Consider the following 54,658-nt stretch of genomic DNA (forward strand, 5'->3'; position numbering starts at 1 on the left):
GCTGCAACTCCTGCGCGGGCGCAGCCTTGACCGTTGGGACCTACCCGACGCGCCGCACGTGAAGCCGATTCCGCTCACCGACCAGCGGCTCCGCCAGCTCATCGCCACGTACCACAAGGGCGAGCGAAATCATCGCAACTTCGCTGATGTCTCCCACTAGCCTTGGATGTCTGCCCAATCGGATGGAGATGAGATGCACGACCCACGACACCTCCTGGATCCCGCGACCGACGCCGTCCGGCGGCTGTCCCGCCGCAGCTACAGCCTCGACACCGACCGGCTGGGCAGCCTGGTCTCCTCTCGCAGCCAGGCGATCCAGGCCACCGACGCCGCCCGCGCCGAGGCCAAACGCCTCGCCGCCGCCGTCCAGGCAGCGGGCCGTGCCGGAGAACCGACCGCCGAACTGGCCGACCAGGCCCGCGCGATCAAGATCCGCATCCAGGAGCTGGAGGCCGAGCTCGACCAGCACGAGACCGCCCTACAGGAGCTGCTGCTGGAGATCCCCAACCTGCCTGAGGACCGCTGCCCCGACGGAAACAGTGACGAGTTCGCCACCGAGGTCCGCCGCGAAGGAACTCCGCCCGTCTTCGACTTCGACCCGCTCGACCACGTCGACCTCGGGGAGCGGCTCGGCATCCTCGACTTCGCCGCGGCCACGAAGCTGTCTGGACCCCGATTCGCGGTGCTCAAAGGTGCAGGTGCGGCCCTGGAACGGGCGCTGGCGAGCTTCTTCCTGGCGCTGCACACCAGGCGGCACGGCTACGTCGAGCACTCGGTGCCGTCGCTGGTCAGCCGCAAGACCATGACCGGCACCGGCCAGCTGCCGAAGTTCGAGCAAGACCTGTTCAAGACGTCGGTCGGAGACCGCGAGCTGTTCCTGATCCCCACGGCCGAGGTGCCGCTCACCAACCTCTACTCCGGTGAGGCGCTGCGCGAAAGCGACCTGCCCATCGCACTCACGGCGCACACGCCGTGCTTCCGTTCGGAGGCAGGTTCCTACGGCCGCGACACCCGTGGCCTGATCCGTATGCACGAGTTCTCCAAGGTTGAGCTCGTCCGCATCTGCCGACCCGAGGACTCCAGCAAGGAGCTCGAAATCATGGTTGGCCACGCCGAGGCGTGTCTGCGGGAACTCGGCCTGGCGTACCGCGTCGTTGCCCTAGCGGCTGGAGACATCGGCTTCGCGGCACAGTTCACGTACGACCTGGAGGTCTGGATCCCCAGCCAGAGCCGCTACCGCGAGATCTCCAGCGTCTCGGACTGCTCCACTTTCCAGGCCCGCCGCGCCGGCATCCGCTACACCGACAGCACGGGCAAGCGCGGCTTCGCCGCTACGCTCAACGGCTCGGGCCTGCCCATCGGGCGGACGCTGGTGGCCATCCTGGAGCAGTACCAGCAGCACGACGGAAGCATCCGGGTACCAGAGGCGCTCGTACCCTTCACCGGCTTCCGGAAGATTCTCCCCGACGGCGCGACCGAGTAGGGCACTCGTGGAAACACTGGCCGTGCATCAGCGAGTGATGCACGGCCAGCGCAGCGTGCAGCCGACGCTCGATGCTGTCCCAGTAGGCTCAACCACTCATGACCTTCACTACCTTGAGTTGAGGAAGTTGGCTGCGTGTCGCGGATCGAAGAAGTTACGGGTGAGTTGCGCGCCCACACGTTTGTGGGGGGTTTTCGGGGGGTGATTCAAAATTACATAGACAAATGCTAAAGCCCTGACCAGGGTTGTTGCTGGTCAGGGCTTTAAAAATGTGGAGCTGAGGGGATTCGAACCCCTGACCCCCTCGATGCGAACGAGGTGCGCTACCGGACTGCGCCACAGCCCCATGACGGGTGATCCACTGCCGGACCCGGCGGTGGACCGGCGCCAAGGCTAACAGGTCAGACACCGGACGCGCGAATCGATCCCCACTCCCCGCACCCACCACCATCCCGCCGATCTTGGACTCATCGTGAGCATTTGTCGCTTCTGTCCAACGACAAGTCCAAGATCTGCGGGAAAGGGTGGAGGGGGTCAGGAGCGGCCGGTGTCGTAGCTGCGGCCGGCTTCGTAGGCACGCCCGCGCAGCCCACCCGTACGGCGGTAGGAGACCGACCCGGTGACCCCGCCGCCGCTGGCCGCGGCCGGCAGGTCACCGGGGCGATCCAGGCCCATCGCGGCCCGGCGCATGACCTCCCGCTGGGCGGCCAGCCGGCGCTGCTGTTCCCGGCGGGCCGCCGCCCGACGGGCCTGCTCCCGGCGTACCTCGGCCTGGCGGGCGGCCAGCCAGGCGGCTTCCCGGGCTCGGCGCCGGCGCCGGCGCCGCTCGGCGATCGCCCGGTTGCGCAGGTGCACCAGGTACACGACGAGCAGCAGCGCTGTCACCGCGAAGCTGATCCAGAAGCCGGGACCGACCACCAGCACGCCGATCAACTCGACCAGGTTGAGCAGCAGCAGCGCGGCGAAGACCCGGCGGCGGCGGATCACCGCCGGGGTGTGCCGGCGGGCCGGGGCAGGGCGTGGCCGGGCACCGGCCTGGACGAGCCGCAGCCGACCGCCGCGTCGCCCACCACCCCGTGACGCCGGGTACGCCGGGTACGCCGTCGCTGGGGACGGAACGGAGGATCCGTTGAACGACCCGGCGTCGGGCGCCGTACCACCGTCCGAACCGACTCCGGAGCGTACGGTGAGCCGGCGACCCAGCGGCGGGTTGACCGGGTGCTTTCCGGGCACGGTACGGCGACGGCGGCGGCGTTGCAGCACCCGCGCCGTCGACTGCGCCCGCTCCGCCACCAGGCGCTCGGTAGCGTCGTACCGACGGACCAGCGCCGGTGCGAGGGCGAGCAGCCCGGCGGCGGCGAGGACAGCGAGGAGCACCGACGTCGGCACCCTCACTCCTCCCGTCACCCCGAGGCAACCAGCTACCCGCACACGAACATGAAGGCTTGATAGGTTGCCGTACCTTCTCGTTACTTGAGGTTACGGGCGCACCACCAGGAAATTTTGACGCCGCGCCGGCCGTGGCCAGGGAAACAGGTCAGTGCGTGGTGGTGCGCAGCCGTCGCCACCGGGCCAGCAGACCACCTTCGACCAGGACTTCCTCGCTGGTCAGGGCATACCCGATGTGATCACGCCAGGCACCGTCGATGTGCATGTAGCGCGGATGGTAGGCCTCCTCACGGAAACCCAACTTCTCGACTACTCGACGTGACGGAAGGTTCTCCGGACGGATGTTGACCTCGATCCGGTGCAGACCACCGGCGGCGAACGCGTGGTCCACCGCCAGCGCCAGCGCGGTCGGCACGACACCACGCCCGGCGACCGCCGAGTCCACCCAGTACCCGGCGTAACCGGAGCAGAACGCCCGCCGCACGATGTTGCCGATGTTCAGGTGCCCGACGAACCGCTGAGCACCGTCCTCGACCAGGCAGACCGCGAAGGGCATGCTCTCGCCGTGCCGGGCCTGGCGGCGCTGGTCCCGGTAAAGGTAGCGGAAGGCGTCCGGCGAGTTGAGCTCGTGCCACGGCCCTGGCGGCGCGGACTCCCAGGGCGCGAGCCAGGCCTGGTTGCGTCGGCGGACCACCGACCAGTCAGCCGCGTCGGTGCGCCGGTACGGTCGCAGCAGCACCGGTCCGTCGGAAAGCTCTGCCGGCCACCCCGGCGGACCGTCGCCGATCACCGCTGCCGGTCCAACAGCAGTACGTCGACAGTAGATCCAGCAGCGGCCGTGGTGACCCGTTCGCCGAGCACCAGCAGTCCGTTCGCCTCGGCCAACCCGGACAGCGTGAACGGTCCGCCGGTCAGCGGCTGCACCGTGTAGCCGCCGCCCCGGCGCTCGGCCACGTGGGCTGGGCGGAACTCGCGCAGCCCGCCCGGCGACGACACCGTCTCCAGCAGGTGGGCGCGCACGCTGGGCCGGAACACCGGCTCGGCACCGGCCAGCAGCTGGATCACCGGTCGGGCCAGCACCTCGAAGCCGACCAGCGCGCAACCGGGTTCACCGGGCAGGCAGACCACGGGCACCTCCTCGGCTCCGACCGTACCGAATCCCAACGCCGTACCGGGATAGAGCGCGACGTCGGTGAACTCGACCGGCCCCGCGCGGCCGCCTTCCCGACGGGAGAATATCCGGCGGACCATGTCGCCCGGCCCGGTGCCGGTGCCACCGGTGGTGATGATCAGATCGGCGCGCATGGCCTGATCCTCGAGCAGCCCCCGCAGCCCCTCCGGATCGTCGTCACAGATGCCGACCCGGTACGCGAGCGCGCCCACCTCGGCCACGGCCGCGGTGAGCGCGTGCGAGTTCGCGTCGACCACCTGCCCCGGTTGACTGCTGCGGCCGACGTCCACCAACTCGTCGCCGGTGGCCACGATGACCACCCGCGGGCTGGGCCGCACCACCACGTGCCCGATGCCGGTGGCGGCGAACACCGCCACCATCGCCGGTGTCACGTAGGCACCGGCCGGAGCCAGTACCGCACCGGCCGGCAGTTCGTCGCCGGCCCGGCGCACGCCGTGACCTCGACGCGGCGCCTCGAAGATCTCCACCGCGGCCATGCCCTGGTCGGTCCAGTCGACCGGAACGACCACGTCGGCGGCGATCGGCAGGGGTGCCCCGGCGGCCACCGAGAAGCAGGTACCCGGGGTGAGCCGGACCGGCCGCCAACTGGCCGCGCCCAGGTCGCCGACGACGTTCAGCCGCACCGAGCGCGGCGGTGCCGGCGGGACCGGTGGCACCGCCGATCGGCCGGACTGGTTCGCCGACCAGCCGGCCGGATGCGCCGACCTGCTGCGCTGCTGCGCGGACCAACCGGCCGGGTGCGCTGCCCGACCGGTGGGGTACGCGGAACGGCTGGCCGGGACCGTGTTGCCACCCCGGCCGGCCGTCGCGATGTCCTCCCAGCGCGCCGCGTAGCCGTCGATCGCGGCCTGGTCGAACGCGGGGAAGGCGTGCGGAGCCACGACAGCCTCGGCGAGGAGATTGCCGTGCGCCTGGGTGAGGTCGAGGTCGAGCGGCGGCAGCGGCCGGATCCTGCGCAGCACACTGCCCAGGTATTCGGCAAGCGGCGTCAGCTCGTTGAAGGCCGCCTCGGCGCCGGCCGTCGCGGTCATGTAGTAGGCACCCCGGGCGAGTCGGCGATGAACTCCTTGAGCCAGGACCGGAACTGGTCGCCGAGCCCGTCACGCTGGCAGGCGATCTGCACCACAGCCTGCAGGTAACCCAGCGGGGCACCGGTGTCGTAGCGGGTCCCGCGGTAGACGATGCCGTGCACCGGCGTGCCCTCGCCCAGCAGCATGGCCATCGCGTCGGTCAGTTGGATCTCGCCGCCGCTACCCGGCTTGGTGCGCTTGATCGCGTCGAAGATGCTCGCCGGCAGCACGTAGCGGCCGAGTACGGCGAGATTGCTCGGCGCGTCCTCGGCGGACGGCTTTTCCACCAGGCCGGTGACCCGGACGATGTCGGCACCGTTCTGCACCGACTCGGCTGCCGGCTCGACCGAGGCGATGCCGTACCGTTTGGTCTCGGCCGGCGGCACCTCCATAAAGGCCAGTACGATCCCGCCGGCCCGGGACTGTAGGTCGATCATGGCCGGCAGCAGCGGATCGTCCTCATCGACGAACTCGTCACCGAGCAGTACGGCGAACGGCTCGTCGCCGATGTGCGCCTGCGCGCAGCCGACCGCGTGACCGAGCCCGAGCGGCTCGTGCTGGCGGCAGGTGTAGATCTCGGCCAGCTCGCTCGGCCGGCGTATTGCGGCCAGCCGTTCCTGGTCGCCCTTGTCGGCCAGCCGGGACTCCAGGTAGGGCTGGCGGTCGAAATGATCGACCATCGAGGTCTTGCCCCGGCCGGTGATCAGCAGTACGTCGTTGATCCCGGCGGCGGTCGCTTCCTCGACGATGTACTGCAGGACCGGGCGATCGACGAGCGGGAGGAGTTCCTTCGGCACTGCTTTCGTGGCAGGCAGGAAGCGGGTGGCGAGCCCGGCGGCGGGGATGACCGCCTTCACCGCCCGCTGACCGGCTCCGGCGCGAAGGGGCGTTGCTGGGGTGGCTGCATGCTCCGACATGCCGCGAGACTATCGGCCACGGCTCTGTCGCGGCGGGTGTGGCCCAAAAGACGCGCCGCCGCCACGTGGCAGTCCGCCATCCGGGTTGGCCGTGCTGGTGCCCACGGTGAGACGTCCGGTACGCCGGGGTGCGGATTCGGCGACCCGGAACGTGTCGCGGCCAGCGGCTTTCGCCGCGTACAGCGCGTCGTCCGCGGCGTCGAGGACGTCTCCCCCGCTAGCGGCATGATCCGGATAAACGGCGATACCGATCGATACCGTGACGGAGATCGTGGTACGTCCACGGCCGGTCGGGCCGGCGTGCGGCTCGACCCGGATCGGGGCTTCCCGTACGGCCGCACAGAGCCGCTCGGCGACGATCAGTCCACCGCGTACGTCGGTTTCCGGCAACAGCACGACGAACTCCTCACCGCCTTGACGGAAGGCCAGATCGACTTCGCGGATCTCGGCCCGGATCCGGCGGGCGAACTCGACCAGGACGCTGTCCCCGGCGGCATGCCCGTACGTGTCGTTGACGTCCTTGAAACGGTCCAGATCGAGCACGAGAACAGCGAGCATCCGACCGAACCGGTTGGCCCGCTCGATTTCCCGGTGGATCGACTCCCGCAGGTGCCGGTAGTTCCACAACCCGGTGAGCGGGTCGGTCACCGACAGCCGCTCGGCTTCCTTGTGCATCCGGACGTTGTTCACCGCCACCGCCGCGTGTCCGGCGAAGGTACGCAGGGTCATCAGGTCGGCGTCGTCGAACTCGTCCCCGCCGAGCCGGTCGTAGACGGCGAGCACCCCGAATGCCGCCGGGGCGGCGGCAGCCGGGCGGCGGACGGACTGCCGGGTGGTCTGCGGATCCGATGTCTCGACGCTGGCGGCTCCGGCATCCTCGCTCCAGTCCGGGACCGAGAACGGGACCGCCACATAGGTCCGGCAGGCCGGTTCGTACGCCGACAGCGCCGGACCGTCCCGCTCGATCCGGCCCCGCCTCGGCTGACCGCTGAGCGCGACGGTGCCGAGCAGGCCAGTGCCGAGGGGAACCTGCAGGTCACCGCCTGAACTGTCGTCGTTGCCCTGGCCCGCACCGGCCGCCTGCGGGCCGGGGGTCGCGCCACCCGCGCCACCCGCGCCAGTGCTGCCGGCAGCCCCGGATACCCCGGATGCGGTCGATGCCCCCGGTGTGGCGGATACTCCCGACGCGGTGGATGGGGCGGGTGCCACGGTCCGGTTCGAAGTCTGCCCGACCAGAACGCCGGCGGCCGGGTCGAGGACCAGCACCGCGCCGTCGCGGGCACCGGTTGCGGCCAGCGCGGTCTGCAGAATCACCCGCAGGATCCGTTGCAGGTCATGGGTGCTCGACAGGGTGTCGCCAAGGATGGTCAGTTGCCCGCGCAGTTGGTCCCGGCTCGCGGTCAACGCCTGCACGTACGACTGCGCTTCCCGGGTCATCCGGTTGAAGATGCCGGCGAGCTGGCTCACCTCGTCGGATCCGCGCACCGGCACCCGGGCGGCGAGATCGCCGTCGACCACCCGGCTGGCCGCCTCGGCGAGCTCGGCCAGCGGTGCGGTCGTCGATCGGGCCAGCCACCAGGCGGCGACGACCGCGAGCAGTCCGGCCAACACGACGGTGGCGACGAGCATGGCGTACAGCCCGGACAGTTGCTCACGTGGCGTGGACAGCACCATCGACAGTGGTTGACCTGGCCCGGGACCGATGCGCCGGACGTGCCGACCGCCGTCGATCCAGATGCTGTCACCGTCAGCGAGGCCACTGACGGTAGCCAGCACGCCGCTGCGAGTATTTGCCGATTCGGTGCTGTACACGACCTCCGTGCCGGCGAAGTCGCGCAGCACCGTGACCGCTACTCCGCTGGAGTCGGCCAGCCGGGCGACGAACTGGGCATCGAGCAGTTGCGCCGCCGTCACCCGGCCCAGGAAGGCGCCGTCGGCGTCGCGGATCTCGACCTCGGCGGCGACCGCGAGAAGCACGGCAGACGGATCCGATGACGCGCTGGGAGCAGGCGATGCACTGGGAGCAGGTGACGCGCTGGGAGCAGGTGACGCGCTGGGAGCAGGTGACGCGGCCGACGGTTCCGGCGAACGTGCGGTGGCATCGCCGGTGCCACAGCTGAGCCATGGCTGGGCGAGGTCCTCGCCGGTGGCGGCGATCGGCGACCCGTCCGCCGCGCTCACCGCCACGGCCGAGGCGAGCCCACGCCGCACCGCTTGCTCTGCGGCGGTGCGCAGCCGCCCAGGTTCGGACAGCAGCGCCACTGAGCCGGCAGTGGCCTCCAGCCGGGCGCAGAGCGCGCCGATCGAGGTACGGATGCTCGCCGTCGCCAGGTCGAGGCGCTCGGCGGAGCGGCTTTGCCCGACGGCGGCCACGGTCGCCCCGACGAAAAACGCTCCGAGGAGGACCGGTCCGAGCACGACCGACAGGAAGGCGGTAGTCAACCGTCCACGCAGGGTCACGCTTCCCCCAGAGAATTCTGCACCTCGATGGTGCGATGCTGACACAGCTCAGATGATCCGCAGCGATGGCCACCAGGAGTGTTGGGTGTCGGATTTACCCGATAGAGCAACTGACTGCTCGCTGACCAAGGACAGACTCCGTACTGCCATTCTGGACCGGCGGCGCAAGCTGGGCGAGCGCCAGGTCACCGCAGCCCGGATCCAGGTTCAGGCGACGCTGCGGGAACTGGTGCGTCACACTGCCACAGTGCAGGTCGCGGCGTACGTACCGGTGGGCCGCGAGCCGGGCGGACCGGATCTGCCGGCGCGCCTCGCCGAGCTGGTCGGCAGGTCGGATCAGGTACTCCTGCCGGTCCTGCTTGCCGACGGTGACCTGGATTGGGCCGCGTTCGGCGGGCCGGTGGGGCTTCGCGGCACCGGGCACGGGCTGATCGAACCGACCGGCCCGCGACTCGGACCCTCGGCGGTTGCCGACGCCGGCCTGGTGGTGGTGCCGGCACTCGCCGTCGACACCCGCGGCGTACGACTGGGACGCGGCGGCGGCTCGTACGACCGGGCGCTCACCCGGGTGTCCAGCCACGTCCCGGTCGTCGCGCTGCTGTACGACGGCGAGATTCTCGCGGAGGTGCCGGCCGAACCGCACGACCGTCCGGTGACCGCCGCCGTCACCCCGGCCGGGCTGCGTCGACTGCCCGCAACGTCGGTCCGGGGCCGGCCCCCGCCCGACCGAGGCTGGCCGCCATCGCGGTAGTCAAGGTGAGCCGCTGCACACTTCTGCTGGACGTAGTGGCCTCCGATGCCGCACCATTGGCACTCGAATAGGTTGAGTGCCAGACGGCCGGCCAAGTTCGGAGGAGACCGTGCCTACCTACCAGTACGCCTGCACCGAGTGCGGACACCAGCTTGAGGCGGTGCAGTCCTTCACCGATGAGCCGCTGCAGGAGTGCCCGTCGTGCACCGGGCGGCTTCGCAAGGTCTTCAACTCCGTCGGCATCGTGTTCAAGGGTTCCGGCTTCTACCGGACCGACTCCCGCAACGGGGAGGGCAAGGGCACCGCCAACGGTGCCAACTCGTCGGAAAAGTCGGACAAGAAGGACTCGTCGACCACGAAGCCCTCGACCGGTTCGAGCGAGTCCGCCGCATCGAGCAGCACCACGTCGAACGGCAGCGGCACGGGTGGCTCGACCACCACGGCCAAGGCACCGGCGGCGGCGAACTCGGCGAGCAGCTGAGCCGTCAGTCCCAGTGCGGCGGGCGCTCGGCCAGCAGCCACTCGTCGTCGCCGACGCGCTCGCCCCAACCGCGATCGGTGTCGTCGCTGGTCTGCTCCGGCAGCAGCGGCCCCCCATCGTCGCCGAGATCGACGAACCGGTCGGCGTCACCGGTGCGGTCACCCGGCCGGGAATCGTCCAGTCTGCGCACGGTGTCAGGCTACTCCCGGCGAGGTTACTGCGGCGGCGGCGCTGGCGCGCCCGCTGCCGACGCGGGCCTTCACCCACCGCCCGGACAGCGGAGAGCGGGACGCCCACCCGTGTTCCGGTAGCGTCGATCAGCGTGACGAACGATGACGGCCGGGCGGGCGACGCGGGCGACACTGGCGACGAATACTGGCAGCGACCGAGCCCGCAGGCCACCGGCGACGAGTTCGGCGCGGGCCACGGCCACGGCCACCGTCACGGCACCGGTCGCCGCGACGCCGGGCAGGACCACGCCGCTGCCGGTGCCGACCCGGCGAGCGGCTACTGCGGCCCGCCGGTCGGGACGCCTCCGCCGCCGGGCTGGCGCCCACCGCTGGTCGTCAACCCCGCACCGCCACGATCGCTGCCGGCTCAGGACGCCGCCGCGCTCGACGAAGCAGAACGCGGCGCCCGTACCGTCACCTACGGTGTCGGCATGATCGTCGGTGCAGTAATGATCGTCCTGGTTTGTCTGCTCTGCTCCAGGTTGCTGTTCTGAGATCCGGGCGCTGTCACGAGGTCCGACCGACCATGTTCCGCCGCCCGACCGACCATGTTTTGACGCCCGACCGACCAGCAGCCGGTTGTGGCAGCCGCCACGATAGCCGTGGCTCTATCTTGAACAGCGCTCACCTGCGTGTTTCGATGAACGGATGGCGGCAGAAGAGCAACTGCGTAGCCGGGGGCTCAGAGTGACCCGGCCACGCCTGGCCGTGCTCGACGTGCTGTCTCATGGCGGCCATCGCGGCGTCGACGAGATCGCCCGTGAGGTACGCGACCGCATCGGCTCGGTGTCGACCCAGGCAGTGTACGACGTGCTCAACGCGCTGACCCTGGCCGGGCTGGCCCGACGGATCGAGCCGGCCGGCGGTGCGGCCCGTTACGAGGCCCGCACCGGAGACAACCATCACCACGTGGTGTGCCGCGACTGCGGACAGGTCGACGACGTGGACTGCACCGTCGGGGCCGCTCCCTGCCTGGAGCCGAGCACCACCCACGGGTTCGCGATCGACGAAGCCGAAGTGACGTTCTGGGGACTCTGCCCGGCATGCCAGGACGGTCGCGCCCGATGACCGCCGGTGCGCGATGACCGGATCGACCGACGATCTGGGGCTGTTCGGTCCGGATTCCGTCACCTGGCGGGTGCACGACGAGCCGATCCTCGTCGTGGCCGGGCTGCGCTCGCTCTACTTGCAGGCGCTGCATCCGCAGGCCATCGCCGGGGTCGCGCAGAACTCCGACTACCGGTCGGATCCGTTCGGCCGGCTACTGCGCACTTCGAGCTACGTCGCGACGACCGTGTGGGGCACCATCGCCGAGGCCGAAGCCGCCGGCGAACGGATTCGCCGGCTGCACGCGCGGCTGCGGGCGACCGATCCGCAGACCGGCGAGAAGTTCCGGATCGACCACCCGGATCTGCTGCGCTGGGTGCACGTCGCCGAGGTGGAGTCGTTCCTGACCACCGCGACCCGGGCCGGTCTGGCGCTGAGCCCGGCCGAGGTGGATCGCTACTACGCCGAGCAGCGCCGCAGCGCCGCCCTGGTCGGGCTCGACCCGGCCGGCGTGCCGGGCAGTGCCGCCGAGGTCGCCGCGTACTACCGTGACGTCCGTCCGCAGCTGCGGATGACCAGGCAGGCTGCCGACACCGCCCTGTTCCTCACCGCACCGCCGGTGCCAGAGCAGCTGGGCCTGCCGTGGCGGCTCGGTCTCGGCTTCGGCCCGCCCCGGCTGGCGTACCTGGGGATCGCCGCCACCGCCGCCGGCCTGCTGCCGACCTGGGCCCGCCGGATGTACGGCGGGCTCGGTCTACCGGCGGCCGGGCACTGCGCCGCGTTGTCTGCCCGCAGCCTGCGGCTGGCGCTGCGGGCCGTACCCCGCGACCTGCTGGAGGGGCCGATCCGCAAGGCGGCTCGGGCGAGGGTGCAGCGGCTCCGGCAGCCGGTCACCTGACGGCGTCGCCGGTGCCACCGGTCCGCTCAGCGTTGCCGCCCGACAGCAGCCGATCGACCGCAGCCCACTGCTGATGCTCGGGATACTCCCGCCCGGCCGGACAGATTCGCCGGTAGTCACACCAGCCGCAGAGCGGGCCGGCCGTGGTGGGGAACGCCTCGTCCCGATCGGTCCCGGCCGCAACCGCCCGCTCCGCCGCCATGATGTCCCGGGCGGTCGCCTCCGCCCGGGCGACCTGGCGGGACAGCGATTCCGGTGTGTGTTCATAGGCGCTCACCGAGCCGGACGGCAGGTGGTGCAACTCGACCCGCCGGCACGGCCGGCGGAACACCCGTGCGCTGGCGTACGCGTACAGGGCCAGCGCCTGCGAGCCGCGGGCGTCGTCGACGGTGAGCCCGCTACGACCGGTCTTGTAGTCGACGACGACGGCTTCGGGACCGTCCGGGCCCGGCCTGGCGTCGATCCGGTCGGCCCGGCCGTTGAACGCCAGCACTGCCGTCTTGACCGCCACCACCCGTTCGACGCCGAGCGGTTCATCGGCTGGGTCGACCGACGACAGGTAGCCATCCAGCCAGCGCACCGCCTGCCGGTACGCGGCGCGTTCCTGCGTGTCGTCGCGGTAGCCGTCGCGCACCCACGCGCCCTTGAGTAGCGGCACCACCGACTCAGGCCGGCGCTGCCGGGCAGGTTGGCTGAACCAGCCACGGAGCGCGGTGTGCACGCTCGCGCCGAGCGAGTTGTGCGCCCAGGGCGGTCCTTTCGGCGGCGCCGGGCGGTCGAGATAGGTGTAACGGTAACGGCGGGGACAGTCGGCGTACGCGGCTAGCTTGCTCGGCGTGCAGACGAACAGCCGCTCGGGCATGCCGGCGAAGCCGAGTTGTTCGGCCTGCCCGCCTGGGGAGGGACGGCTTGGCACGACCCCGATCCTGCCATCCCGGTCGGACATCGCCGCTACCGCACCCGGCACGGTCGGCGCCACCAGTGGAATTCGGCGTTTGGCCGCCGGTCAGGCGCCGGACGCATAGGAGCGTACGAAGGCCGCCACCGCGTCGGCGATCAACTGGACGGCGATGGCCGCCAGCAACAGCCCGGCGATCCGGGTGAGAACCTCGATGCCGCCGGGGCGCAGCACCTTGACGATGATCCCGGAGAACTGCAGCGTCAGCCAGACCACCAGCATGACCGCGAGAATCCCGGTGGCGATCGCGAGGTGGTCGGCGACCGTCCCGGCACGCTGCACGAACAGCATGGTGGCCACGATCGCGCCCGGCCCGGCGAGCAGCGGCGTGCCGAGCGGGACCAGCGCGATGTTCGACGTCGACTGCTGACCCGGATCGTCGGCCTTGCCGGTCAGCAGTTCCAACGCCACGAGCACGAGCAGCAGGCCGCCGGCGGCCTGCAGCGCGGGCAACTCGATGTGCAGGTAGGCCAGCAACGTCTGGCCGGCGACCGCGAAGACCACGATGACTCCGAGCGCGAGCGCCACCGCCTGCCAGGCGGCCCGGCGCCGCTCCCGCAGCGGCAGCGCGCCGGTGAGCGCGAGAAAGATCGGCACCATTCCGGGCGGGTCGGTGATCACCAGCAGGGTCACGAAGACCTCGCCAAAGAGCGTGACATTCACCAGCTCACGGTAGTGGGCAGCCGATCCGGGCGGTCGGGCCACGGCGGTCAGAGCGGCGGTACGCCCCACGCCGCGCCGACCAGTCTGTCGTAGGCCGCCACGTCGGTCGTGTGCGCGCCGAGCGCGACGGTCTTGTGCGCGCCGTGGAAATCCGACGAGCCGGTCACGACCAGGTCGAGTTCGGCGGCCAACCGGCGGACGTGTGCCCGCTCGGCCGGCGTGTGATCGGTGTGATCGGCTTCCAGCCCGGCCAGACCCGCGGCGGCCAGTTCGACGATCAGCGAGTCCGGCACGACCTGGCCGCGTCGGGTGGCGCGGGGGTGGGCGAAGACAGCCACCCCACCGGCGTCACGGACCAGCCGTACCGCGGTGAACACGTCGATGTCGACTTTGGGCAGCCGGTAGCGTTCACCGAGCCAGTGCGCGGCGAACGCCTCGTCGGTGCTGGCCACCAGGCCGGCCCGGATGAGTGCCTGGGCGATGTGCGGGCGGCCGACGCTGCCTCCGGCCGCGTAGCCCAGCACCTCCGTCCAGCTGACGTCGACGCCGTCGGCCCGTAACATGTCGACGATCCGCTCGCCACGCACGGTCCGGGCGGCGCGGACCCGGTCGAGTTCGGCGGCCAGCCGCTCGTCAGTCGGGTCGAACAGGTAGCCGAGCATGTGCAGCGGGACGGACGGCTCGGCGCCGTACCAGCGGCAGGAGATCTCGGCACCGCGGATCAGGGTCAGCCCGGCAGGGCGGGCCGTGGCCGCCGCGGTCCAGCCCGCGGTCGTGTCGTGATCGGTGAGCGCCACCACCGCCAACTCGGCGGCGGCCGCGGCCGTCACCACGTCCTGCGGGTTCAGGGTCCCGTCACTTGCCGTGGAATGGGTGTGCAGGTCGATTCCGCCGGTGCCGGTCACCGGCGATCCGGTACGCCGTCGACCAGCACCAGCTCGGCACCGGGCCCGGTCGGTGCCGTCACCTCGGTGCGGCGGATGGCGCCGCCCAGGCCGTTGCTGATCCGGTCCACATCGACCTCGACGATCTCGCCGGCGCCGGCGGCGTGCACCACGGTGCCTTCGTCGATCCACACGGTGGTGCCGGCCAGCCGGGGACCGGCCTCGCGTACCGCCGCCGATTCGACGTCGAAGACGCTCGCCAGGTCCACCAGCACCGCGAGTTGCGCCTCGCTGGTCGCGCGCACGTCGGCCGCTCCGTTGGCCATCAGCCACCGACCGTCGCGGGAGACCGCCCCCCGGCCGTCGCTGGTCAGCGGCAGCGTGCAGGCGGTCTTCTCGACGAACAGGTCACGCAACACGTCGAGCAACGCCAGACATGAGCGGCCGGTGGCGTCGCTCACCTGGCCGACGACGGTTCGCCCGTCGGGCATCGGCCCGTACACGGCGCTGGTGGCCTCGTTCCAGACCGGTTCGACCGCGCCCCGGCTCGGCCACCAGACACCGTAGCCCTGCACCCGGTCGCCGCCGCCGTCGCGGGCCATCAGCACCGCGTCCCCGACGAAACCGACCGGCCGCCCCTGCTCCGGCGCGGAGGCCCGCTGCTCACCGCTGAGTCGACCGCCGACCACTGTGGCGACGCCGACCTCCGCACCGCTGCGCCAGGCGATCCGGGTGCTGGCCGGGTCGACCGCGATCGCGTCGACCGCGGGCAGCACCCGGATCGCCTGCGGTGCGGTGCGGGTCGTCACGTACCACACCCCGGTGCCGCCCATCGGCTGGTCGCCGACCACCAGCCAGCCATCCGCGACCCGGCTGGCCGTGGACACCCGTTCGATCGGGGTGAGGTCGAGCAGCTGCCCATCGGCGGTGCGCAACTCGTTCGCCACGACCAGGTCGACCGGTGGTTGCTGGACCGCGGCCAACGGCTGCCGGCGCAACTCGCCGCTCACCGGGCGCGGCGCGGCGGGCGGGTCCGGGTTGGTGACCGTGGTGGTCGGGCTGGTCGACAGCGCTGGCATCTCGGCGAGCACCGCCGGTGCCGGCACCGGGACCGGGAGCAGGTAGCTGCCGGCGAGGCCGCCGACGGCAAGCGTGCAGACCGCCGCGACCGCGGCGGTACCGACCCGGGCCCGGCGAATCCGGCGGGCCCGCCGGATCGCCTGTCCGGCCAGGTCACCGGCGATCAGCTGGTCACCGGCGAAGGGCTGGTCGGCCGCGCGGCGGACAAGGCAGTGCCGCAGCGCTCGTTCAAGGTCGTCGGTGGCCACACGAGGTGGACGCTGCCACGACGGCTCCGGGTTGTCGCAGTTCGGGCGTGAGGGACGGGTCACTGCTTCTCCAGGCCGCTGCTCGCGTACGCCGGCATCGGCAGGATGCACCCGCCGGGGAGGGCGGCCGACGGTTCGGGCGAGGGCAGCTCACGCGACGCAGACTCGCGCGGCGTCACCGCCTGACGCAGCCCGATACGCCCCGACACCGGTCGCGGCGCCCCGCCGCGGGCGGAGAAGTCCAGGCCCTCGGCGACGAGCCGCTTGCGAAGCGTCCCGAGGGCCCGTGAGGTCTGGCTTTTGACGGTGCCGGGCGAGATGTTGAGCAGCGCGGCGGTCTGTGCTTCGGACAGGTCCTCGTAGAAGCGCAGCACCAGCACGGCACGCTGGCGGGCCGGCAGCGCCTTGACGTGCCGCCAGATGACGTCCCGTTCCAACTGCTCCTGGATCAGGTCCGGGCCGGCGCGTTCCGGCAGGATCTCGGTGGGACGTTCACCGTGCCAGCGCCGCCGCCACCAGCTGGTCGCGGTGTTGACCAGCACCCGGCGGGCGTACGGCTCGACCGCATCGATCTCACCGAGCCGTTTCCACGCCAGGTAGGTCTTGGTCAGCGCGGTCTGCAACAGGTCCTCGGCGGTGGCCCAGTCGCCGGCGAGCAGGTAGGCGGTGCGCAGCAGTGCTCCGGACCGGGACGCGACGAAGTCGCGGAACTGCTCCTCCATCGACTCGCTCGGCATATCCGGCAGCCTCCCCCGTCACTCGATACGGTACGCCGGAGTCGTCACCGGTGGGGGGCGGGACGGCTCGGCGCCGCGCGCGGCGGAGCGGGACAGTGACCGTGGTACCGTCACGCCCCGTCGTCCGCCTTGGCGGCTGCTTCTTCCTTGCTGAGCCGCGCCTCGACCGCCTGCGGCTCGTACATCTCCTCGACCACCCGCAGGTAGAGCTCGTTCGGGTTGGGTAGATGCTTGACCTCGCGTAGCGCCTGCTCCTGGCCGGCCGACTCCAGGATGAACGTGCCGTAGTTGAGGAAGCGGCCGAGCGGCGACTGCTCGTACTTCATGTCGGTGACCCGCAGCAGCGGCATCATCGCGACGTTGCGGGTGATGATGCCGTTGACGACCATCACCCGCTTGTTGGTAAGGATGAAGCGGTCGAACCACCAGTCGGCGATCTTCCACCCCACCCAGCCGAGCACACCGAGCCAGAGCAGTACGGCGACGGTGGTCAGCCCGCCGACGTCCTGACCGGCCAGGAAGCCGGAGAGGTAACCCAGGATGAAGGTCGCGACCACACCGACCAGCAGTGGGGTGATCAGGTGGATCCAGTGTCGCTTCCACTCGCCACGGTAACGTTCGGTAGGGAAGAGGTACCGCGCGACCAGTGGTGTCGGCTCGTCCTCCAACGGCAACACCCGGCGCGGCTGCACCGGCATGCCGGAGGCGTCGACCTGCAGGCCGGCGATTTCGTCGGCCGAGATGTCGGGGGGCGCGTAGCTGATGATGGGCTCGTCGCGGACCCGTCTGGTGCCGCCGGAGCCGCCGTACCCGGCGCTGGCGGAGTAGGACGGACCATCCGAGTAAGCCGGACCGTCACCGTACGACGGCCCTTCACCGAAGTGAGGGCCGTCGTCCTCACGGCGAATCCGCGGAATCGGCTCGGTGTCGCGTTGCCGGCGTCGACGTGCCGCTTCGTCGTCAGCGTCAGGGGGCTCGGAGGGGCTACCCATCGGCTACTAGGCCACGAGGCTGGCTACGAAGTCACCGAAGCCCTGTGCGATGTCGACGATGCCGCCGCCCAACGACTTGAAGACGTCGGCCGCCGAATCGGGACGGAACGCGACGAAGAAAATCAGAAACGCGATTCCGCCCCAGGTGAGGACCTTCTTGACCATTGCGGGCCATCCCCCTCCGTGTGGCGCGCCGCGACCCTCGTCCCGGCGATACTAGAATATCAGTCCTTCGTCCCGCAGTGGTGTAGTTGATCGTGGGAAAAGGTGTTCACGCTTTCCCGTGCAGGTACGGTGACGGCGCGCCGTACACCAGACCAGCGGGAACCTCCTCCGACAGGTCGTGCAGGGTGATTTCCTCCGCCAGCAGGTAGCCGGCGTTGGCCGGCCACGCGACCACGTACAGCCACAGCCCGCGGGCCTCGCCCGCGTACGCGCTGCGGTCCGGCTCGGCACCTACTGACCACAAGGGAGTGGGATGTCCGCCCGCGCGGACCTTGGCGTGCGGCCCTCTACCGGCGGGCTGGGCGCCAGCCAGCACACCCGCCAGCAGATCGCCGGGATCCGGTCCGGGTAGCCCCGCGAAGCGGGTGCCCAGTCCGATTCCTGGCTCCTCGGCCACCAGCACCAGGTCCGCCGGACCGCCGGAGACGGGCGCCGGGCCGCTCAACGCGGTGACCGTCGCCCGTACGGTGTCACGCTCCTCGCCCACCCAGCCGACACCGGTCAGGGTCCAACCGGGCGGCAGCGGCCAGAGAGCCCACAGTGGGACCGCGGTGGCGGGCGGTACGGCCTGCAACCGGCTCACCGTACTCACCACGATCTCCGGTCCGATGTGCTCGGCCACGTGCAGCGGCGGCACCGGACCGCAATTGTCGCAGCGCGACTCGGTGTGCATCAGATCCGGCGGCCGCATCGGACCGCCACAGCGGGGACAACTCACCATCACGCCCACGCCACCTACGTTGCTCGCCCCGTTGCTCACCGTCAAGCGAACCGGCTTTTTCGGTCATTGTTTCCTACCCGGAGCCGCCGTCCGGCCTGCCGATACCGGGGCGGGTGACCCTGGCCGAGGCACACCCCGCGCCACTCACCCGGCGTGCTCACCCGGCCGAGGCGCACCCGGCGGCGGGCCGGCGTGCACCCGGATCCACGCGTGCATCGCGATGCCGCTGGCCACGCCGGCATTGATCGATCGGGTCGAGCCATACTGCGCGATCGAACAAAGCAGGTCACAACCGGTGCGCGCCGCGGCGGACAACCCAGGGCCCTCCTGCCCGAACAGCAACACGCACCGGCGCGGCAGTTCGACGGTCTCGATCGGCCGGGACCCCGCGAGGTTGTCGATCCCGACCACCGGCAGCCGGGTCTCTCCGGCCCAGGCCAGCAGCGCCTCGATGCTGTCGTGGTGCCGGACGTGCTGGTACCGGTCGGTGACCATCGCGCCGCGGCGGTTCCACCGCCGCCGACCGACGATGTGCACCTGCGCGGCGAGGAAGGCGTTGGCGTTGCGCACCACGGTGCCGATGTTGAGATCGTGCTGCCAGTTCTCGATGGCGACGTGGAAGTCGTGCCGGCACCGGTCCAGGTCCGCGACGATCGCCTCCCGACGCCAGTAGCGGTAGCGGTCGACGACGTTGCGACGGTCGCCACCGGCGAGCAGCTCGGGGTCGTAGCGCGGATCGTCCGGCCACTTCCCCGGCCACGGACCGACCCCCACCGCCAGGACCGGGTCCGTCGCCTCAGCCGGTTCGCCTCGCCACTGCTCCACGTTCTGCAGAGGGTACGTCTCGCCGGGGGCGCGACTCGCCGGGACGCCGACTGCCTCCGGCGGCGGCCATGACCTGACAGCGCCGCAATGCGCCCAAAAAGCATCATTCAAGCCGCTAAGTGATGACGGGCGGGCACAGTGTGATACACCCTGCCGGTGTCCGCAATCAGGATCACGACAGTGCCCACCAACCACACGCCGATGCTATGACTCGCAGACAATGACCGCGGGTGCCGAATGCTCCGACGCACAAAGATCTGGGATGCGCACCCGGCCCCGGACGCAATGAACGGCGGGGCCCTCCCCGGCACCCGCCGTCCACGCTCTGATAGCTAAAGATTGTGCCGTACGCCACCACCCGACAGGAAGGGTGCGAGCCGAGACGGAAGTCACAGTTACCTTTTTGTTACAACACTCTGAGTAATCAATCTCTCGATCACCCGTACTCGCAAACCGGGCCGTTTGCCCTTGTCACGCACTCACTCATCGATTCACGCCAGCCCTACCAGGGTAAACGGCTGGAAGCGCTCCCATCACCCGACGTAGCAGCTCGGGGACGTGTTTCGGGGTGGATCGATCGGGAATGCGGGAGCGCGCCAGACGGTTCGCTCCAGTAGGCACGACGCCCCAACTCTGGTGATCGGAGACAGCGATGGCAACCGTTGAGCTAACCGCGCAGAACTTTGACGAAGTCACGTCCGGTGATGGCATCGTGCTGGTCGACTTCTGGGCAAGCTGGTGCGGGCCATGCGTACGGTTCGCTCCGGTCTACGAACGCTCGTCGCAGAAGCACACCGACATCGCGTTCGGCAAAGTGGACACCGAGGCGCAACAGGAACTGGCCGCGAAGTTCGACATCAGGTCGATCCCCACCATCATGGCGGTACGTGACGGCATCGTCGTCTTCGCACAACCGGGCGCGCTGCCCGAGTCCGCGTTGGAGTCGCTGATCGAGCAGGTGCGAGCGCTCGACATGGACGACGTACGCAAGCAGCTCGCCGCCCAACGGCACTGAGCCTTTGGCACGGCACTGACCAGTGCCGCGGGTGATGTCGTCGGCGAGTCAGCGCTCGCCGACGGCCGCCCGGTATCCAGCGATCGCGGCGTGCAGCACCTCGCCGCCCGGCTTGTCCCACACCTGCTGGTGAAACACCTCGACCTCGATCGGACCGCGGTAGCCGGTGCCGTCGACGGCATCGGCGAACCTGCCGAGCTCGATGCAGCCGGCGCCGGGCAGGCCCCTGCCCAGCAGAACCCCGGCCGGCAACGGTGTGACCCAGTCGGCGAGTTGGAAGCAGGCCAGGCGACCGGTGCGGCCGGCCCGTCGCACCTGCGCCCACACCTGGTCGTCCCACCAGACGTGATAGGTGTCGACCACCACGCCGACCGCTTCCGGCGGGTACGGCTCGGCCAGATCCAGCGCCTGGCCGAGACTGGCCACCACGCACCGGTCCGCGCAGAACATCGGGTGCAGCGGCTCGATCGCCAGCGTCACCCCGGCGTCCAACGCGTGCGGCACCAGGCGACCGATCGACGCGCCGACCCGGGCCCTGGCGGCGTCGATGTCCCGTCCGGTCCGCCCCGACGTCTGCGGCGGCAGCCCGCCGGAGACGAGAACCAGGACCGACGCACCGAGTTCGAACGCCTCGTCGATGGCTCGGCGGTTGTCGTCGTACCAGTTGTCCGCTTCGAAGAAGCCGCCGCGGCACAGCGAGGTGACCGACAGGCCGGCACCGCGTACCAGCGCGGCCGTCTTGCCGAGGCCGTAGGCCTCGACTTCCTCCCGCCACAGCCCGATGCCTCGCACCCCAGCCGCGACGCAACCCGCGACCATCTCCTCCATCGGCCAGTACCTGGTCGTGGCCACGTTGAGGGAGAACCGTGGCGGCGCCGGGCCGTCGGCGCCGACTCCCGCCGCGATGCCGGCGAACGGGTCACTCACCGCAGCGCCCGCCGCGTCACTCACCGGACAACTCCGGGATCTCGATCCGCCGGCCCTCACGCGCGGACCGCAGCCCGAGCTCGGCCAACTGCACCCCGCGTGCGCCGGCCCAAAGATCCCAGCTGTACGGGGTGTCCTGCGCGACATGGCGCAGAAAGAGCTCCCACTGGGCTTTGAACCCGTTGTCGAACTCCTCGTTGTCCGGCACCGTCTGCCACTGCGCCCGGAACTGCTCGGTCACCGGCAGGTCCGGATTCCACACCGGCTTGGGGGTGGTGGACCGGTGCTGGACCCGGCAGTCACGCAGCCCGGCGACGGCGCTGCCCTCGGTGCCGTCGACCTGGAACTCGACCAGCTCGTCCCGGTACACCCGGACCGCCCAGGAGGAGTTGATCTGCGCGATGACCCGGCCACCGTCCGGACCGGGCCGGTCGATCTCGAAGATGCCGTACGCGGCGTCGTCCGCGGTCGCGTCGTACGGCTCACCGGCTTCGTCCCACCGCCGGTCGATGTGCGTCGCGGTCTGTGCGGTCACCGCCGCCACCCGCCCGAAGATCTGCTCCAGCACGTAGTGCCAGTGCGGGAACATGTCGACGGTGATCCCGCCGCCGTCGTCGGCCCGGTAGTTCCACGATGGGCGCTGCGCCGGCTGCCAGTCACCCTCGAACACCCAGTAGCCGAACTCACCTCGTACGGAGAGGATGCGGCCGAAGAACCCGCCTTTGACCAACCGGTCGAGCTTGCGCAGCCCGGGCAGGAAGAGCTTGTCCTGGACCACCCCGTGCTTGATGCCGGCGGCGTCGGCGAGCCGGGCCAGGTCGACGGCGCCCGCAAGGTCCTCGGCGGTCGGCTTCTCGGTATAGATGTGCTTGCCGGCATCGATCGCCAGCCGCAGTGCCTTCTCCCGCTGCGCGGTGACTTGCGCATCGAAATATACCTGTATGTCCGGCCGGGCCAGCGCGGCGGCGAGGTCCGTGGTCCAATCAGTCAGGCCATGCCGCTCGGCGAGTTCGCGCAGCTTGCTCTGGTTGCGGCCGACCAGCACCAGTTCTGGCCACAGCCGGGTGCCGTCGTCCAGCGGCAGTCCACCCTGGTCACGGATGGCGAGCAGGGACCGGACCAGGTGCTGTCGGTAACCCATCCGTCCGGTGACGCCGTTGAGCACGATCCCGATCGTGGTGCGGGCCATGCCTCGCCTCCTTGTAGTGCGGGTGTCTGGTGGTGGGGAGCAAGTCAGGCAAGCGCTTTCCCGGCTACCGTAGTGGCCATCCACGACCTCCGGCAAGGGCTTTCCACTCCTTGGCGGGGCGTCACGCTATCCTCACCGCAGGCATTCGGGACCGCCGGCGGGTAGCGATCGCGGTCCAGCTGGACACCACCGATCCGGACGGGGTCACCGGCCGGGCCGGGAGAGGAGCGGTTCGTGGCCACCCTGGCAGACGTCGCGAAACGCGCCGGTGTCTCACCGGCCACCGCCTCACGGATCATCAATGGCAGCAGCAAGCCGGTCACCGAGGCACTGCGGGAACGGGTGCTGGCCGCCGTCGAGGAACTGCAGTACGTGCCGAACGCCCATGCCCAGTCGCTGGCCCGGTCCAACCGCAGCGCGATCGGTGTCATCGTGCACGACGTATCCGACCCGTACTTCGCCGAAATCACCCGCGGCCTGCAGCGGGTGGCCACCGAGCACGGTCGACTGGTGATCATCTGCAACAGCTACCGCGACCCGGACAAGGAACTCCAGTACGTCGAACTGCTGCGGGCCCACCAGGTGGCGGCGATCATCCTCGCCGGCTCCGGCTACCACGACGAGACCTTCACCGCGCTGCTGGAGAGCAAACTGCGGGTGTACGAACGCACCGGTGGCCGGGTCGCGGTCATCGGCCGTCACGAACACGCCGGTGACGCCGTCGTGCCGGACAACGAGATGGGCGGCTACCTGCTCGGTGCCGAGCTCTACTCGCTGGGGCACACCAGTTTCGGGGTGGTGGCCGGGCCGAAGGTGCTCACCACCACCACCGACCGGCTGACCGGGCTGCGCCGGGCCGCCCGTGAACACGGGCAGAAGTTGCCGGCACGGCGGATCGCGTACGCCGATTTCGACCGATCCAGCGGTGCGGCCGCTGCCGCCAACCTGCTGGACTCGGAGCCTGGCCTGACCGCCATCGCGGCGCTCAACGACTCGATGGCGATCGGCGTGCTGGCGCTGCTGCGCTCACGCGGAATTCAGGTGCCGGAGCAGTTCAGCGTGGTCGGTTTCGACGACATGCCGGTCGCCCGCGACGTCACGCCGGCGCTCACCACGATCCGGTTGCCACTGGCCGAGATGGGTGCCCGAGCGATGACGCTGGCGCTGCAGCCGGCGACGAACCACGGGACCTCGCTGGTCGAGGAGGTCGGCGCCGAACTGGTCCGCAGGGACAGCGCCGGCCCGCCCGGCCCGGCGGGTCGCTAGCCCGCGCCACGGCCGCACGGGCTTGCCAACCGATCGCACATGTGTTCGAATCAGAGTCATGCGTTGGGACACCCTGTCGGCTCCCCACGACGAGGTGTCCCCCGACGGGGCAACGCCAGCGGCTCCACCCCTGCCGCTGGCGTTGCCCCGAGCAACCCGGCGCACCTTCGACACTCCCGGGTTCGCCGGGATGACGTTCTACGAGATCCACGCGAAGTCGATCATCAACCGGGTGCCCGGCTCGGCCCGGGTGCCGTTCGAGTGGACGATCAACCCGTACCGTGGCTGTAGCCATGCCTGCTCGTACTGCTTCGCCCGCCACACCCATACGTACCTCGACCTCGACGCCGGCCGTGACTTCGACACGAAGATCGTGGTCAAGGTCAACGCGGCGCGATTGCTACGCCGCGAACTGGGCGCGCCGAGTTGGTCCGGTGCGCCCATCGCGATGGGCACCAACGTCGACTGCTATCAACGGGCCGAAGGACGCTACCGCCTGATGCCACCGATCATCGACGCGCTCGGGGCCGCCGCCAACCCGTTCTCCATCCTCACCAAGGGCACGCTGATCCTGCGCGACCTGCTACCGCTGCGGCGGGCCGCCGAGGTCACCCGGGTCAGCCTGGCGGTCTCCGTGGGTTTCGTCGACGAGTCGCTGTGGCGTGCCGTGGAATCCGGCACGCCGAGTCCGGCCCGCCGGCTCGACGCGGTACGCGCCCTGTCCGACGCGGGATTCGCGGTCGGGGTCCTGATGGCGCCGATACTGCCCGGGCTGACCGATGACGAGAAGTCGATCGACAGCACCGTGTCGGCCATCGCCCACGCCGGAGCGGCGAGCATCACCCCGCTACCGCTGCACCTGCGGCCCGGTGCCCGTGAGTGGTACGCCGCCTGGCTCAGCCGGACGTTCCCTCACCTGGTGCCGCGATACCGATCGCTGTTCCGCTCCGGTTCCTATCTCCCGCAGGCCTACCAGCGGGAGGTCACCGCGCGGGTACGCTCGGCCGCCCACCGACACGGGCTCGCCGCCGCCGGCCCCGGCACCGCCCGTGGCGACGGCGCGTCGTCCAGCGTGGCCGGCCGACCGCCGGTCGAGCAGCTCGCCCTCCTGTGACCGGACGACGCACTACGCTCGCAGGGTGAGAAGTCCGCAGCAGATCCTGGCCGGTGCGCACACGATCGCGGTGGTCGGCGCCTCCCGTGATCCGGCCAAGCCCGCACACAGTGTGCCGGCGCAACTCGTCCGATACGGCTGGCGGGTGGTCCCGGTCAACCCGTTCGTCGACGAGCTCTTCGGCGAACCGGCCTACCCCAGCCTGACGGATCTGCCGATGCCGGTGGATCTGGTCAACGTGTTCCGTCCGACGCCGGAGGCGGTCGCGGTGGTTCGCCAAGCGGTCCAGATCGGCGCGCCGGCGATCTGGCTGCAAAGTGGCATCACGTCCGACGAGGCCCGCAGGATCGCCGCCGCCGCCGGCATCGACTACGTGGCGGACCGTTGCATCGCCGTCGAGCGTTCGCTCGGCGGCCTCACCCGGGGACGGCCCGACCGGGACGACCAGGAATGCTCCGACCGAGACGGAAGGACCTGACGATGAGCTACCCGAATCCGCCACAGCCGGGCTACCCGCCGCCACCACCGCCGCGCGGTACGAACGTGATGGCGATCCTTTCGTTGGTGTTCGCGTTCGTCTTCGCACCCGCCGGCATCGTCCTCGGCCACCTCGCCAAACGCCAGATCCAGCAGACCGGCGAGGACGGCGCGCCGCTGGCCCAGTGGGGATTGATCCTCAGCTATGTCTTCACCGGCCTGGCCTTGCTGGCCTGCTGCGGCGGATTCGCGGCGATCCTGTGGGGTGCTGGCCAGGGTGCGACGTCGTAGCCGCCCCGCTCAGCGGTACTGGGCCTCCCGGACACTGTTGCCGCCGTCCACGACGAGCATCTGGCCGGTGATGTACGAGGCGGCCGGGGAGCAGAAGAAGGCCACGGCAGCCGCCACCTCGTCCGGCGCACCGGGCCGGCCGATCGGCGTACCCATGCCCTGCTTGAGCTCGGTCACAGTGGAGGCCGCGGTGTAGATCGTGCCGGGCGCCACCGCGTTGACGGTGACCCCGTCCGCCACCATCTCCATTGCCAGCGCCCGGGTCAGTCCGACCACTCCGGCCTTTGCCGCGGCGTAGCCGGCCTCGGTCGGCAACGCGTTCACCGGGCCGGCGGTGGCCGCCAGATTGACGATCCGACCCCAGCCTCGCTCGGCCATCCCGCCGATGAACGCCCGGCTGCACAGGAATGCGGTGGTCAGGTTCCGATCGATCTCGGCACGCCACTCGTCGAAGGTGAGCTGCGCGACCGGCCGGAGTACCTCGGGACTGGCCCGGCTGGCCAGCCCTGCGTTGTTGACCAGCACCTCGACGTCGCCAAGCTGCTCGGTGATGGCATCGGCCAACGCGGCGACCTCCGCCTCGTCGGTCAGGTCCGCGACGAACCCGGTGGCCTCGAGTTCGGTGGCGCGCTCGTGGATCCGTCGGGTGGTGGAGACGATCGCCACTCGGGCACCGAGCTGCCCGAGCCGGCGGGCCGTCGCGTACCCGATCCCGTCCGAGCTGCCGGCACCGGTCACCAGTGCGACCCGACCGTCCAGGCGCAGGCTGTCCGGGGCCGACACGCTGGTGGCGGCCGGTTTGTCCGGCCGGTCCAGCCCGGCAACAGCGGGGGGCCCGCCGGAAGGCAGGTGGTGTTCGGCCCCGGCGAGGGCTACCGCACGTGCGTCAATACCCATGCGCTGATCCTGCCTGTTGGCGCCAGGACGGGCAACGACGCGCCGGGGTCCGGCGCTGTCCGTCAACCCACTACCCTGTTCCCGCAAACCAGTGTCCGACGCCAACGGAAAGACCCCCGATGAGCCAGCCCTACCAGCCCGGCAACTGGAACGATCCCTCCTGGCCGAGCCAGCAGCCCTTCGGCAGCCCTGATCCGGCCGGTTCGATCAGCGGACAGCCGTCATCTCCGGGCGGTTACCCGGCCGGCGTTGGCAGTCCCCCGGCCGAGATCCCCGGGCTGCCGCCGGGCTATCCGGCCGCCAGCCATCCCGGCGGCGGGTATCCGGCCACCGGCTACCCCCCGCCGGGGTATCCGACCGGTTATCCCTACCCGGTCGCGCCGCCCGTCCCGATGAACGGGCGGGCGATCGCCGCGCTGGTCCTCGGCGTCATCGGCATCCTCGGGCTCTGTGCGTACCTCGCGCCGGGCACGATCGGCATCGTCGGTGCGCTTCTCGGCCACTCGGCGAAGCGCCAGATCCGGGCCGCCGCCGCGCAGGGCCGGCCCGAGCAGGGCGACGGGTTGGCGCTGGCCGGGATCATCACCGGCTGGATCGCGTTCGGCATCGGGCTGGTGGGGTCGATCGCGATCGGCATCGCGATCGCGGTCAGCATCAGTCAGGGCAGTTGAGTGGCGCCGCCACTGGTCGGCCCTGCCGCCACGGATCTCCGCTGCCGCGGCCAGCTCGGTGGCCGCTACCAGCTCGGGGTCGCTACCAGCCAGCGAATGACTCAGATCCGACAGGGAGAACTGGCATGACCGGCCCTGACCCGAACGGCATCATCGTCGGCTACCCAGGTGGGTACGCCGGCTACGCCCCGCCACAGACGACCAACAACATGGCACTCGCCTCGTTCATCGTCTCACTGGTCAGCCTGTTCAGCTGCCCGCTGATCGGCGCGGTGTCGATCTACCTGGGTCGGCGTGCCCGCGACGAAATCCGTCGCTCCGGCGAGCAGGGCGACGGGTTGGCCCAGGCCGGCGTGATCATCGGCTGGTGCGGCGTCGGTCTGGCCATCCTCACCGTGCTGCTGATGGTGGTGTACTTCACTTTCTTCCTCGTCGTCATGGGCAGCAACGCGACAGGTTAGCCGGGACTGACGGCGGCTCGGACGGGGCGGACCGCCGACGGGTCAAGCGGTAACCTCGCCCGATGGATCATGAGAACGGTCCGGTGGACGGCCGTGCCACCCCGCGGCTGGCGGTGATCACCGGGGCCAGTTCCGGTATCGGCCTGGCCGCGGCGATCGCCCTGGCCCGGCGGGACGTACCGGTGGTGCTCGTCGGCCGGCACGTCGAGCGGCTGGCCGCCGCGGCGGCCGAGGTCCGCGAATCCAGCGGTACGACGCCAGCCACGTACCGGGCCGACTTCGCGGTCCTCGACGAGGTCCGCGCCCTCGCCGGACAACTGCGGGCCGCGTACCCCCACATCGACGTGCTGGCGAACAACGCCGGTGCCATCGCGTTGCGGCCGGTCGTCACCGTCGACGGATTCGAGCTTTCCATCCAGACCAACCACCTGGCCCCGTTCCTGCTCACGAACCTGTTGCTGGACCGGATCCGGCGGGTGGTCACCACGGCGTCCGCGGCACACCGCTTCGGCGCCGTCGATCCGGCCGACCTCAACGCGCAGCTCGGCGGGGGTGGGCCCAGCCGTTACCGCCGGATGCGCGCGTACGGCACGAGCAAACAGGCCAACATCTTGTTCGCGGCGGAGCTGGCCCGGCGCCACCCGACGGTCACGTCGGTGTCGTTCCACCCCGGGGCGGTGCGGACCCGGTTCGCCACCGACCACCCGCTGGTGGCGTGGGGGATGCGGGTCGCTCCCCTGCTGCGCAGTCCGCAGCAGGGTGCGCAGACGCTGGTGTGGCTGGCGCAGGAGGCACCGACCCGGCTCGTCAACGGCGGCTACTACGCGGACCGCAAGCTGCGCCGGCCCTGGGCATGGGCGGCCGATCAGCAGTTGGCGGGCGCGCTGTGGGCGGCCAGCGCGCGGGCGGTCGGTCTGGCCGAAGGCTGAATCCTCCCGGGGCGCGGCTCCGCCGGCTCCAGGTGCTACACCGCCTCCGGCGGGCCTGCCTCCGGCGGCACGGGTGGGGTACGGACCCGGGTACCGCCGAGCACGACGACCGCGACACCGGCGAGCAGCAGGCCGAGTCCGGGCAGGGCGGCGGGCCGTGGCACCTGGCCGAGCCACAGCCAGGCGATCAGCGCGGCCCCGGGCACTTCCAGCAGAATGAGTACGCTGACCGTGGTGGCCGGGATCTTGTGCAGGGCGTAGCTGAACATCGAGTGACCGAGCAACTGCGCCCCGACCACCAGGCCCAGCACGGCCAGCCAGGTGCTGGCCGAAAAGCCGACCAGCGGGACACCGGCGGACAGACACACACCGAGCAGCACCACCGCGCAGGTGCCGTAACAGATCGTGGTGTACGTGGTGGTGCTGATCGTTCGCCGGGCGTACTCGCCGATGGCGGTGTAGATCGCGGCGAACACCGCCCCGGCGAGCGCCAGCAGGTCGCCGACGACGGCTCGGGCGTCGAATCCGATGTCCGCCCCGGTGGCGAGCGCCGCGCCGGCCACCGCCAACACGATGCCCGCCCAGGTGAGGGCCGGCAACCGTCGTCCCTGTCCGAGTGCGATCAAGCCCTGCCAGACCGGCTGGGTGGCGACCAGCGCGGTGGCGGTGGCGACGGAGGTCAGTTGCGCGCTGGGCATCCAGGTGCCGAAGTGCGCGGCCAGTGCGGCCCCGGCGAGCACACACCAGCCGGCCTGGCGGCGGCCCGCGCCGTTGGCTGACAGCAACCGCAACTCGGACCGGCGGCGGACCAGCACGAACGGCACGACCGTGCCGGTGGCCAGCAGGTTTCGCCAGAAGGCGACCGCGAGCGCGGGCGCTGCGGCAAAGGCGATCAAGGGCGCGGAGGTGGAAACGGCCAGTACGGCGACGGCCGCGGCACCGGTGGCGAGCACCTCGGCTCGGCCGGCGCGGCCTGGGGCGGGCTGGTCACCGAAAGACACGGGGTCTGATCCTCACAGATCCGCCGGACAGCCGTACAGGCAGCGCCGGCCGAGCGCGTCCGACAGGATCCGGCGTCCGTCCGGCAGGATGGCAGGATGCCCGACGAGTCCGCCGTGCCCTCCGCCGGTCACCGCAGCACGACCAACGATCACGCCACGACGCCCGAGCAGCCGTTGATCGACGAAGCCGTCAGAAAGGCGGCGGTCGCCTGGATCTCCGTGGCCGGGGCTGCGGCCCGAGCCGTGTGGTGTCTGCCGGCAGATGGCGCGCTGTACGTGGTCACCGGCCCGCATGAACAACCGGCTGACGGGCTCGAACCCGGCGTACCGGCGACGGTCACGCTGCGCGGCGACCACGGCGGACAGATCGTGACCTGGCCGGCCGCGGTGAGCCGGGTCGAGCCGGACAGCGCCGAATGGGAGTCGGTGGCCCCGCAGGTCGCCGGTAAGCGGCTGAACACCCCGGACAGCCTGCCCGACCTGGTCCGACGGTGGGCGACGGAATGCCGATTGTTCCGGCTGGCACCGGTTGGCACCGTGCTCGCCGCCGGCCCGACGCTGCCCGACGGATCGCTGGCCGCCCCACCCCGCCCGGCCACCGTCACCCGGGCGACCCGCCGGCCGTTCCGGCTGCACCGGGTCCGCCGCCGCTGACCAGCACCGGGTCCGCCGCCACTGACCAGCACGGGGTTCACCGCCCACTTGAGCGCCACGGGGGCACAGGCACGGGGCACGGGGCGGATCCCGGGCGGGACGGGACGGATTGTGGCGGGTGGCGGGCCAGCCGCGGTCAGCCGACGAACGGCGGGACCGCGATCTGCCCGGTCGCGATGGGCACCACCTCGCCGGTGACGGTGGCGGCCCGGGCCCGACCGCCGAGGGCGGTGACGGTGCAGTCCAGGCGGGACGGCCGGTGCAGCTGCGCGCCCTGTCGGACCGTGTACCGGGACTGACCGTTGGCTGGCAGCAGGCCGCTGGCCACCGCCCACAGTCCGAGCCCGAGCGCGGCCGAACCGGTCGCCGGATCCTCGACCACCCCGGCGCCGGGGCAGAACACCCGGGCGTGTGCGCCCGGGCCGTCCGGCTCCCAGGCGAAGACGCTGATCAGCTGCACACCGGCCCGCAGCGCCGCCGCCGGGTCCAGCACCGCCTGGGCCACTGCTTCGGTGCGTACGCACAGGTAGTCGAACTCCAGGCCACAGCCGGCGCGGCGCGGTGGCGGTCCGGTGTGCTCAGCCGGCCCCAGCCCGACCGCCGCCAGCAGCGGCGCGGCGTCCACCGGTGGTCCGACCACCGGCTCCCCGCCGGTGAGCGTCGCGTGTCCGTGCTCGGACAGCCGGACCGGCAGTAGCCCGGCGCCGCACTCCTGCACCAGGTCACCAGGGCGCACGAGGCCCCGGCGGGCCGCGACGACCGCGGCACCGATGCTCGGATGCCCGGCGAACGCCAGCTCCCGCTCGGGTGTGAAGATCCTCACCCGGTAGCTGGCTCCGGCGGCGTCGGCGGGCAGCAGGAACACGGTCTCCGACAGGTTGAATTCACGGGCGAGCGCCTGCAGCTGGTCGGTGGCGAGCTGTTCGGCACCGATGACCACGGCAAGTGGATTACCGGCGAAGGGCCGGTCGGTGAACACGTCGACGATCTCGTAGCCGAGGCTGGACATGCCGAGAACCTTACGGCCCGTACGCTGTGGCGGTGACTACGGCGACCAGGGTGTACATCGCCCGGCTCGCCGGGCTCGCCGTCTTCGACCCCAACGGCGACCAGGTCGGGCGGATCCGGGACGCGGTGGTACGGCTACGTACCACCAACCGGCCGCCCCAGGTGGTCGGCCTGGTGGCGGAGATGCCGATGCGCCGGCGGATCTTCCTCCCGATGGGCCGGGTGACCGTCATCGACCCGGAGGCGGTGCTGCTCGGCACCGGCACGCTCAACCTTCGGCGGTTCGAGAAGCGGCCGAACGAGCTGCTGGTGCTGGAGGATCTGCTGGACCGGCGGGTCCGGGTGGATCCCGGCGACCAGCCCGGCACAGTGGTGGACGTGGCGATGGAGATCAACCGGACGGGTGAGTGGTCGCTGACCCGGGTGGCGGTCCGGGAAGCGACCGGTCGGCTCACCCGGCGCGGCCACGTCCACCAGCTCGACTGGCACCGGGTACGCGGCTTGATCGGGCTGCCGGACACCCAGGGCACGGCCGGGCTGCTCGCCGTACTCGACCAGATGCGGGCGGCGGACCTGGCCAACGCGCTGCAGGAGATGCCGGGCAGCCGTCGGCAGGAGATCGCCGCCGCGCTCGACGACGAGCGGCTCGCCGACGTGCTGGAGGAACTGCCGGAAAGCGACCAGGTGGCGATTCTCACCGCGCTGGACCGGGAACGCGCCGCCGACGTGCTGGAGGAGATGGATCCGGACGACGCCGCCGACCTGCTCGCCGAACTGCCGCCGCCGGAACAGGATGTGCTGCTGGACCTGATGCAACCGGAGGAAGCCGACTCGGTGCGTCAACTGCTGCAGTACCAACCAGGTACGGCCGGTAGCGTGATGACCTCCGAACCGGTCATCCTGACCCCGGACGCCACCGTCGCCGAGGCACTGGCCCGGATCCGGGAGCCGCAGCTGCCGCCGGCGGTGGCCGCGCAGGTCTTCGTGGCCCGGGCACCGATGGCCACGCCGACCGGTAAGTACCTGGGCGTGGTGCACTTCCAGCGGCTGCTACGGGAGCCGCCGGCGGAACTGCTCGGCGGGGTGGTGGACAACGGTATCGACCCGCTGCAGCCGGAGACACCACTGCTGGAGATCACCCAGCGGATGGCCACCTACGACCTGGTGGCGATGCCGGTGGTCGACGCGGCCAACCGGCTGGTCGGCGCGGTGACCGTCGACGATGTGCTGGACCACTCGTTGCCGCCGGACTGGCGCGACCGGGACAACCCGCTGGAGGGAGGCGCCACCCATGGCTGAGCACCGCCGGGCCGCCCGGCTCGACCAACCCCGCGAGCCGTCCCGGATCTCCCTGCCCCGCTACGATCCAGAGACGTTCGGGCAGTGGGCGGAGGCGATCGCCCGCTTCATGGGCACCGCCCGGTTCCTCGTCTACATGACCGTGGTGGTGCTCGGCTGGATCGGCTGGAACACGCTGGCCCCGGCCGACCTGCGGTTCGATCCGTACACGTTCACTTTCCTCACCCTGATGCTGTCCGTGCAGGCGTCGTATGCGGCACCGCTGATCCTGCTGGCGCAGAATCGACAGGCCGACCGGGACCGGGTCTCGCTGGAGGAGGACCGACGGCGGGCCGAGATGCAGAAGGCCGACACCGAGTATCTGGCCCGGGAGATCGCCTCGTTGCGGGTGTCGATGGGTGAGGTCGCCACCCGGGATTTCCTGCGGTCGGAGTTGGGCCGGCTCGCCGAGGAACTGGACGAACAGGCGCTGCGCCGGCACCGCCTGCAACGGCGGACGGCCGACGAGTCCTTCCCCGAAGACGGCGACCGGCGCGGCGAAACCGCCGGTGAACGGCGTGGCCAGGCCGACCGCCGGCGGCAGCAGCAGTGAGTGGTGAAGGCAGCAGCTGATCCGACGTAACATGGCGGGCATGTCCGCACCGACCAGCACCCTCACCGAGGCTGTCACCGCCGCCCTGGCCACGGTCGACGACCCGGAGATCCGCCGGCCCATCACCGAGCTCGGCATGGTCCGGTCGACCACGGTGACCGAGAGCGGCCAGGTACGGGTCGAACTCCTGCTGACCGTCGCAGGCTGCCCGCTCAAGGACAAGCTGCGCGGTGACATCACCGCCGCGGTGACCCGGGTGCCCGGCGTCACCGGGGTGGAGATCGAGTTCGGAGTGATGAGCGCGCAACAGCGCAAGTCGTTGCAGGAGCAGTTGCGCGGCGGTGGCGGCGCCGAACCGGTGATCCCGTTCGCCCAGCCCGGCTCCCGGACCCGGGTGTACGCGGTGGCCAGCGGCAAGGGTGGGGTCGGCAAGTCCAGCGTGACGGTCAACCTGGCCGCTGCGCTGGCCGCCCACGGCCTCGCCGTCGGCGTGATCGACGCGGACATCTACGGGCATTCGGTGCCCCGGATGCTCGGCGCGGACGGCAAGCCGACCCGGGTCGAGGAAATGATCATGCCGCCGCAGGCGCACGGGGTGAAGGTCATCTCGATCGGGATGTTCACCGCCGGCAACGCCGCCGTGGTGTGGCGCGGTCCGATGCTGCACCGGGCGCTGCAGCAGTTCCTCGCCGACGTCTACTGGGGTGACCTCGACGTCCTGCTGCTGGATCTGCCGCCGGGCACCGGTGACGTGGCGATCTCGTTGGCGCAACTGTTGCCCAACGCCGAGATTCTGGTCGTGACCACGCCGCAGGCCGCCGCCGCCGAGGTGGCGGAGCGGGCCGGCGCGATCGCGTTGCAGACCCACCAGCGGCTGGTCGGGGTGGTGGAGAACATGTCCTGGCTGCAGCTGCCGACCGGGGAACGGATGGAGATCTTCGGCGCGGGCGGCGGTCGGACGGTCGCGGAGTCACTGACCCGGACGGTCGGCGCACAGGTGCCACTTCTGGGGCAGATCCCACTGGACACCCGGGTCCGGGAGACCGGTGACGGCGGCACCCCGATCGTGCTGGCCGAGCCGGACGCACCGGCGGCCAGGGCGCTCAGCGCGGTGGCCGACCGGCTGGCGGTACGCCGTGAGTCGCTGCTCGGCAAGCCGCTCGGTCTGCGCCCGGCCGACCGCTGACCACCGACCACGGCTCCGGTGTGCCGGAGTCAGGTGGCGTCTATCACGGCGGCGCCGGAGCCCGTGGCACCCGCCGAACCTGCCGAACCTGCCGAACCTGCGGCACCGGCCGCGCCGGCGCCCCCGGTGGCCGTACCGGCGGTGGCCGGGCCGTTCGCGGCGACCGGCTTCGCCGCCGCGGTCGCCTTGGTCCCTGACCGCAGGTCCGCCGCGGCCGCGACGTCGCGCAGTTCGTCCTGTACCCCGCCGACGTCCTTGCGCAGGTCGTCGTACACCCCTTGCAGCGGCTTGCGCAGCGCGGCCTCGTCTTCCTCGCTGAGCAGGTGCTTGCGGATGAACGCCTTCGGGTGCAGGTCCTCGAGCTGGATGTCGGTGCCGAGTTCACGGCTGAGGTCGGAGGTGGCGTTGCGGGCCATGTTGCGCAGGTTACGGACCATGCGCAGACCGTCGGAGATCACCTGTGGCAACCGGTCACCGAAAATCAGCAACGCGAGCAGCAGGAGCAGACCGAACTCCCACCCGTTCAGGTTGTCGAACATGCCGGGGCCTCCCTGTGCTGCCGTCGAAGGCAAGGGTACGCACGTCGACGGCCGGTCCGGGAGGGCCGACCGGGTGTTAGTTGTCGCGGGCTACTTGGCGTCGGCGGCCAGGGTGACCGAGGCGGAGCGGGTTTCGGTCCCTCGGCGGTACTCCACGGTCACCACCGAGCCCGGGGCGTACTTGCGAACCAGGGCGATCAGGTCGGTCGCCTGGTCCAGCGGCCGGCCGTCGAGCCGCAGCACCACGTCCCCGGCCTGAAGTCCGGCCGCGGCGGCGGGGCCGTCGACGACCACGTCGGTGAGCCGGACCCCGGCCCCGGGGCTGCGGGCGGCGTCGGACACCTGGGCGCCGAAAACGGTACGCCGGGCCTTGCCGGTGTCGATGATCTCCTGGGTTATCCGCTTCGCATGGTTGATCGGAATGGCGAAGGCGAGACCGATGTTGCCGGCGGTCTCCTCGTCCGTCGCCAGCGACTTGATCACCGAATTGACCCCGATGACCCGTCCCGCACCGTCCACCAACGGACCGCCCGAGTTGCCCTGGTTGACCGCCGCGTCGGTCTGGATGGCCGCGTAGTAACGCAGCTGCCCACCCGGCTCGCCGGCCTGGATGGTCCGGTCGATCGCGCTGACGATTCCGGACGTCACGGTGTTGGTCAGGGCCAGCGGGGAGCCGAAGGCGAGGACCGGATCGCCGACCGCGATCGCGTCGGAGTCGCCGAACTCGACCGGGATCAGTCCACTGCGATCGACCTTGATCACCGCGATGTCGGACTCGGGTTCCTGGCCGACGACCGTGGCGCGGGCCGTGGTGCCGTCGCTGAACAACACCGTCGCCTGCTCCGCGCCCACACCGACCACGTGGTCGTTGGTGATCACGTACCCGTCGGCAGTCGCCACGAAGCCGGATCCCACGCTCTGCCCGCCCCCGTTGCTGACCTGCACGGTGACCACGCTCGGCAGCACCCGTTGAACCACTGCGGCAAAGGAGTCGGCGGGCCGGTTGGCCAGCACCGGCGGGTCGAGCGGTGCCCCACCGAGAACCGTGGTGCCGGCACCACCGCCGCGTACCGCGAACGCGAACCCGAGCGCCCCGCCGAGGCTGCCGGCGAGCAACGCCGTGATCATCGAAACCAGCACGATCGGGGTCAGCCCGCGGTGAGGCACCGCATCCGGATCGGTAACCGGCTCGGGGACGCCGCCGTCGCCGACCGGCGACGGCGCGTGGACCACCACGGCCGCCGGGGCGTGCGGGTCGCGCCACGGATCCCGCAACGCGTCAGACCACCAGGGCGATGCCGCCGTCGGGTGGTACGGTCGCGGCCCCGGCGTCGTGCTCCCGTCAGCTTGACGCCAGTTCCCGCCGTCGGTCACGGTTGCCTCCCAGTCCATCCCCCAGCGCGACGGCGCCACCCCGATCGGCGACGTCGCTCCGCGTCCAGGATTGCACGGATAATCGAGGAACATTCAGTGGTCGCCGGAGGGTGGCCGGCAGCGGTGCCCGGCCCACCGGCCGCACGCAGGGGATCTAGTCTCGTACCGGCAACCGCCAACGCCCGACCCCCTGCTGGAGGTGCGCCATCACCCCGGTCACCCGACCCGCTGCCGCGGCGACGCCGCAGATCCTCCAGTTCATCGCCGGCTACGCGGCAGAAGACCTGGTCCTGCGGACCGCCCGCAGCCTCGCCGAGGAGGTCGGCCTGCGTGCCGTGACCCCGGACGCCGGTGCCACGCTGCGGCTGCTCGCCGCCGCCGGCAACGCCCGCGCGGTGGTCGAGATCGGCACCGGGACCGGCGTCAGCGGTGTCTGGCTGCTGCGCGGGATGCGTTCCGACGGCGTGCTGACCACGATCGACGTGGAGAACGAGCATCAGCGGATGGCCCGGCGGATCTTCGTCGAGGCCGGCTTCGCCGCCTCGCGTACCCGGATCATCACCGGCCGTGCGCTGGACGTGCTGCCCCGACTGGCGGATTCCGCGTACGACATGGTGTTCGTCGACGGCGACAGCGCGGAGTTCGGCGCGATCGTCGACGCGGCGCTGCGGCTGCTGCGGCCGGGCGGCATCCTGGCGATCAACGGTGCGCTCGCCGATGGTCGGATCGGTGATCCGGCCGCGCGAGATGTCGAAACGGTCACCATCCGCGAATTGGTCAAAGCAATCCGGGAAGCGGACGAATGGGTGCCAGCGCTGCTGCCGGCGGGTGACGGACTGCTCGCCGCCGTCCGCCGCTGACCGGCCGGCCAGTCGGAAAGCCCGGTGACGTCCGGTTCGCGACCAGCTCATGCGGGCCGGTCGAGGGAGGCCAGCCAGCGCAGCAGCGTCCGCACCCCCCAGCCGGTGGCGCCCTTGACCAACTCCGCGTGTTCCTCGTCGGACCAGGCCGGTGCGGACATGTCGTAGTGCGCCCAGCGGGTCCGCAGTTCACCGGTGAACTCCCGCAGGTACAGCGCGGCCACCACGGAACCCGCTCCCCGGTCCGGAGCGCTGAACAGGTCGGCCAGATCGCTGCCCAGATATTCGGCGTAGTCGGTGGCCAGCGGCATCCGCCAGGCGTTCTCACCGGCGGCCGCCGAAGCGGCCAGCAGGTCGGCGGCGAGCGCGCCGTTGTCGCTGTACAGGGCGGCGGTACGCCGCCCGAGCGCGATCGCGTTCGCACCGGTCAGAGTCGCCAGGTCGATGAGATAGTCCGGCCGCAACCGACTGGCCGCGTAGGCGATGACGTCGGCCAGCACCAGTCGGCCCTCGGCGTCGGAGTTGGTGGTCTCGCTGGTCAGGCCGCCATAGTGGCGGACGACATCACCCGGCCGGAAGGCTGATCCGCTGACCATGTTCTCGGCGAGCGGGATGAGCACGGTCAGCCGGACCGGCAGGTCGAGCGCGGCGGCCCCGATGGCGGTAGCGGCCACCGCCGCCGCACCGCCCATGTCCTTGCGCATCAGCCGCATCCCGTCCACCGGCTTGATCGAGACGCCGCCGGTGTCGAAGGTGATGCCCTTGCCGGCCAGCACGACGTGCCGGCGGGGTCGCGGCGGCGACCAGTCGATCTCGACCAGGCAGGGTGGCGCAGCCGAACCGCCGCCGACGGCGAGCAACCCGCCGAAACCCTCGGCGGCGAGTTCGGCCGGGCCGCGCACGGTGACGGTGAGCCCCGCAAGGCCCGCCGCCGCGGCGGTGATCTGCTCAGCCATCCAGGCCGGGGTCTTGATCGAGGACGGCATGTTCGTCAGGTCGCGCGCCAGGCAGGTCGCCGACGCGGTGACCGCCGCCTGCCGCAGGGCTTGCTGCCACGACGCCCGCTCGGCGGGGTCGGCCGGGGCCGCGAGCAGCACAGGCACGTCGGCGTCGGTACGGGCGCCGGGGCCCGGATCGAGGCCGGCACGGGCGACGGTGGACAGGCCGGCACGGGCGACGGTGAAGCGGTAACCGGCGAGCGCGCAACCTTCGGCGAACCCGCGCACCGCAGCCGGACCGGCGGTGGGCTCGATGGCGACCACACACGGCGGGTCGGGCACCTCGCCACCGGCAACGTCCTGGCGCAGGGTCCGGCCGGTGGCGGCCCCGGCCGCCCGCCAGCCGGCCTCGTCGCCAGTGCCGACACCGACCATGAGCACCTGGTACGGGGCGTGTAGCGGCTGACGCAGGACGGTCACCTCGCCGGCGCGCCCGGTGTGGCCGGACCGGTCGAGCAACGCCGCGGCCGAAGCGGTCACCGCCACCGGGTCGCCGTCGACGCGCAGTTGCGGGGGCAGCGGCGCCGGTGCGGCCCGCACGGTACCGGTAGCCGGTTCGACCGGCAGTACGACGGTGCCGGCGGACGTGGCGTCCACCAGCAGACGGATGGCGAACACGCCGGGGATACCTCCAGAGACGGAATGACTGTCTGCCCACGGCGTACCAAGTCCGCCGACCCGGCGGGGACCGGATCGGCGGACTCGTCAACCGTCGCTATGTCGGCCCGTGGACCAGTGCTGTCCGTGGGCCCGGCTCGATCAGCCTGCGGCGGCTTTCAGCGCATCACCGAGCGCGTTGGCTTCGTCGGGCGTCATCTCGACGACGAGTCGACCACCACCCTCCAGCGGAACCCGCATGACGATGCCCCGGCCCTCCTTGGTGACCTCCAGCGGACCGTCGCCCGTCCGCGGCTTCATCGCCGCCATGTTGTCTCCCCTCAGACTTGCCCCAGGGCCGCTGGGGTGTGCCCCAGCCACCTCGTCAGTCTCACCGCGTGCCACTGCCACGGTGCCGACCAACGATTTTCCCTGATGAACACCGCCGGACCCAAACTGAGCCCACAAAGCTGTGACAGCATCTAGCTTATCTTGAACCGGGCTGTCACAATGTGCGGTCATGCAGGCACGGTCGGCTCTCTTCGACCTGTTCGGCGACCACCTCCGCCCGCGGGGTGGTCGCGCACCCGTTGCTGCGCTGGTCAAACTCCTCGCCCCGCTCGGCATCGCGCCTCCGGCGGTGCGTACCGCAGTGTCCCGGATGGTCCGACAGGGATGGCTGCATCCGCTGCGATTGTCTGCTGGGCCAGGCTATCTATTGAGCCCGAAAGCCGCCCGAAGATTGGACGAAGCCGCCGCCCGGATCTACCGCACCGGCAGAATGTCCTGGGACGGCAAATTCGATCTGCTGGTACTCGATGCGCCGGGCGCACGCCGGGAACGGCAACGCCTGTGCGCGAACCTCAGCTATCTCGGTTACGGGATGCTCGACGAACACACCTGGGTCGCCCCTCGGTCCGCCCACGAAGTGGACGGCCTGCTGGCCGACCACGGCGTACGCTTCGAGCGGTTCTCGGCGGCGCACGCCGCCGGCACCCCGGGTGCCGCCGCGCTGGTCCGGCGGGCCTGGGACCTGGCCGAGATCGGTCAGGCGTACGAGCGGTTCGTCGCCGAGCAGCGCCCGCTGCTCAGCAAGGTGACCGTACGCAGCAGTGACGAAGACGCGTACGCCGCCCGTTTCCGGCTGGTGCACGCCTGGCGGGGATTCCTGTTCCGGGATCCGCAACTACCGCCGGCGTTGCTGCCGGAACGCTGGCCGGGCACCAGCGCCGCCACCTTCTTCGACCGGCACGCCGCCCGGTTGCGCCCGGCCGCCGACCGCTTCGTCGAGGACTGCCTGGAGAACAGCCAACGACCGGGCGGCTGACGGGCGAGGTGGACAACGAGGGAACCGCTGAAGGCCGAAGGAAAGGTGTCTGTCCCGTGACCGAACCATTGCTCGTCGAACGTACCGGTGCCGTGGTGACGCTGACCCTGCACCGCCCCGAGTCACTGAACTCGCTCGATGTGGCGTTGAAGGAGGCGTTGCGCGAGACCCTGACCGAGCTGGAAACCGACCAGGGTTGTCGCGCGGTGGTGCTCGCCGGTGCCGGCCGGGCCTTCTGCGTCGGGCAGGACCTGCGGGAACACGCCGAGATCCTGGAGTCGGGCACCCGCGACCCGCTGGCCACCGTACGAGCGCATTACAACCCGATCGCCACCCGGTTGGCCGGCCTGCCCAAGCCGGTGATCGCTGCCGTCCGGGGCAGCGCCGCCGGTGCCGGCGCCTCGCTGGCCATGCTCGCCGACTTCCGGATCGGCGGTCCGGGCACCAGCTTCTTGATGGCCTTCGCGAACGTAGGGCTGGCAGCGGACACCGGGGCGGCCTGGAGCCTGCCCCGGCTGGTCGGCTATCCCAAGGCGGTCGAGTTGCTGTTGCTGGCCGAGCCGGTACGCGCCGCCGAGGCACACCGGATCGGGCTGCTGCACCGGCTCGTCGACGACGACGAACAGGTCCTGCCCGCAGCGCAGGAACTCGCCGCCCGGTTGGCAGCCGGGCCGACCGTGGCGTACGGGGCGATCAAGCGGGCGCTGGCCGCCGGTGCCTCCGGCAGCCTGGCCGACGCCCTCGCCGCCGAAGCCCACGCGCAGGCGGTCTGCGGTGTCACCGCCGATCACCGGCAGGCGACCGCCGCCTTCGTCGCCAAGCAACGGCCGGTCTTCGAGGGCCGCTGAGCGCACGGGATCAGTCGTCCTCTTCCGGGTCCTGGTTGGCTTCGACGCCGAGCACGAACGCCTGCATGGCCAACTCGTCGCCCGGCGGGTAGACGAAGGCGGGCAGTTCACGCGGACCGAGCTCACGCACGTACGACCAGAACAACCGGACCGCCTCGGCCGCGGTCGGCGCCTCGATCGGCAGGTCGAGGCTGACCAGCCAGGTCCGCCGGTCGCCGAGCGGAGCGAGCCGACCGGCGAGCGCCCGGTAGACGGCCGGCTCGATCGGGGTCACCGACCCGGTGAGGACCAACTCCTCGGCCGGCACCGGTTCGTCGAAGGCCCGGCAGACGTAGTGGACGACCAGCGGCTCGGGCTCCCCGGCCGGGGTCTCGCCGCCCTCTGCCGTGCCGGTCTCGGTGCCGTCGGTCTCGGTGCCGTCGGTCTCGGTGCCGTCGGTCTCGGTGCCCGCGCCGGCGGTGCCGATGCGGCCGGTGGCGACCACGAACGGCCGGTCGCCACCGGTCACCACCAGTACCGGAGCACCGAACGGCGGGCGTGGCCCACCGTCGACCCCGGTCAGTTCCAGGGTGTCGTGATGGAACAGCCGCTCCGCCTCGTAGCGCGAGGCCGGGATCACCACCGCCCAGGCACCGGTGTCGGGTTGGACCGCGCCGGTCGCGGCCGGTCGCCTGTCGAGCTGGCTGACGTCCTGCATACCGCTATCTCATCACGGCCACGGCCGGTGACGGGCCGGGTGGTGGGTAGGACGGCGGCGGCACGTGGCAGCCGGCGAGATGGTCGTCGACCATGCCAGTCGCCTGCATCAACGCGTATGCCGTGGTCGGGCCGACGAAGCGGAAACCGTACCGCTTGAGCGTCTTGGCCATCGCCGTGGACTCGGCGCTCGTCGCCGGCACCTCGGCCGTCGTGCGCGGCCGCCCGGTGCGCGGCGGCGGGGCGAACGACCACAGCAGGTCCGTAAGGCCTGCGGGCAGGGCCGTGACGGCGCGCGCGTTGGCGATCGCGGCCTCGATCTTCGCCCGGTTGCGCACGATTCCGGCGTCGGCCAGCAGCCGGGCCAGGTCGGCGCTGCCGTAGCCGGCGACCTTCTCGACCTGGAAGTCGTCGAAGGCGACGCGGAACGCCGGACGCTTACGCAGGATCGTCAGCCAGGACAGACCGGACTGGAACGCCTCCAGGGTCAGCCGCTCGTACAGCGCGTCGTCGCCCCGCACCGGCCGACCCCATTCCTGGTCGTGGTACTGGCGGTATTCGGGCGAGCCCGCGCCCCACGCGCACCGGGCCAGCCCGTCCGCGCCGGTCTGCAGCCCGCTCACGGCAGGGCTCCGGTCTCGACCAGCCGGCCGAACTTCTTCAGTGCCTGGGTCAGGCTCACCTTGGACCCGGGCCACAGCAGCGGCCAGGCCACCCGGCCGGCCACCCCGCCGGGCAGGTGGAACCACTCGTGCCAGACGACCTGCGTACGGTCGTGGTCCATCTGCGTGCAGCGCAGCACCCCCGGACCGCGCAGCAGGGTGCCGCAGTGCACCACCCGGACCTCGTACGGTGCGTCGAGGCGGACCACCCGCATCTCGTCACGCAGCGCGACCGGCCCGACCGAGGTGACCGCGACCACGAGGCTCCCCTCGCCGCCGTCCCCGGAAACCACCTTGACCTCGGTGAACGGGATCCACTCGGACTGCCGTTCCCAGCAGGTGAACGCGGCGAAGACCCGCTCCGCCGGGGCCTGGACGATCACTGTCGCGGTCACCTCGCCGGCGCCGGGCGTCGCGGTGCCGGCGTCCTCGGGCGTACTCATCCGGCAGTGCCACCAGGGCCAGCCGTGTCGGCTCCGTCGACTCCGTCGTGCGCGGCGGCCAGAACCACCACCGGGGCGTCCGCCGCCGATCCGTCCATGGCCGGGCTAGGTTCCTCCGCCGCCGTGGCGACGAGCGCCGCGTCGCGGGCGCGGCGCAGCACGTCGGCGTCTTCCATCCGGCCGTCGCGCAACGCCGTGACCTCCGCCTGGAGCACCTCGATCAGCTCGTCCTTGTACCCGATGTCGTACGCCGCACGACGCAACGCCTGATCCACCTGGGCCATTCGGTAGCCGCGCAGCGCGGTGTCGAACCGTACCCGGCTGACGTCCTGCTCCAGCAGCGGCCGGGTACCGGGCAGCGGCGCCGCCCGTCCGTCCGGTTCGGCCGGCACGAGCCCGGGGTCGTTCCCCGTGACGAGGACGGCGACCCCGAAGACGACCGCGGCGACCGTCAACGCGGCGACCAGAACGAGGAGAAACTGATCCATGACCCGAATCGTGGCACGCACCGGGCACCCGGGGCGACCCCCGCAGGGCGAGTCGTAGTGTCACTGGCCGGAGAATGGAGGCATCTGATGGCGCGCACGCTGCGGCTGGGACGTCGTACCTTCGCCGTCGGCGACCTGGCGGTGATGGCGATCGTGAACCGTACGCCGGACTCGTTCTTCGACCGTGGTGCGACCTTCGCCGCGGACGCCGCGCTGCGGGCGGCCGACCAGGCCGTCGCGGACGGCGCCGACATCATCGACATCGGCGGGGTCAAGGCCGGCCCTGGGACGACGGTCGGGGTGGCCGAGGAGATCGATCGTACGGTGGGCACGATCGCCGCGGTCCGGGCCCGGTTCCCGGACCTGGTCATCTCGATCGACACCTGGCGGGCGGAGGTGGCCAGGGAGGCGGTAGCGGCCGGGGCGGATCTGCTCAACGACACCTGGGCCGGCGCCGATCCGCACCTGGCCGAGGTCGCCGCCGCCACCGGCGCCGGCCTGATCTGCACGCACACCGGTGGCACGACACCACGTACGAGGCCGCACCGGGCGGCGTTCGACGATGTCGTCGCCGATGTCCTGGCGACGGTCACCCGGCTCGCGGACCGGGCGGTCTCGCTGGGGGTACGCCCGGACGGCATTCTGATCGACCCGGCGCACGACTTCGGCAAGAACACCCGGCACTCGCTTGAGGTGACCCGCCGGCTCGGGGAGCTGGTCGCGACCGGCTGGCCGGTGCTGGTGGCGATCTCGAACAAGGACTTCATCGGCGAGACCCTCGACCTGCCGGTCGACCAGCGGCTGGAAGGGAGCCTGGCGACGACCGCCGTCTCCGCCTGGCTGGGAGCGCGGGTCTTCCGGGCGCATCAGGTGACGGCGACCCGGCGCGCCCTCGACATGGTGGCGGCGATCCGGGGTGACCGAGCGCCCGCGGTCTCGCGCCGAGCCCTGGCCTGACACCCGCGGCCGGGCTGAACGGCCGATCTTCGACGCGCGCCGGCCGGATCAGGCGCACCGGCACGCCGGGTCAGGTCCAGCGCAGCACGTTCTTCCGCCAGGCGTACAGGATGCCGAGCGCGAGTACCGCCACGAAGATCCCCATCTCGGCGACGGTGGTCAGGCCGAACCCGACACGGTCGAAGACGACCGCCCAGGGGAAGAGAAACACCGCTTCCACAGCGAACAGGACGTAAAGAAAGGCGTACACGTAGTACCGGATCTGAGCCTGCGCCCAGTCGCCGCCGACCGGGTCGAGGCCGCACTCGTAGCTGGTCAGTTTGCCGCGTGGCGCAGCCGGCCGGGCCGGCCGCAACAGCCGGTTCGCCCCGTATGCGACGACGAAGAAGGCCCCGCTGACCACGAGCAGCAGCCCGAGTGTCGCGTACGAACCCAGGTAACCGCCCATGGCCTCGCAGCTTACCGGCAGCGAGATCCACCCTGGGTGATTCGAGTCCCACCGAACGGACCGGGACCGGTTTTCGACCCCGATCCGACGTAGGCTTTGACGAAGATGCGAGCATGGTTAGGGCAGCCTTACCGTGTGGGTGGCAGCCCTGCGAGCCGAGTACGAGGAGGTCAGCTTACGTGGCCAAGCAGGTCCGTCAACTGGATCGGGTGGTCATCCGATTCGCTGGCGACTCCGGTGACGGTATGCAGCTGACCGGCGACAGGTTCACCTCCGAGACCGCGCAACTCGGCAACGACATCTCCACCTTGCCGAACTTCCCGGCCGAGATCCGGGCGCCGGCCGGCACCCTGCCCGGGGTCTCCAGCTTCCAGGTGCACTTCGCCGACTACGACATCCTCACCCCGGGTGATTCGCCGAACGTCCTGGTCGCGATGAACCCGGCGGCGTTGAAGGCGAACATCGGCGACCTGCCGCGCGGGGCGGACATCATCGTCAACACCGACGAGTTCACCCGCCGCAACCTGACCAAGGTCGGCTACGCGGCCAACCCGATCGAGGACGGTTCCCTCGACGGGTACGCGCTGCACCCGGTGGCGTTGACCTCGATGACCATCGGCGCGCTCACCGACCTCGACGTGTCGAAGAAGGACGCCGAACGGGCGAAGAACATGTTCGCCCTGGGCCTGCTCTCGTGGATGTACTCCCGGCCGTACGAGTCGACGATCCGGTTCCTGCAGCGCAAGTTCGCCAAACGCCCGGAGTTGGTCGCGGCCAACATCGCCGCGTTCAAGGCGGGCTGGAACTTCGGCGAGACCACCGAGGATTTCGCGGTCCGCTACGAGGTCAACCCGGCCCGGATGCCGTCCGGCACGTACCGCAACATCACCGGCAACGCGGCGCTGTCCCTCGGCCTGATCGCCGCCGGGGTGCGGGCCAAACTGCCGGTGTTCCTCGGCGCGTACCCGATCACCCCGGCCTCGGACATCCTGCACGAGCTGAGCAAGCACAAGCGCTTCGGCGTGACGACCATGCAGGCCGAGGACGAGATCGCGGCGGTCGGCGCGGCGCTCGGCGCCGCCTACGGCGGGGCGCTCGGCGTGACCACCACCTCCGGCCCGGGGGTGGCGCTCAAGAGCGAGACCATCTCCCTCGCGGTCGCCCTGGAGCTGCCGCTGGTCGTCATCGACGTGCAACGGGCCGGGCCGTCCACCGGCATGCCGACCAAGACCGAACAGGCCGACCTGAACATGGCGTTGTTCGGCCGGCACGGTGAGGCTCCGGTCGCGGTCATCGCGCCCCGTTCCCCGGCCGACTGCTTCCACGCCGCGATCGAGGCGGCCCGGATCGCGCTGACCTACCGCACCCCGGTGCTGCTGCTGTCGGACAACTACGTGGCCAACGGCTCCGAGCCGTGGCTGCTGCCGGACGTCGATTCGCTGCCCGATCTGCGGGTCGAGTTCGCCACCGAGCCGAACGACCCGGACGGCAGGAGTTTCCTGCCGTACCTGCGTGACCCGCGGACGCTGGCCCGACCGTGGGCCGTTCCGGGGACCCCTGGTCTGGAACACCGCATCGGCGGTCTGGAAAAGGCCGACCGCACCGGTGACATCTCCTACGACCCGGCCAACCACGACTACATGGTGCGCACCCGGGCTGCCCGGATCGACGCGATCGAGGTACCCGACGTCGACGTGGAGGATCCGGACGGCACCGCCCGCACGCTGGTGCTCGGCTGGGGATCGACGTACGGACCGGTCGGAGCCGCCTGCCGAACGCTGCGTCAGCGCGGCCTGCCGGTGGCCCAGGCGCACCTGCGGCATCTGGCTCCGCTGCCGGCCAACCTCGGCGACGTGCTGGGCCGCTACGACCGGGTGGTGATTCCGGAGATGAACCTCGGCCAACTGGCACACGTCATCCGTGCCCGCTACCTGGTCGACGCGATCGGCTACAACAAGGTCCGTGGTCTGCCGTTCACCGCCACCGAGCTGGAGACCATGCTGGAAGAGGTCGTGAAGAATGTCTGAGCCCGCCCCCAACGGACGCTCCGGCACCGGTACGCCGGTGGCCGTCAAGCTCACCACCAAGGACTTCAAGTCCGACCAGGAGGTGCGCTGGTGCCCTGGCTGCGGCGACTACGCGATCCTCGCCGCGGTGCAGTCGTTCATGCCGGAGCTGAACATCCCCCGGGAGCGGATCGTCTTCGTCTCGGGCATCGGGTGCTCGTCCCGCTTCCCGTACTACATGAACACCTATGGGATGCACTCGATCCACGGTCGGGCACCGGCGATCGCCACCGGCCTGTCGGTGACCCGCCCGGATCTGTCCGTGTGGGTGGTGACCGGCGACGGTGACGCGCTGTCGATCGGTGGCAACCATCTGATCCACGCGCTGCGGCGCAACGTCAAGCTCAAGATCCTGCTGTTCAACAACCGGATCTACGGTCTGACCAAGGGTCAGTACTCACCCACGTCGGAGCTCGGCAAGATCACCAAATCCACCCCGGTGGGCTCGGCCGACTCCCCGTTCAACCCGCTGTCCCTGGCACTCGGGGCAGAGGCCACCTTCGTGGCCCGCACCCTCGACTCGGATCGCAAGCACCTGCAGTCGGTGCTGCGGGCCGCGGCCGAGCACGACGGTTCGGCGTTCGTCGAGATCTACCAGAACTGCAACATCTTCAACGACGGGGCGTTCGACCAGCTCAAGGAGCCGGCGACCCGGGACGATTACCTGATCCGGCTGGAGCACGGGCAACCGATCACGTTCGGTGCCGACGGCCGGTTCTGCGTGGTGCACCCGCCCGGCGGCTTCGGCCTCGAAGTCCGGGAGACCGCTGCGGTCCCGACCGAGGAGATCGTCGTGCACGACGCGCACGTCGCCGACCCGGCGTACGCGTTCGCGCTGTCCCGGCTGCCTGGCGACGACCTGCGCAACACTCCGATCGGCGTGCTTCGCAAGGTTTCCCGGCCAAGTTACGACAGTCTCATCCAGGCACAGCTGAACGAGGCCCAGGCCAGCGCCTCGGGCACCCCTGAGGAGCAGTTGGCCGGCCTGCTGCGCAGCGGCGACACCTGGTCGATCAACTGATCACGCCCGTCGACCGCGCCGCCGACGGGCACCATCGGCGTGCCACGTACGGGTCAGGTCGGGCCTGCGGCCGAGTGGTTGAGCCCAGCGAGGGGTGAGTCAGCCCAGCGAGGGTGAACTGGCCGGGGTCCGGTCGTCGCGGACGTACACGAGCAGGTCTCCGGTTTCCACCTCGACGCTGTCCGGGTCGGCGAGCGACACCACCCGGCCGCGCCGGATCAGGGCGATGACCAGGTTGTTCAGCTGTCGTGCGGAGAGTCCGACCTCGTCGCGGTTGGCCGAGCGCATGGCCAGCGCCATGCCCTGTCCCGGGGTGAGCAGATCCTCCACCACGTCGATCAACGGCGGCGCGGAGGTGGAGAGTCCGAGCAGGCGTCCGGCGGTCGCGGACGAGACGATGACGTGGTGTGCGCCGCTCTGCCGCAGCAGTGGCGCGTTCTCCGCCTCCCGGGCCGCGGCGATGATTCGCACCTTGCCGGCTGTCAACTGACGGGCGGTCAGGGTGACCAGCACCGACGCGTCGTCGCTGTCGGTCGCGATGATGACCGCCTTGGCGTTCTTGACGTGCGCCTCGTTGAGCACCGACGATCTGGTCGCCGAACCCTCGATGGCGACCAGCCCGGCGGCGGTGGCCTGGCGCAGCGCGACGCCGCTGCTCTCGACGACGACGATGTGCTGCTTGTCGAAGCCGTTCTCCAGCAGGGCGGACACCGCGCTGCGGCCCTTGGTGCCGTAGCCGCAGATGATGACGTGGTCCCTCACGTTCTTTCTCCACCGGGTCAAGCGCAGACTGGTACGGTACTGCTCCGTCAGCACCTCTAGTGTGGTGCCGACGAGGATGATCAGGAACACCACCCGCGCCGGCGTGATGATCAGGATGTTGACCAGCCGGGCGCTGTCGGTGACCGGGGCGATGTCGCCGTACCCGGTGGTAGACAGGCTGACCACCGCGTAGTAGAAGCAGTCGAGCAGCGAGACGCCGTCCCCGTTGACGTCGTGGTAACCCTCCCGGTCCGCGTAGACCACCCCGACGACGGCGAAGACCAGCGCGACAGCGGCGAACAACCGCACGCCCAACGCCCGCAACGGTCCCTGGCGTACGACGGGAAAGTGAATCACCGCCGGCTCGCCCCTGCCTGAATGTGCCCGTACACGTCCACAACATAGCTGTTTTGCGCGACCACGCCAGCGTGGCCCGGACATTATCGACGAACGTCCGGCAGGCAGGTGGATCCGTCCGGCGGCAAAGCCAATCCCGCCGTCTCAAATCTCGCTTACAGACATTGCGTCGGAACGGAGAGTCGTTGATGCTTCCCGGCGAGTCGTCCACCCGCCAGTTCCGGAGCCGCCCGTGAAGCCGTCGCGCCCGATCAACATTCCCGAGATCGCGCCCGGGACCGTCCTGCGGCTGGGCAAGGAAGATTGGCGATACGGAGGAGACAGCCTGATCCTTCAGGTGGAACAGATACGACCCGATCTGTCGGCCTACTACGACAATCAGTGGGTGTGGGCCATCGGCCAATCGCTCGGACCACGTGGCGCCCGGCTCGGTCGGGTGGTGGCACTGGTCCGGGTCGCCGCACTCCCTGGCGCGACCTGGTCGAACCCTTAAGGTGCGGTCTGCCCGCGTGGTCTGTTTACGCACTGGTCGGAGAAGATCAGGACAGCTAAAGATCGACGACAGATGATGCGATGAGACTGTGGACACGCTCGTAACCCACCGGTAACAAGTCCGCCCGATGTCGTACCACGCATCGCCCACCGGAGGTATCCGCGATGTCCCGTCGCCTGATCGCCCTGCTCACCGCCGCGTTGCTCGGTGCGCTCGCCGCCAGCGGGTTCGCCAGTGCGGCCGCCGCCGTACCGGCCGACAAACCAGCCGTGCTCGCCAGCTGGACCCAGACCAGCGCCAGCAGCTACAACGCGTGGAACTCGGCCCGAGTGAACCAGGGTGCCTGGACCGCCTACCAGTTCGACTGGTCCACCGACTACTGCTCGTCGAGCCCGGACAACCCGTTCGGCTTCGATTTCCGGCTCTCCTGCCACCGGCACGACTTCGGCTACCGCAACTACAAGGCGGCCGGCCAGTTCTCGACGAACAAGGCGCGCCTGGACAGCGCGTTCTACGAGGACCTGAAGCGGGTCTGCGCCCGGTACAGCGGCGTGTCCCAGACGACCTGCCTGAGCCTTGCCTGGACCTACTACCAGGCGGTACGGATCTTCGGTGCGCCGGTCGTCTCCGCCGCCGACCTGGAGCGCGCCGCCCGGGTGCAGGCAGCCGGGCCACGCCTGGCCAGCTGAGCGTCGCGATCCGGCCCGGGGTCGGTTGCTCACTTCGGGCCGGAGTCGGTTGCTCACTTCGGGCCGGGCGCACCGCCGTCGCCCAGCACCCCGGCCGATTCGTCGGTGAACCAGCGCGTTCCCGCCGCGAGGTCCGGGTGCTGAACGGCCAGATCCGGATGCTCCACCGCGAGCGCCATCGAGGCCGCCTCCACCAGGCTCATCCGGCTGCCCTCGGCGTAGCCGGCATCGAACGCGTCGTCGCCGATCACCGTCCGGACCTTCGCCTGCTCCTGTGCCCAGTAGCCGCCGAACATCCCGGCGGTGCTGCGCAACGCCGAACGGGTCGCCTGGGCCGCACCGAACAGCCGGGCCGCGGTCTGCGCGTCCCCGCCGAGCGCGCAGCGCACCGCCATCGCGTTCAACGTGTCGCAGGCCCGCCGGTGGAACCCGTACCGCATCCGGGAGCGCAGCGCGACCACCAGGTGATCGTGTGCGGCGACCAGGTCACCGCGGGCCAAGGCCACCAGGCCGAGCAACATGTCCACGGTCCGCCGGCCGCGCTCTGCCGGGCGGGCCGCCTCCGCCGGCCGTGCGGTGGCCAGCACCTCGGCGGCCTCGTCCAGGGCACCCCGGCGGCAGAGCAGTTCCGCAAGGCTGTAGACGGCGAAGAGCGCGTCACCGACAGCGCCGTTGGCCGAGGCCCAGCTGATCACGTCCCGACAGACCTGCTCGGCTTCGGCGAACTGACCAAGATCGATCAGCGAGGCACCTCGGCCGGCGAGCACCCGGGCGAGCAGGCCGGCATCGCCGGCCTGCCGGGCCGCTGCCTCGGCGCGGTGCGAGAAGCGCAGCTCCTCGCCGAACTCACCGTCCGCGCCGGCGTGCTGCGAGTGCATATGGTACGCGGCGGCCAGCTCAGCCTCCGGAATCACCTCACCGGTCTCGGCGATCCGCCCGTACAGCCGGAACAGCCAGAGCCGGCCCTCCCGGGCCAGTCCACGCTCGCGCCACCACTGGTCCAGGCCGCTGGCCAACTGCAGGCCACGACGCGCGCTGCCGCCGGTGGCGCTCCAGCGCAACGCCGCGCGTAACTCGTCGGCGAGCGGATCGAGCGCGTACAGCGACAGCGTGACCGGCCGGGCGTCCGGACCGAGATAGGCCCGTTGCAGGCCGTGCAGCGCCCAGGCCACGTGTCGGTCCCGGGCAGCCTGTTCCTCGCCGGCGTCGACCAGCCGCCGGGCCGCGTACGCCCGGATCGGGTCGAGCATCCGGTAACTGGTGCCGTCAGCCTCCGGCTCTGCCTGGATCATCGACTTGTCGACCAGCACCGCCAGCGGGGCGATCGGGTCGTCGGCCAACACCCATTCCACCGTGGACAGATCGACCGGGCCGGCGAAGACGGACAGCCAGCGCAACAGCCGGGCGGCCGGCTGGGACAGCGTCCGGTAGGACCACGTGACGGTCGCCTGCAGGGTGCGGTGCCGGCGGGCGGCGGAGCGGTCCAACGCCGACCGGCCCGGCGGCGACCCGTCGGGGCGCGGCGGGTCCGGTACCGCCGGCACCTCCCGGCCCGCGTCGAGTACGCCGAGCACGTCGTCGAGGCGATCGACGAGCTGCCCCACGGAGAGCACCCGCAACCGGGCCGCTGCCAGCTCGATCGCCAGCGGCAGCCCGTCCAACCGGGCCGCCACCCGGTGCAGCTGAGCCGACTCGGCCGGGCCGGGTTGTCGGCCTCCCCGGGCCGCCACGGTGCGATCCAGCAGCAGAGCGACCGCGTCACTGAGCCCGCCGGCCGGGCCCGGATCGGCGGACAGTGGCGGTATCCGCCAGACCACCTCCCCGGGCACTCCCAGCGGCTCCCGGCTGGTCGCCAGCACCCGCACCCCCCGCCCGCCGGTCAGCAACCGGGTGATCACCTGGGCGCAGGCCGCGGGCTGGGCGTCGCAGGTGTCGAGGATCAGCAGCATCTGCCGGGCGGCGGTGTACTCCACGACCGTGTCCAGGATCGGCCTGCCCGGTTCGGGCCGCAGGCCGAACACGGCCGCGACGGCGAACGCGACCAGGCCGGGATCGGTGACGGTGGCGACGTCGACGAACCAGACCCCGTCCGGGCAGCCGTCATCCGACGCGGGGCCGAGGCCGGACTCGCCGGCGGCCACGTCGACCGCCAGCCGGGTCTTGCCGGCGCCGCCCGCGCCGACGACGGTGACCAGCCGATGGGCCGACACCAGCGTGGCGAGCTCCCGCCCCTCGACCTGGCGACCGACGAAGGAGCTGATCTGGTTCGGCAGGTTGTGAGCGGGCGCGTCGGCGGTGCGCGGGCGTGGAAACTGTCGCTCCAGACCCGGCGCGATCAGCTGAAAGAGCCGCTCCCGGTCGTCGAAGCCACGCAGCCGGTGCAGGCCGAGATCCAGCAGGGAGGTGCCGGCCGGCAGCGGGTGCGCCGCGCGTGCCGTCGCCGCCGAACACAGCACCTGACCGCCGTGCGCGGCGGCGGCGATCCGGGCGGCCCGATGCACCTCCGGGCTCGCGTACTCGCCGCCGACCGGCTCGGCGTGCCCGGTATGCAAACCCATCCGCACCCGGGGCGCCGCTTCCGGAGCCGGCCAGTCGTGTGCGGCGAGGGCGCGCTGGGCCTGCTGGCAGGCGTCCAGGGCGGCAGCGGCCTCGTTGAACGCGACGAAGAACGAGTCGCCTTCGGTGAACAGCTCGGCACCGTCGCTGCCGGACAGCGTCCGGCGCACCAACCGTCGGTGTTCGCTGAGCACCGGGCGGTAGCCGGGACCGAGCAGCCGAGCAAGCCTGGTGGACCCTTCGATGTCGGTGAACATGAAGGTGACCAGGCCACTCGGCAGTGCGATCGGTGCCGACACCCGTGGAACCTCCGCCCCGCTGGGAAGTCGCGTTCATGCTGCCGCACGCCGGCAACCCGGCGCATCGCGACGACGACTGGGCTGATCGCGGCGTGTCTGGACAGGTCAGCCAGCGTGGCCGGTCAACATCCGCACCCACCACCGCAGCAGCCGCCGGCCGGTGCGCCGGCAGGTGGGCCGGCCGCGCGACCGGCCGTCGTAGCGGCACCGCGCCCGGTCAGCGCGACCGTGGACAGCAACTTGACGGTGTCGGCGTGGCCCTGCGGGCAGAGCGCCGGAGCGTCTGCCTGGTCCATCGGTCGGTTGACCTCGAACGTGTTGTCGCCGCAGGCGCGACAGCGAAACTCATACCGGGGCATGTGGATAGAGTACGGCGGGAACTGACGCTCGCGGGTGGATGGGTAATACTCGACGCATGGTCGAGGACGGGGCAGGCACGCCGACAACCCACCGGTTGCGCCCCGCCGTGCCGCCGGCCGAGCCACGACCGAAGGCCACCGCGCCGTTCACCACACCGGCGAGTCGACTGCATCCGGCCCGGTTGTTCCAGGCCGCCCGGTGGCGCCCGGTCAAGCGGGCGACACGACGCGCCGTCCGCGCGGTGACGGCCTGGTCCCGCCGGCCCACCGGCCGGTTGGTCCTACCGGGCCTGTTGCTGCTGTCGCTGATCGCCGGCAGCGGCACAGCCGGAGCCGTACTCGTCCCGGCGACCGTCGGCGGGCCTCCGGCAGGCGGGGACCCAGCGCCGACCGGGATCGCGACCACCGCCGTACCGCAGCTGCCCGGGACGAACGATCCGGACCTGCTCGACCCGACGGACGCGCCGCCGATCGGCGGGCAGCCCACCGGCACCGTCCCGACCCGACCCGCCACGGTGCTCGCCGGGTGGGCCGCGCAGACGGCGGGCCGGGTGCAGATCCCACCGGTCGCGGTCGAGGCGTACGGCTACGCCGAGCTGGTGCTGTCCAACACCACGCCGGCTTGCCGGCTGAGCTGGACCACCCTCGCGGCGATCGGCATGATCGAGTCGACCCACGGCTCGGCGAACGGATCCCGCCTCGACGTCGACGGTCGCGCGAACCCGCCGATCGTCGGGCTGCCGCTGGACGGGGCGGGAGACCGCCAGCTGATCGCCGATACCGATCGCGGGCTGCTGGACAATGACATCGTCTACGACCGGGCCGTCGGGCCGATGCAGTTCATCCCCACGACCTGGGCGGAATACGCGGTGGACGCGGACAACGACGGAGTCGCGGATCCGCAGGATATCGACGACGCGAGCCTCGCCGCCGCTAACTACTTGTGCCGAAACGGACGCGATCTGTCGACACCTACGGATTGGTGGAGTGCGATCCTGTCGTACAACAATGTCCAACCGTACGCTCAGTCGGTCTTTGACACGGCCAACGACTACGGGGTCCGCAGCCGTACTTAGCGCAATCGGTTCTGCACGATTCCGTCGCGAGCACTTTCGCAACAGGCGACTAAGCGGCAAGCTAGACGCGTGATGGTGCGCGAGTGGGACCCCCGGACCGCGTCGTCCGCCGAGATTTCGTCTCTGCTGGACTGTCTGAACCAGGTTTTCCGGACGGATCTTCCTGGCGACCCGTTGTGGCAGCCGAACTACCTACGGGAGTACCTCACCGAGACCATGCCGGGGGTACGTCGGGTCTGCTGGCTGGCCGAGGAAGCCGCCGCCGGCGGGCAGCCGGACCGGGTGGTCGGGCACGTCAACGTGCTGCTGCTCGGCGACATCGGCGTACTGGAGGTCCTGGTGCACCCGCAGGTGCGCCGCAGCGGACTCGGTCGGCGGCTGCTGGCCGTGGCCGTGCGCCGCGCGTACCACGAGGGCTTCAGCTCGGTCGGGGTCGAGGTCATCGGCGGCACCTGTGCGGTCAACTTCTACGAGTCGTTGGGCTTCGACCGGCAGTTCCGGGAGATCCGCAGCGT

The 54,658-nt window shown here is 71.0% G+C and carries 61 protein-coding genes and 1 tRNA gene (2 of these 62 cut by a window edge); 29 read left to right on the forward strand and 33 right to left on the reverse strand.

Features of this window, described 5'->3' with window-relative positions; translation table 11 throughout:
• Together ACN27F_RS13765 and serS are read left to right on the forward strand one after the other, a co-directional pair.
• A protein-coding gene (locus tag ACN27F_RS13765) for a hypothetical protein (protein ID WP_421433787.1) crosses the window boundary here: on the forward strand, positions 1–160 show its final stretch. Its footprint begins 164 nt before the window's first position; 160 of the gene's 324 nt are visible here — the last part of the coding sequence; its start codon lies off the left edge, out of view; it ends in the stop codon at positions 158–160.
• Positions 161–193: 33 nt separating this feature from the next.
• Entirely contained in the window at positions 194–1,483 is a 1,290-nt protein-coding gene (serS, locus tag ACN27F_RS13770; RefSeq protein ID WP_421433788.1) for a serine--tRNA ligase, read from the forward strand.
• Between the two features lie 272 nt (positions 1,484–1,755).
• Here the strand turns inward: serS and ACN27F_RS13775 are convergent.
• The 6 genes from ACN27F_RS13775 to ACN27F_RS13800 all read right to left on the reverse strand — a co-directional run bounded on the left by ACN27F_RS13775 (position 1,756) and on the right by ACN27F_RS13800 (position 8,511).
• Positions 1,756–1,829, reverse strand: a tRNA-Ala gene (locus ACN27F_RS13775).
• A gap of 188 nt (positions 1,830–2,017) precedes the next feature.
• Entirely contained in the window at positions 2,018–2,872 is an 855-nt protein-coding gene (locus ACN27F_RS13780) for a hypothetical protein (protein ID WP_421433790.1), read from the reverse strand.
• 148 nt (positions 2,873–3,020) lie between these two features.
• Positions 3,021–3,662 carry a GNAT family N-acetyltransferase gene (locus ACN27F_RS13785; RefSeq protein ID WP_421433792.1) on the reverse strand — a complete coding sequence of 214 codons (642 nt, stop codon included), beginning with the start codon at positions 3,660–3,662 and terminating at the stop codon, positions 3,021–3,023.
• Positions 3,659–5,095, reverse strand: coding sequence for a gephyrin-like molybdotransferase Glp (gene glp / locus ACN27F_RS13790; protein ID WP_421433794.1), 1,437 nt, complete (start codon positions 5,093–5,095; stop codon positions 3,659–3,661). The genes ACN27F_RS13785 and glp overlap by 4 nt, the downstream gene beginning before the upstream one ends.
• Entirely contained in the window at positions 5,092–6,051 is a 960-nt protein-coding gene (locus ACN27F_RS13795) for a UTP--glucose-1-phosphate uridylyltransferase (RefSeq protein WP_421433795.1), read from the reverse strand. Before ACN27F_RS13795 ends, glp begins: the two co-directional genes overlap by 4 nt.
• Positions 6,052–6,060: 9 nt before the next feature.
• Positions 6,061–8,511, reverse strand: coding sequence for a diguanylate cyclase (locus ACN27F_RS13800; protein ID WP_421433797.1), 2,451 nt, complete (start codon positions 8,509–8,511; stop codon positions 6,061–6,063).
• 85 nt (positions 8,512–8,596) lie between these two features.
• Between ACN27F_RS13800 and ACN27F_RS13805 the strand changes: the two genes are divergently transcribed.
• Positions 8,597–9,262, forward strand: a complete 666-nt coding sequence (locus ACN27F_RS13805; protein ID WP_421433799.1) for a 5-formyltetrahydrofolate cyclo-ligase — start codon at positions 8,597–8,599, stop codon at positions 9,260–9,262.
• 109 nt (positions 9,263–9,371) lie between these two features.
• Positions 9,372–9,743 carry an FmdB family zinc ribbon protein gene (locus ACN27F_RS13810; RefSeq protein WP_421433800.1) on the forward strand — a complete coding sequence of 124 codons (372 nt, stop codon included), beginning with the start codon at positions 9,372–9,374 and terminating at the stop codon, positions 9,741–9,743.
• Between the two features lie 4 nt (positions 9,744–9,747).
• On the opposite strand, the gene ACN27F_RS13815 is transcribed toward ACN27F_RS13810, so the two are convergent.
• Entirely contained in the window at positions 9,748–9,933 is a 186-nt protein-coding gene (locus tag ACN27F_RS13815) for a hypothetical protein (RefSeq protein WP_421440617.1), read from the reverse strand.
• A gap of 132 nt (positions 9,934–10,065) precedes the next feature.
• Here ACN27F_RS13815 and ACN27F_RS13820 point away from each other — a divergent pair, with 132 nt between their 5' ends.
• From ACN27F_RS13820 to ACN27F_RS13830, 3 genes are all read left to right on the forward strand, one after another.
• Complete coding sequence (locus ACN27F_RS13820) at positions 10,066–10,467, forward strand: hypothetical protein (RefSeq protein WP_421433801.1); 402 nt, start codon at positions 10,066–10,068, stop codon at positions 10,465–10,467.
• A gap of 154 nt (positions 10,468–10,621) precedes the next feature.
• Entirely contained in the window at positions 10,622–11,041 is a 420-nt protein-coding gene (locus ACN27F_RS13825; RefSeq protein ID WP_421433802.1) for a Fur family transcriptional regulator, read from the forward strand.
• Positions 11,042–11,054: 13 nt separating this feature from the next.
• On the forward strand, positions 11,055–11,918 hold the full coding sequence (locus tag ACN27F_RS13830) for an oxygenase MpaB family protein (RefSeq protein WP_421433803.1): 864 nt from the start codon (positions 11,055–11,057) through the stop codon (positions 11,916–11,918).
• Here ACN27F_RS13830 and ACN27F_RS13835 read toward each other — a convergent pair.
• From ACN27F_RS13835 to ACN27F_RS13875, 9 genes are all read right to left on the reverse strand, one after another.
• Positions 11,911–12,864, reverse strand: a complete 954-nt coding sequence (locus tag ACN27F_RS13835) for a RecB family exonuclease (RefSeq protein ID WP_421433804.1) — start codon at positions 12,862–12,864, stop codon at positions 11,911–11,913. The genes ACN27F_RS13830 and ACN27F_RS13835 overlap by 8 nt on opposite strands.
• Before the next feature lie 60 nt (positions 12,865–12,924).
• Positions 12,925–13,539 carry a MarC family protein gene (locus ACN27F_RS13840; RefSeq protein ID WP_421433806.1) on the reverse strand — a complete coding sequence of 205 codons (615 nt, stop codon included), beginning with the start codon at positions 13,537–13,539 and terminating at the stop codon, positions 12,925–12,927.
• A gap of 47 nt (positions 13,540–13,586) precedes the next feature.
• Positions 13,587–14,444 carry a PHP domain-containing protein gene (locus ACN27F_RS13845; protein WP_421433807.1) on the reverse strand — a complete coding sequence of 286 codons (858 nt, stop codon included), beginning with the start codon at positions 14,442–14,444 and terminating at the stop codon, positions 13,587–13,589.
• Entirely contained in the window at positions 14,441–15,814 is a 1,374-nt protein-coding gene (locus ACN27F_RS13850) for a hypothetical protein (protein WP_421433809.1), read from the reverse strand. Before ACN27F_RS13850 ends, ACN27F_RS13845 begins: the two co-directional genes overlap by 4 nt.
• On the reverse strand, positions 15,811–16,488 hold the full coding sequence (locus ACN27F_RS13855) for a SigE family RNA polymerase sigma factor (protein ID WP_421433810.1): 678 nt from the start codon (positions 16,486–16,488) through the stop codon (positions 15,811–15,813). Before ACN27F_RS13855 ends, ACN27F_RS13850 begins: the two co-directional genes overlap by 4 nt.
• Before the next feature lie 110 nt (positions 16,489–16,598).
• Positions 16,599–17,480, reverse strand: a complete 882-nt coding sequence (locus tag ACN27F_RS13860) for a PH domain-containing protein (protein ID WP_421433811.1) — start codon at positions 17,478–17,480, stop codon at positions 16,599–16,601.
• Positions 17,481–17,486: 6 nt separating this feature from the next.
• A complete protein-coding gene (locus tag ACN27F_RS13865; protein ID WP_421433812.1) occupies positions 17,487–17,645 on the reverse strand; it encodes a hypothetical protein in 159 nt (52 codons plus the stop codon).
• A gap of 106 nt (positions 17,646–17,751) precedes the next feature.
• Positions 17,752–18,426, reverse strand: a complete 675-nt coding sequence (locus tag ACN27F_RS13870; protein WP_421440185.1) for a DUF6758 family protein — start codon at positions 18,424–18,426, stop codon at positions 17,752–17,754.
• Between the two features lie 144 nt (positions 18,427–18,570).
• Positions 18,571–19,200, reverse strand: a complete 630-nt coding sequence (locus ACN27F_RS13875) for a TrmH family RNA methyltransferase (protein WP_421440187.1) — start codon at positions 19,198–19,200, stop codon at positions 18,571–18,573.
• Between the two features lie 703 nt (positions 19,201–19,903).
• Between ACN27F_RS13875 and trxA the strand changes: the two genes are divergently transcribed.
• Complete coding sequence (gene trxA / locus ACN27F_RS13880; protein ID WP_421433814.1) at positions 19,904–20,266, forward strand: thioredoxin; 363 nt, start codon at positions 19,904–19,906, stop codon at positions 20,264–20,266.
• 48 nt (positions 20,267–20,314) lie between these two features.
• Here the strand turns inward: trxA and ACN27F_RS13885 are convergent, their stop codons facing one another.
• The gene (locus ACN27F_RS13885; RefSeq protein ID WP_421440189.1) at positions 20,315–21,094 is read right to left on the reverse strand and encodes a sugar phosphate isomerase/epimerase family protein; all 780 of its coding nucleotides are present in this window, start codon (positions 21,092–21,094) and stop codon (positions 20,315–20,317) included.
• A 115-nt stretch (positions 21,095–21,209) separates the two neighbouring features.
• The gene (locus tag ACN27F_RS13890; RefSeq protein WP_421433815.1) at positions 21,210–22,382 is read right to left on the reverse strand and encodes a Gfo/Idh/MocA family protein; all 1,173 of its coding nucleotides are present in this window, start codon (positions 22,380–22,382) and stop codon (positions 21,210–21,212) included.
• 234 nt (positions 22,383–22,616) lie between these two features.
• Here ACN27F_RS13890 and ACN27F_RS13895 point away from each other — a divergent pair, with 234 nt between their 5' ends.
• Genes ACN27F_RS13895 through ACN27F_RS13910 form a run of 4 tightly spaced genes read left to right on the forward strand, consistent with a single transcriptional unit; the run spans position 22,617 to position 25,530 of the window.
• Positions 22,617–23,648: a LacI family DNA-binding transcriptional regulator gene (locus ACN27F_RS13895; protein ID WP_421433817.1), complete on the forward strand. Its 1,032-nt coding sequence runs from the start codon at positions 22,617–22,619 to the stop codon at positions 23,646–23,648.
• A 58-nt stretch (positions 23,649–23,706) separates the two neighbouring features.
• Positions 23,707–24,762: an Rv2578c family radical SAM protein gene (locus tag ACN27F_RS13900; RefSeq protein ID WP_421433818.1), complete on the forward strand. Its 1,056-nt coding sequence runs from the start codon at positions 23,707–23,709 to the stop codon at positions 24,760–24,762.
• 25 nt (positions 24,763–24,787) lie between these two features.
• Complete coding sequence (locus ACN27F_RS13905) at positions 24,788–25,240, forward strand: CoA-binding protein (protein WP_421433820.1); 453 nt, start codon at positions 24,788–24,790, stop codon at positions 25,238–25,240.
• Positions 25,147–25,530: a DUF4190 domain-containing protein gene (locus tag ACN27F_RS13910; RefSeq protein ID WP_421433821.1), complete on the forward strand. Its 384-nt coding sequence runs from the start codon at positions 25,147–25,149 to the stop codon at positions 25,528–25,530. The genes ACN27F_RS13905 and ACN27F_RS13910 overlap by 94 nt, the downstream gene beginning before the upstream one ends.
• A 9-nt stretch (positions 25,531–25,539) precedes the next feature.
• On the opposite strand, the gene ACN27F_RS13915 is transcribed toward ACN27F_RS13910, so the two are convergent.
• Positions 25,540–26,427 (reverse strand): SDR family NAD(P)-dependent oxidoreductase, encoded by an 888-nt coding sequence (locus tag ACN27F_RS13915; RefSeq protein ID WP_421433822.1) that lies wholly within the window; start codon positions 26,425–26,427, stop codon positions 25,540–25,542.
• A gap of 119 nt (positions 26,428–26,546) precedes the next feature.
• On the opposite strand from ACN27F_RS13915, the gene ACN27F_RS13920 reads away from it, so the two are divergent.
• From ACN27F_RS13920 to ACN27F_RS13930, 3 genes are all read left to right on the forward strand, one after another.
• On the forward strand, positions 26,547–27,098 hold the full coding sequence (locus tag ACN27F_RS13920) for a DUF4190 domain-containing protein (protein WP_421433823.1): 552 nt from the start codon (positions 26,547–26,549) through the stop codon (positions 27,096–27,098).
• A gap of 125 nt (positions 27,099–27,223) precedes the next feature.
• Positions 27,224–27,559, forward strand: a complete 336-nt coding sequence (locus ACN27F_RS13925) for a DUF4190 domain-containing protein (protein ID WP_421433824.1) — start codon at positions 27,224–27,226, stop codon at positions 27,557–27,559.
• A gap of 62 nt (positions 27,560–27,621) precedes the next feature.
• Positions 27,622–28,488: an SDR family NAD(P)-dependent oxidoreductase gene (locus ACN27F_RS13930; protein WP_421433825.1), complete on the forward strand. Its 867-nt coding sequence runs from the start codon at positions 27,622–27,624 to the stop codon at positions 28,486–28,488.
• A gap of 35 nt (positions 28,489–28,523) precedes the next feature.
• Here ACN27F_RS13930 and ACN27F_RS13935 read toward each other — a convergent pair whose 3' ends face one another.
• Positions 28,524–29,489, reverse strand: a complete 966-nt coding sequence (locus ACN27F_RS13935) for a DMT family transporter (protein ID WP_421433826.1) — start codon at positions 29,487–29,489, stop codon at positions 28,524–28,526.
• 96 nt (positions 29,490–29,585) lie between these two features.
• Here ACN27F_RS13935 and ACN27F_RS13940 point away from each other — a divergent pair, with 96 nt between their 5' ends.
• Positions 29,586–30,143 (forward strand): hypothetical protein, encoded by a 558-nt coding sequence (locus ACN27F_RS13940; protein WP_421433827.1) that lies wholly within the window; start codon positions 29,586–29,588, stop codon positions 30,141–30,143.
• A 136-nt stretch (positions 30,144–30,279) separates the two neighbouring features.
• Here ACN27F_RS13940 and ACN27F_RS13945 read toward each other — a convergent pair whose 3' ends face one another.
• Positions 30,280–31,152, reverse strand: coding sequence for a PhzF family phenazine biosynthesis protein (locus ACN27F_RS13945; RefSeq protein ID WP_421433828.1), 873 nt, complete (start codon positions 31,150–31,152; stop codon positions 30,280–30,282).
• Between the two features lie 32 nt (positions 31,153–31,184).
• Here ACN27F_RS13945 and ACN27F_RS13950 point away from each other — a divergent pair, with 32 nt between their 5' ends.
• From ACN27F_RS13950 to ACN27F_RS13960, 3 genes are read left to right on the forward strand one after another with little or no spacing between them, the layout of a single operon-like run.
• A complete protein-coding gene (locus ACN27F_RS13950) occupies positions 31,185–32,450 on the forward strand; it encodes a magnesium transporter MgtE N-terminal domain-containing protein (protein ID WP_421433829.1) in 1,266 nt (421 codons plus the stop codon).
• Positions 32,443–33,042 (forward strand): DUF1003 domain-containing protein, encoded by a 600-nt coding sequence (locus tag ACN27F_RS13955; protein ID WP_421433830.1) that lies wholly within the window; start codon positions 32,443–32,445, stop codon positions 33,040–33,042. Before ACN27F_RS13950 ends, ACN27F_RS13955 begins: the two co-directional genes overlap by 8 nt.
• Positions 33,043–33,082: 40 nt before the next feature.
• Positions 33,083–34,228 (forward strand): Mrp/NBP35 family ATP-binding protein, encoded by a 1,146-nt coding sequence (locus ACN27F_RS13960; protein ID WP_421433831.1) that lies wholly within the window; start codon positions 33,083–33,085, stop codon positions 34,226–34,228.
• A 29-nt stretch (positions 34,229–34,257) separates the two neighbouring features.
• Here the strand turns inward: ACN27F_RS13960 and ACN27F_RS13965 are convergent, their stop codons facing one another.
• Positions 34,258–34,767, reverse strand: a complete 510-nt coding sequence (locus ACN27F_RS13965; protein WP_421433833.1) for a preprotein translocase subunit TatB — start codon at positions 34,765–34,767, stop codon at positions 34,258–34,260.
• 90 nt (positions 34,768–34,857) lie between these two features.
• Positions 34,858–36,141 (reverse strand): S1C family serine protease, encoded by a 1,284-nt coding sequence (locus tag ACN27F_RS13970; RefSeq protein ID WP_421433834.1) that lies wholly within the window; start codon positions 36,139–36,141, stop codon positions 34,858–34,860.
• Positions 36,142–36,401: 260 nt separating this feature from the next.
• Between ACN27F_RS13970 and ACN27F_RS13975 the strand changes: the two genes are divergently transcribed.
• Complete coding sequence (locus ACN27F_RS13975; protein WP_421440191.1) at positions 36,402–37,001, forward strand: O-methyltransferase; 600 nt, start codon at positions 36,402–36,404, stop codon at positions 36,999–37,001.
• Between the two features lie 47 nt (positions 37,002–37,048).
• On the opposite strand, the gene ACN27F_RS13980 is transcribed toward ACN27F_RS13975, so the two are convergent.
• Both ACN27F_RS13980 and ACN27F_RS13985 read right to left on the reverse strand, forming a co-directional pair.
• Positions 37,049–38,539 carry a leucyl aminopeptidase family protein gene (locus tag ACN27F_RS13980; RefSeq protein ID WP_421440193.1) on the reverse strand — a complete coding sequence of 497 codons (1,491 nt, stop codon included), beginning with the start codon at positions 38,537–38,539 and terminating at the stop codon, positions 37,049–37,051.
• A 219-nt stretch (positions 38,540–38,758) separates the two neighbouring features.
• On the reverse strand, positions 38,759–38,926 hold the full coding sequence (locus ACN27F_RS13985) for a DUF3117 domain-containing protein (RefSeq protein ID WP_007455245.1): 168 nt from the start codon (positions 38,924–38,926) through the stop codon (positions 38,759–38,761).
• Positions 38,927–39,116: 190 nt separating this feature from the next.
• Between ACN27F_RS13985 and ACN27F_RS13990 the strand changes: the two genes are divergently transcribed.
• Both ACN27F_RS13990 and ACN27F_RS13995 read left to right on the forward strand, forming a co-directional pair.
• The gene (locus tag ACN27F_RS13990; protein ID WP_421433836.1) at positions 39,117–39,923 is read left to right on the forward strand and encodes a PaaX family transcriptional regulator C-terminal domain-containing protein; all 807 of its coding nucleotides are present in this window, start codon (positions 39,117–39,119) and stop codon (positions 39,921–39,923) included.
• Between the two features lie 56 nt (positions 39,924–39,979).
• Positions 39,980–40,771, forward strand: coding sequence for an enoyl-CoA hydratase-related protein (locus ACN27F_RS13995; RefSeq protein ID WP_421433838.1), 792 nt, complete (start codon positions 39,980–39,982; stop codon positions 40,769–40,771).
• A gap of 10 nt (positions 40,772–40,781) precedes the next feature.
• Here ACN27F_RS13995 and ACN27F_RS14000 read toward each other — a convergent pair whose 3' ends face one another.
• Genes ACN27F_RS14000 through ACN27F_RS14015 form a run of 4 tightly spaced genes read right to left on the reverse strand, consistent with a single transcriptional unit; the run spans position 40,782 to position 43,060 of the window.
• Positions 40,782–41,468, reverse strand: a complete 687-nt coding sequence (locus ACN27F_RS14000; RefSeq protein WP_421433840.1) for a hypothetical protein — start codon at positions 41,466–41,468, stop codon at positions 40,782–40,784.
• 4 nt (positions 41,469–41,472) lie between these two features.
• Complete coding sequence (locus ACN27F_RS14005; RefSeq protein WP_421433842.1) at positions 41,473–42,090, reverse strand: DNA-3-methyladenine glycosylase I; 618 nt, start codon at positions 42,088–42,090, stop codon at positions 41,473–41,475.
• Positions 42,087–42,572, reverse strand: coding sequence for an SRPBCC family protein (locus ACN27F_RS14010; protein ID WP_421433844.1), 486 nt, complete (start codon positions 42,570–42,572; stop codon positions 42,087–42,089). The genes ACN27F_RS14005 and ACN27F_RS14010 overlap by 4 nt, the downstream gene beginning before the upstream one ends.
• Complete coding sequence (locus ACN27F_RS14015) at positions 42,569–43,060, reverse strand: DivIVA domain-containing protein (RefSeq protein ID WP_421433846.1); 492 nt, start codon at positions 43,058–43,060, stop codon at positions 42,569–42,571. The genes ACN27F_RS14010 and ACN27F_RS14015 overlap by 4 nt, the downstream gene beginning before the upstream one ends.
• An 87-nt stretch (positions 43,061–43,147) precedes the next feature.
• Here ACN27F_RS14015 and folP point away from each other — a divergent pair, with 87 nt between their 5' ends.
• Entirely contained in the window at positions 43,148–44,017 is an 870-nt protein-coding gene (gene folP / locus ACN27F_RS14020) for a dihydropteroate synthase (RefSeq protein ID WP_421433848.1), read from the forward strand.
• Between the two features lie 70 nt (positions 44,018–44,087).
• Here the strand turns inward: folP and ACN27F_RS14025 are convergent, their stop codons facing one another.
• Positions 44,088–44,465 (reverse strand): NADH-quinone oxidoreductase subunit A, encoded by a 378-nt coding sequence (locus tag ACN27F_RS14025; RefSeq protein WP_421433849.1) that lies wholly within the window; start codon positions 44,463–44,465, stop codon positions 44,088–44,090.
• Between the two features lie 179 nt (positions 44,466–44,644).
• On the opposite strand from ACN27F_RS14025, the gene ACN27F_RS14030 reads away from it, so the two are divergent.
• Together ACN27F_RS14030 and ACN27F_RS14035 are read left to right on the forward strand one after the other, a co-directional pair.
• A complete protein-coding gene (locus ACN27F_RS14030; RefSeq protein ID WP_421433850.1) occupies positions 44,645–46,492 on the forward strand; it encodes a 2-oxoacid:acceptor oxidoreductase subunit alpha in 1,848 nt (615 codons plus the stop codon).
• On the forward strand, positions 46,485–47,552 hold the full coding sequence (locus ACN27F_RS14035) for a 2-oxoacid:ferredoxin oxidoreductase subunit beta (RefSeq protein WP_421433852.1): 1,068 nt from the start codon (positions 46,485–46,487) through the stop codon (positions 47,550–47,552). Before ACN27F_RS14030 ends, ACN27F_RS14035 begins: the two co-directional genes overlap by 8 nt.
• A 99-nt stretch (positions 47,553–47,651) precedes the next feature.
• On the opposite strand, the gene ACN27F_RS14040 is transcribed toward ACN27F_RS14035, so the two are convergent.
• Positions 47,652–48,671, reverse strand: coding sequence for a potassium channel family protein (locus ACN27F_RS14040; protein WP_421433854.1), 1,020 nt, complete (start codon positions 48,669–48,671; stop codon positions 47,652–47,654).
• Between the two features lie 232 nt (positions 48,672–48,903).
• Between ACN27F_RS14040 and ACN27F_RS14045 the strand changes: the two genes are divergently transcribed.
• Both ACN27F_RS14045 and ACN27F_RS14050 read left to right on the forward strand, forming a co-directional pair.
• Positions 48,904–49,164 (forward strand): hypothetical protein, encoded by a 261-nt coding sequence (locus ACN27F_RS14045; protein ID WP_421433855.1) that lies wholly within the window; start codon positions 48,904–48,906, stop codon positions 49,162–49,164.
• Between the two features lie 164 nt (positions 49,165–49,328).
• Positions 49,329–49,853, forward strand: a complete 525-nt coding sequence (locus ACN27F_RS14050; RefSeq protein ID WP_421433857.1) for a phospholipase — start codon at positions 49,329–49,331, stop codon at positions 49,851–49,853.
• 53 nt (positions 49,854–49,906) lie between these two features.
• Here the strand turns inward: ACN27F_RS14050 and ACN27F_RS14055 are convergent, their stop codons facing one another.
• Together ACN27F_RS14055 and ACN27F_RS14060 are read right to left on the reverse strand one after the other, a co-directional pair.
• Positions 49,907–52,708 carry an ATP-binding protein gene (locus ACN27F_RS14055; protein WP_421433858.1) on the reverse strand — a complete coding sequence of 934 codons (2,802 nt, stop codon included), beginning with the start codon at positions 52,706–52,708 and terminating at the stop codon, positions 49,907–49,909.
• A 122-nt stretch (positions 52,709–52,830) separates the two neighbouring features.
• Complete coding sequence (locus tag ACN27F_RS14060) at positions 52,831–53,067, reverse strand: FmdB family zinc ribbon protein (protein WP_421433860.1); 237 nt, start codon at positions 53,065–53,067, stop codon at positions 52,831–52,833.
• Positions 53,068–53,123: 56 nt separating this feature from the next.
• Here ACN27F_RS14060 and ACN27F_RS14065 point away from each other — a divergent pair, with 56 nt between their 5' ends.
• Positions 53,124–54,143, forward strand: a complete 1,020-nt coding sequence (locus ACN27F_RS14065) for a lytic murein transglycosylase (RefSeq protein WP_421433862.1) — start codon at positions 53,124–53,126, stop codon at positions 54,141–54,143.
• Between the two features lie 72 nt (positions 54,144–54,215).
• On the forward strand, positions 54,216–54,658 hold the 5' portion of the coding sequence (locus tag ACN27F_RS14070) for a GNAT family N-acetyltransferase (protein ID WP_421440195.1). 577 nt of this gene lie beyond the right edge of the window; 443 of the gene's 1,020 nt are visible here — the first part of the coding sequence; it begins with the start codon at positions 54,216–54,218; its stop codon lies beyond the right edge, outside the window.

The sequence above is a fragment of the Solwaraspora sp. WMMB335 genome (assembly GCF_049179075.1).
Classification (GTDB): domain Bacteria; phylum Actinomycetota; class Actinomycetes; order Mycobacteriales; family Micromonosporaceae; genus Micromonospora_E.

Excerpts from the sequence above, each read along its gene's own strand:
- serS (WP_421433788.1), top strand. The coding sequence starts at position 194 with ATGCACGACCCACGACACCTCCTGGATCCCGCGACCGACGCCGTCCGG.
- glp (WP_421433794.1), bottom strand. The coding sequence starts at position 5,095 with ATGACCGCGACGGCCGGCGCCGAGGCGGCCTTCAACGAGCTGACGCCG.
- ACN27F_RS13795 (WP_421433795.1), bottom strand. The coding sequence starts at position 6,051 with ATGTCGGAGCATGCAGCCACCCCAGCAACGCCCCTTCGCGCCGGAGCC.
- ACN27F_RS13825 (WP_421433802.1), top strand. The coding sequence starts at position 10,622 with ATGGCGGCAGAAGAGCAACTGCGTAGCCGGGGGCTCAGAGTGACCCGG.
- ACN27F_RS13830 (WP_421433803.1), top strand. The coding sequence starts at position 11,055 with ATGACCGGATCGACCGACGATCTGGGGCTGTTCGGTCCGGATTCCGTC.
- ACN27F_RS13835 (WP_421433804.1), bottom strand. The coding sequence starts at position 12,864 with ATGTCCGACCGGGATGGCAGGATCGGGGTCGTGCCAAGCCGTCCCTCC.
- ACN27F_RS13855 (WP_421433810.1), bottom strand. The coding sequence starts at position 16,488 with ATGCCGAGCGAGTCGATGGAGGAGCAGTTCCGCGACTTCGTCGCGTCC.
- ACN27F_RS13860 (WP_421433811.1), bottom strand. The coding sequence starts at position 17,480 with ATGGGTAGCCCCTCCGAGCCCCCTGACGCTGACGACGAAGCGGCACGT.
- ACN27F_RS13865 (WP_421433812.1), bottom strand. The coding sequence starts at position 17,645 with ATGGTCAAGAAGGTCCTCACCTGGGGCGGAATCGCGTTTCTGATTTTC.
- ACN27F_RS13870 (WP_421440185.1), bottom strand. The coding sequence starts at position 18,426 with ATGGTGAGTTGTCCCCGCTGTGGCGGTCCGATGCGGCCGCCGGATCTG.
- trxA (WP_421433814.1), top strand. The coding sequence starts at position 19,904 with ATGGCAACCGTTGAGCTAACCGCGCAGAACTTTGACGAAGTCACGTCC.
- ACN27F_RS13885 (WP_421440189.1), bottom strand. The coding sequence starts at position 21,094 with ATGGAGGAGATGGTCGCGGGTTGCGTCGCGGCTGGGGTGCGAGGCATC.
- ACN27F_RS13890 (WP_421433815.1), bottom strand. The coding sequence starts at position 22,382 with ATGGCCCGCACCACGATCGGGATCGTGCTCAACGGCGTCACCGGACGG.
- ACN27F_RS13900 (WP_421433818.1), top strand. The coding sequence starts at position 23,707 with ATGCGTTGGGACACCCTGTCGGCTCCCCACGACGAGGTGTCCCCCGAC.
- ACN27F_RS13915 (WP_421433822.1), bottom strand. The coding sequence starts at position 26,427 with ATGGGTATTGACGCACGTGCGGTAGCCCTCGCCGGGGCCGAACACCAC.
- ACN27F_RS13920 (WP_421433823.1), top strand. The coding sequence starts at position 26,547 with ATGAGCCAGCCCTACCAGCCCGGCAACTGGAACGATCCCTCCTGGCCG.
- ACN27F_RS13925 (WP_421433824.1), top strand. The coding sequence starts at position 27,224 with ATGACCGGCCCTGACCCGAACGGCATCATCGTCGGCTACCCAGGTGGG.
- ACN27F_RS13930 (WP_421433825.1), top strand. The coding sequence starts at position 27,622 with ATGGATCATGAGAACGGTCCGGTGGACGGCCGTGCCACCCCGCGGCTG.
- ACN27F_RS13940 (WP_421433827.1), top strand. The coding sequence starts at position 29,586 with ATGCCCGACGAGTCCGCCGTGCCCTCCGCCGGTCACCGCAGCACGACC.
- ACN27F_RS13945 (WP_421433828.1), bottom strand. The coding sequence starts at position 31,152 with ATGTCCAGCCTCGGCTACGAGATCGTCGACGTGTTCACCGACCGGCCC.
- ACN27F_RS13955 (WP_421433830.1), top strand. The coding sequence starts at position 32,443 with ATGGCTGAGCACCGCCGGGCCGCCCGGCTCGACCAACCCCGCGAGCCG.
- ACN27F_RS13960 (WP_421433831.1), top strand. The coding sequence starts at position 33,083 with ATGTCCGCACCGACCAGCACCCTCACCGAGGCTGTCACCGCCGCCCTG.
- ACN27F_RS13965 (WP_421433833.1), bottom strand. The coding sequence starts at position 34,767 with ATGTTCGACAACCTGAACGGGTGGGAGTTCGGTCTGCTCCTGCTGCTC.
- ACN27F_RS13985 (WP_007455245.1), bottom strand. The coding sequence starts at position 38,926 with ATGGCGGCGATGAAGCCGCGGACGGGCGACGGTCCGCTGGAGGTCACC.
- ACN27F_RS13990 (WP_421433836.1), top strand. The coding sequence starts at position 39,117 with ATGCAGGCACGGTCGGCTCTCTTCGACCTGTTCGGCGACCACCTCCGC.
- ACN27F_RS14000 (WP_421433840.1), bottom strand. The coding sequence starts at position 41,468 with ATGCAGGACGTCAGCCAGCTCGACAGGCGACCGGCCGCGACCGGCGCG.
- ACN27F_RS14010 (WP_421433844.1), bottom strand. The coding sequence starts at position 42,572 with ATGAGTACGCCCGAGGACGCCGGCACCGCGACGCCCGGCGCCGGCGAG.
- ACN27F_RS14015 (WP_421433846.1), bottom strand. The coding sequence starts at position 43,060 with ATGGATCAGTTTCTCCTCGTTCTGGTCGCCGCGTTGACGGTCGCCGCG.
- folP (WP_421433848.1), top strand. The coding sequence starts at position 43,148 with ATGGCGCGCACGCTGCGGCTGGGACGTCGTACCTTCGCCGTCGGCGAC.
- ACN27F_RS14025 (WP_421433849.1), bottom strand. The coding sequence starts at position 44,465 with ATGGGCGGTTACCTGGGTTCGTACGCGACACTCGGGCTGCTGCTCGTG.
- ACN27F_RS14035 (WP_421433852.1), top strand. The coding sequence starts at position 46,485 with ATGTCTGAGCCCGCCCCCAACGGACGCTCCGGCACCGGTACGCCGGTG.
- ACN27F_RS14050 (WP_421433857.1), top strand. The coding sequence starts at position 49,329 with ATGTCCCGTCGCCTGATCGCCCTGCTCACCGCCGCGTTGCTCGGTGCG.
- ACN27F_RS14060 (WP_421433860.1), bottom strand. The coding sequence starts at position 53,067 with ATGCCCCGGTATGAGTTTCGCTGTCGCGCCTGCGGCGACAACACGTTC.
- ACN27F_RS14065 (WP_421433862.1), top strand. The coding sequence starts at position 53,124 with ATGGTCGAGGACGGGGCAGGCACGCCGACAACCCACCGGTTGCGCCCC.